At 35.9% G+C, this 57,671-nt stretch carries 53 protein-coding genes (1 of these 53 only partly in view); 22 read left to right on the top strand and 31 right to left on the bottom strand.

The window, feature by feature from the left end:
- Positions 1-268 precede the first annotated feature (268 nt).
- Both BZG01_RS02690 and BZG01_RS21480 read left to right on the top strand, forming a co-directional pair.
- Positions 269-580, top strand: a complete 312-nt coding sequence (locus tag BZG01_RS02690) for a hypothetical protein (RefSeq protein WP_245870239.1) — start codon at positions 269-271, stop codon at positions 578-580.
- Between the two features lie 93 nt (positions 581-673).
- Complete coding sequence (locus BZG01_RS21480; RefSeq protein ID WP_154675801.1) at positions 674-841, top strand: hypothetical protein; 168 nt, start codon at positions 674-676, stop codon at positions 839-841.
- Between the two features lie 123 nt (positions 842-964).
- On the opposite strand, the gene BZG01_RS02685 is transcribed toward BZG01_RS21480, so the two are convergent.
- The 7 genes from BZG01_RS02685 to BZG01_RS02655 all read right to left on the bottom strand — a co-directional run bounded on the left by BZG01_RS02685 (position 965) and on the right by BZG01_RS02655 (position 8,169).
- Complete coding sequence (locus BZG01_RS02685; RefSeq protein ID WP_101308275.1) at positions 965-1,972, bottom strand: FAD:protein FMN transferase; 1,008 nt, start codon at positions 1,970-1,972, stop codon at positions 965-967.
- Between the two features lie 105 nt (positions 1,973-2,077).
- The gene (gene nqrF, locus BZG01_RS02680; RefSeq protein WP_101308274.1) at positions 2,078-3,337 is read right to left on the bottom strand and encodes an NADH:ubiquinone reductase (Na(+)-transporting) subunit F; all 1,260 of its coding nucleotides are present in this window, start codon (positions 3,335-3,337) and stop codon (positions 2,078-2,080) included.
- Positions 3,338-3,494: 157 nt separating this feature from the next.
- Positions 3,495-4,112, bottom strand: coding sequence for an NADH:ubiquinone reductase (Na(+)-transporting) subunit E (gene nqrE, locus BZG01_RS02675; RefSeq protein ID WP_101308273.1), 618 nt, complete (start codon positions 4,110-4,112; stop codon positions 3,495-3,497).
- A gap of 20 nt (positions 4,113-4,132) precedes the next feature.
- Positions 4,133-4,777, bottom strand: coding sequence for an NADH:ubiquinone reductase (Na(+)-transporting) subunit D (locus BZG01_RS02670; protein ID WP_101308272.1), 645 nt, complete (start codon positions 4,775-4,777; stop codon positions 4,133-4,135).
- A gap of 7 nt (positions 4,778-4,784) precedes the next feature.
- Positions 4,785-5,492 carry an NADH:ubiquinone reductase (Na(+)-transporting) subunit C gene (nqrC, locus tag BZG01_RS02665; protein ID WP_101308271.1) on the bottom strand — a complete coding sequence of 236 codons (708 nt, stop codon included), beginning with the start codon at positions 5,490-5,492 and terminating at the stop codon, positions 4,785-4,787.
- A 113-nt stretch (positions 5,493-5,605) separates the two neighbouring features.
- The gene (locus tag BZG01_RS02660) at positions 5,606-6,790 is read right to left on the bottom strand and encodes an NADH:ubiquinone reductase (Na(+)-transporting) subunit B (protein WP_101308270.1); all 1,185 of its coding nucleotides are present in this window, start codon (positions 6,788-6,790) and stop codon (positions 5,606-5,608) included.
- Between the two features lie 23 nt (positions 6,791-6,813).
- Entirely contained in the window at positions 6,814-8,169 is a 1,356-nt protein-coding gene (locus BZG01_RS02655; protein WP_101308269.1) for a Na(+)-translocating NADH-quinone reductase subunit A, read from the bottom strand.
- A 208-nt stretch (positions 8,170-8,377) separates the two neighbouring features.
- On the opposite strand from BZG01_RS02655, the gene BZG01_RS02650 reads away from it, so the two are divergent.
- The 7 genes from BZG01_RS02650 to BZG01_RS02620 all read left to right on the top strand — a co-directional run bounded on the left by BZG01_RS02650 (position 8,378) and on the right by BZG01_RS02620 (position 16,244).
- A complete protein-coding gene (locus tag BZG01_RS02650) occupies positions 8,378-9,667 on the top strand; it encodes a type IX secretion system plug protein (RefSeq protein WP_101308268.1) in 1,290 nt (429 codons plus the stop codon).
- Positions 9,668-9,808: 141 nt separating this feature from the next.
- The gene (locus BZG01_RS02645; RefSeq protein WP_101308267.1) at positions 9,809-10,168 is read left to right on the top strand and encodes a hypothetical protein; all 360 of its coding nucleotides are present in this window, start codon (positions 9,809-9,811) and stop codon (positions 10,166-10,168) included.
- Positions 10,169-10,183: 15 nt separating this feature from the next.
- On the top strand, positions 10,184-11,158 hold the full coding sequence (gene bioB, locus BZG01_RS02640) for a biotin synthase BioB (protein WP_101308266.1): 975 nt from the start codon (positions 10,184-10,186) through the stop codon (positions 11,156-11,158).
- Between the two features lie 181 nt (positions 11,159-11,339).
- Positions 11,340-12,104, top strand: coding sequence for a hypothetical protein (locus tag BZG01_RS02635; RefSeq protein WP_101308265.1), 765 nt, complete (start codon positions 11,340-11,342; stop codon positions 12,102-12,104).
- 365 nt (positions 12,105-12,469) lie between these two features.
- Positions 12,470-13,924 (top strand): Na+/H+ antiporter NhaC, encoded by a 1,455-nt coding sequence (gene nhaC, locus BZG01_RS02630; RefSeq protein ID WP_101308264.1) that lies wholly within the window; start codon positions 12,470-12,472, stop codon positions 13,922-13,924.
- Between the two features lie 160 nt (positions 13,925-14,084).
- The gene (gene pruA, locus BZG01_RS02625) at positions 14,085-15,716 is read left to right on the top strand and encodes an L-glutamate gamma-semialdehyde dehydrogenase (RefSeq protein WP_101308263.1); all 1,632 of its coding nucleotides are present in this window, start codon (positions 14,085-14,087) and stop codon (positions 15,714-15,716) included.
- 222 nt (positions 15,717-15,938) lie between these two features.
- Positions 15,939-16,244: an FtsB family cell division protein gene (locus BZG01_RS02620; protein ID WP_101308262.1), complete on the top strand. Its 306-nt coding sequence runs from the start codon at positions 15,939-15,941 to the stop codon at positions 16,242-16,244.
- Positions 16,245-16,270: 26 nt separating this feature from the next.
- Here BZG01_RS02620 and BZG01_RS02615 read toward each other — a convergent pair whose 3' ends face one another.
- Positions 16,271-17,542 carry a glycosyltransferase family 2 protein gene (locus tag BZG01_RS02615; protein ID WP_101308261.1) on the bottom strand — a complete coding sequence of 424 codons (1,272 nt, stop codon included), beginning with the start codon at positions 17,540-17,542 and terminating at the stop codon, positions 16,271-16,273.
- A 217-nt stretch (positions 17,543-17,759) separates the two neighbouring features.
- Complete coding sequence (locus BZG01_RS02610; protein ID WP_101308260.1) at positions 17,760-18,350, bottom strand: OmpH/Skp family outer membrane protein; 591 nt, start codon at positions 18,348-18,350, stop codon at positions 17,760-17,762.
- A 277-nt stretch (positions 18,351-18,627) separates the two neighbouring features.
- Between BZG01_RS02610 and BZG01_RS02605 the strand changes: the two genes are divergently transcribed.
- Entirely contained in the window at positions 18,628-19,539 is a 912-nt protein-coding gene (locus BZG01_RS02605) for a proline dehydrogenase family protein (protein ID WP_101308259.1), read from the top strand.
- A 51-nt stretch (positions 19,540-19,590) separates the two neighbouring features.
- Here BZG01_RS02605 and BZG01_RS02600 read toward each other — a convergent pair whose 3' ends face one another.
- From BZG01_RS02600 to BZG01_RS02585, 4 genes are all read right to left on the bottom strand, one after another.
- The gene (locus BZG01_RS02600; protein WP_101308258.1) at positions 19,591-20,304 is read right to left on the bottom strand and encodes a peptidase associated/transthyretin-like domain-containing protein; all 714 of its coding nucleotides are present in this window, start codon (positions 20,302-20,304) and stop codon (positions 19,591-19,593) included.
- Between the two features lie 130 nt (positions 20,305-20,434).
- Positions 20,435-21,007, bottom strand: coding sequence for a nitroreductase family protein (locus BZG01_RS02595; RefSeq protein WP_101308257.1), 573 nt, complete (start codon positions 21,005-21,007; stop codon positions 20,435-20,437).
- 326 nt (positions 21,008-21,333) lie between these two features.
- Positions 21,334-21,918: a superoxide dismutase gene (locus tag BZG01_RS02590; RefSeq protein WP_101308256.1), complete on the bottom strand. Its 585-nt coding sequence runs from the start codon at positions 21,916-21,918 to the stop codon at positions 21,334-21,336.
- Positions 21,919-22,049: 131 nt separating this feature from the next.
- Complete coding sequence (locus BZG01_RS02585; RefSeq protein WP_101308255.1) at positions 22,050-22,652, bottom strand: superoxide dismutase; 603 nt, start codon at positions 22,650-22,652, stop codon at positions 22,050-22,052.
- Between the two features lie 189 nt (positions 22,653-22,841).
- On the opposite strand from BZG01_RS02585, the gene BZG01_RS02580 reads away from it, so the two are divergent.
- A complete protein-coding gene (locus BZG01_RS02580; protein ID WP_101308254.1) occupies positions 22,842-24,143 on the top strand; it encodes an MATE family efflux transporter in 1,302 nt (433 codons plus the stop codon).
- On the opposite strand, the gene BZG01_RS02575 is transcribed toward BZG01_RS02580, so the two are convergent.
- Positions 24,140-24,829, bottom strand: coding sequence for a nucleoside phosphorylase-I family protein (locus BZG01_RS02575; RefSeq protein ID WP_101308253.1), 690 nt, complete (start codon positions 24,827-24,829; stop codon positions 24,140-24,142). The genes BZG01_RS02580 and BZG01_RS02575 overlap by 4 nt on opposite strands.
- A gap of 111 nt (positions 24,830-24,940) precedes the next feature.
- Here BZG01_RS02575 and folE point away from each other — a divergent pair, with 111 nt between their 5' ends.
- Both folE and fabD read left to right on the top strand, forming a co-directional pair.
- Entirely contained in the window at positions 24,941-25,570 is a 630-nt protein-coding gene (gene folE, locus BZG01_RS02570) for a GTP cyclohydrolase I FolE (protein WP_101308252.1), read from the top strand.
- A gap of 295 nt (positions 25,571-25,865) precedes the next feature.
- Entirely contained in the window at positions 25,866-26,756 is an 891-nt protein-coding gene (fabD, locus tag BZG01_RS02565) for an ACP S-malonyltransferase (RefSeq protein ID WP_101308251.1), read from the top strand.
- 54 nt (positions 26,757-26,810) lie between these two features.
- On the opposite strand, the gene BZG01_RS02560 is transcribed toward fabD, so the two are convergent.
- From BZG01_RS02560 to BZG01_RS02535, 6 genes are all read right to left on the bottom strand, one after another.
- A complete protein-coding gene (locus BZG01_RS02560) occupies positions 26,811-29,786 on the bottom strand; it encodes a PEP/pyruvate-binding domain-containing protein (protein ID WP_101308250.1) in 2,976 nt (991 codons plus the stop codon).
- Positions 29,787-30,042: 256 nt separating this feature from the next.
- The gene (locus BZG01_RS02555) at positions 30,043-31,083 is read right to left on the bottom strand and encodes a 2-oxoacid:ferredoxin oxidoreductase subunit beta (protein WP_101308249.1); all 1,041 of its coding nucleotides are present in this window, start codon (positions 31,081-31,083) and stop codon (positions 30,043-30,045) included.
- A gap of 2 nt (positions 31,084-31,085) precedes the next feature.
- Positions 31,086-32,930, bottom strand: coding sequence for a 2-oxoacid:acceptor oxidoreductase subunit alpha (locus tag BZG01_RS02550; protein WP_101308248.1), 1,845 nt, complete (start codon positions 32,928-32,930; stop codon positions 31,086-31,088).
- A gap of 393 nt (positions 32,931-33,323) precedes the next feature.
- Complete coding sequence (locus tag BZG01_RS02545) at positions 33,324-34,169, bottom strand: hypothetical protein (protein WP_143470813.1); 846 nt, start codon at positions 34,167-34,169, stop codon at positions 33,324-33,326.
- 29 nt (positions 34,170-34,198) lie between these two features.
- Positions 34,199-35,656: a SusD/RagB family nutrient-binding outer membrane lipoprotein gene (locus BZG01_RS02540; protein ID WP_101308288.1), complete on the bottom strand. Its 1,458-nt coding sequence runs from the start codon at positions 35,654-35,656 to the stop codon at positions 34,199-34,201.
- A 12-nt stretch (positions 35,657-35,668) separates the two neighbouring features.
- Complete coding sequence (locus BZG01_RS02535) at positions 35,669-38,836, bottom strand: SusC/RagA family TonB-linked outer membrane protein (RefSeq protein WP_101308246.1); 3,168 nt, start codon at positions 38,834-38,836, stop codon at positions 35,669-35,671.
- A 446-nt stretch (positions 38,837-39,282) separates the two neighbouring features.
- Between BZG01_RS02535 and BZG01_RS02530 the strand changes: the two genes are divergently transcribed.
- Positions 39,283-39,819, top strand: a complete 537-nt coding sequence (locus BZG01_RS02530) for a gamma carbonic anhydrase family protein (protein WP_101308245.1) — start codon at positions 39,283-39,285, stop codon at positions 39,817-39,819.
- Positions 39,820-39,894: 75 nt separating this feature from the next.
- Here the strand turns inward: BZG01_RS02530 and murI are convergent, their stop codons facing one another.
- From murI to BZG01_RS02490, 8 genes are all read right to left on the bottom strand, one after another.
- On the bottom strand, positions 39,895-40,722 hold the full coding sequence (gene murI / locus BZG01_RS02525) for a glutamate racemase (protein ID WP_101308244.1): 828 nt from the start codon (positions 40,720-40,722) through the stop codon (positions 39,895-39,897).
- A gap of 64 nt (positions 40,723-40,786) precedes the next feature.
- Positions 40,787-41,302 (bottom strand): OmpH/Skp family outer membrane protein, encoded by a 516-nt coding sequence (locus tag BZG01_RS02520; RefSeq protein ID WP_101308243.1) that lies wholly within the window; start codon positions 41,300-41,302, stop codon positions 40,787-40,789.
- Positions 41,303-41,332: 30 nt separating this feature from the next.
- Positions 41,333-41,854 (bottom strand): OmpH/Skp family outer membrane protein, encoded by a 522-nt coding sequence (locus BZG01_RS02515; protein WP_101308242.1) that lies wholly within the window; start codon positions 41,852-41,854, stop codon positions 41,333-41,335.
- A gap of 75 nt (positions 41,855-41,929) precedes the next feature.
- Positions 41,930-44,452: an outer membrane protein assembly factor BamA gene (gene bamA, locus BZG01_RS02510; RefSeq protein WP_101308241.1), complete on the bottom strand. Its 2,523-nt coding sequence runs from the start codon at positions 44,450-44,452 to the stop codon at positions 41,930-41,932.
- A gap of 24 nt (positions 44,453-44,476) precedes the next feature.
- Positions 44,477-45,223 carry an undecaprenyl pyrophosphate synthase gene (locus tag BZG01_RS02505; RefSeq protein WP_101308240.1) on the bottom strand — a complete coding sequence of 249 codons (747 nt, stop codon included), beginning with the start codon at positions 45,221-45,223 and terminating at the stop codon, positions 44,477-44,479.
- Positions 45,224-45,226: 3 nt separating this feature from the next.
- Positions 45,227-45,892: a type IX secretion system protein PorG gene (porG, locus tag BZG01_RS02500; protein ID WP_101308239.1), complete on the bottom strand. Its 666-nt coding sequence runs from the start codon at positions 45,890-45,892 to the stop codon at positions 45,227-45,229.
- Between the two features lie 211 nt (positions 45,893-46,103).
- On the bottom strand, positions 46,104-46,988 hold the full coding sequence (locus BZG01_RS02495; protein ID WP_101308238.1) for an NAD kinase: 885 nt from the start codon (positions 46,986-46,988) through the stop codon (positions 46,104-46,106).
- Positions 46,989-47,195: 207 nt separating this feature from the next.
- The gene (locus tag BZG01_RS02490; protein WP_101308237.1) at positions 47,196-47,861 is read right to left on the bottom strand and encodes a CBS domain-containing protein; all 666 of its coding nucleotides are present in this window, start codon (positions 47,859-47,861) and stop codon (positions 47,196-47,198) included.
- A 113-nt stretch (positions 47,862-47,974) separates the two neighbouring features.
- On the opposite strand from BZG01_RS02490, the gene BZG01_RS02485 reads away from it, so the two are divergent.
- A complete protein-coding gene (locus tag BZG01_RS02485; protein WP_101308236.1) occupies positions 47,975-48,688 on the top strand; it encodes a pyridoxine 5'-phosphate synthase in 714 nt (237 codons plus the stop codon).
- Between the two features lie 305 nt (positions 48,689-48,993).
- Positions 48,994-49,803 (top strand): alpha/beta fold hydrolase, encoded by an 810-nt coding sequence (locus tag BZG01_RS02480; protein WP_101308235.1) that lies wholly within the window; start codon positions 48,994-48,996, stop codon positions 49,801-49,803.
- A gap of 581 nt (positions 49,804-50,384) precedes the next feature.
- On the opposite strand, the gene BZG01_RS02470 is transcribed toward BZG01_RS02480, so the two are convergent.
- From BZG01_RS02470 to udk, 3 genes are all read right to left on the bottom strand, one after another.
- Positions 50,385-51,491 carry a hypothetical protein gene (locus BZG01_RS02470; RefSeq protein ID WP_101308233.1) on the bottom strand — a complete coding sequence of 369 codons (1,107 nt, stop codon included), beginning with the start codon at positions 51,489-51,491 and terminating at the stop codon, positions 50,385-50,387.
- Between the two features lie 106 nt (positions 51,492-51,597).
- Positions 51,598-52,320 (bottom strand): 3'-5' exonuclease, encoded by a 723-nt coding sequence (locus BZG01_RS02465; protein ID WP_101308232.1) that lies wholly within the window; start codon positions 52,318-52,320, stop codon positions 51,598-51,600.
- 103 nt (positions 52,321-52,423) lie between these two features.
- Entirely contained in the window at positions 52,424-53,041 is a 618-nt protein-coding gene (udk, locus tag BZG01_RS02460; RefSeq protein WP_101308231.1) for a uridine kinase, read from the bottom strand.
- Between the two features lie 90 nt (positions 53,042-53,131).
- Here udk and BZG01_RS02455 point away from each other — a divergent pair, with 90 nt between their 5' ends.
- The 6 genes from BZG01_RS02455 to pth all read left to right on the top strand — a co-directional run.
- Positions 53,132-53,434, top strand: a complete 303-nt coding sequence (locus tag BZG01_RS02455) for a Dabb family protein (RefSeq protein WP_101308230.1) — start codon at positions 53,132-53,134, stop codon at positions 53,432-53,434.
- A 48-nt stretch (positions 53,435-53,482) separates the two neighbouring features.
- Complete coding sequence (locus BZG01_RS02450; protein ID WP_101308229.1) at positions 53,483-54,460, top strand: type I phosphomannose isomerase catalytic subunit; 978 nt, start codon at positions 53,483-53,485, stop codon at positions 54,458-54,460.
- A gap of 153 nt (positions 54,461-54,613) precedes the next feature.
- A complete protein-coding gene (yihA, locus tag BZG01_RS02445) occupies positions 54,614-55,228 on the top strand; it encodes a ribosome biogenesis GTP-binding protein YihA/YsxC (protein ID WP_101308228.1) in 615 nt (204 codons plus the stop codon).
- 174 nt (positions 55,229-55,402) lie between these two features.
- Positions 55,403-56,335: a ribose-phosphate pyrophosphokinase gene (locus BZG01_RS02440; protein WP_101308227.1), complete on the top strand. Its 933-nt coding sequence runs from the start codon at positions 55,403-55,405 to the stop codon at positions 56,333-56,335.
- 118 nt (positions 56,336-56,453) lie between these two features.
- A complete protein-coding gene (locus BZG01_RS02435) occupies positions 56,454-57,026 on the top strand; it encodes a 50S ribosomal protein L25/general stress protein Ctc (RefSeq protein WP_101308226.1) in 573 nt (190 codons plus the stop codon).
- Positions 57,027-57,190: 164 nt separating this feature from the next.
- A protein-coding gene (gene pth / locus BZG01_RS02430) for an aminoacyl-tRNA hydrolase (protein WP_245870237.1) crosses the window boundary here: on the top strand, positions 57,191-57,671 show its 5' portion. Its footprint extends 161 nt past the window's final position; only the first 481 of its 642 coding nucleotides appear in the window; the start codon lies at positions 57,191-57,193; its stop codon lies beyond the right edge, outside the window.

Genomic DNA, 57,671 nt, shown 5'->3' with positions numbered 1-57,671 from the left:
CTGCAAAGCTTTTCCCCCTTGCAATTGCAAACAAAGATGTGTTAGTGTGTTTATTTAACAGAATATCCATCAGTTAAATTTAGATCAAATTTAGCAAGAATTATTCTAAATAAGAAGATTTCATCCAAGTATTTACAGACCTTTAAATCTGTTTTTGTTTGGAAGAACAATACCGAAATGATATCTTTGTTAGTGAATAATAACTACTTATTATTAATTTATTTGTATTACTAATGTAATACTCTTGTTGTTGTCAACAAATAATAAATTGGTATTATACGAAAATAATTTAAAGGCTTTTACAGCTCTTTTTTATAAAAAATTAAGAACTATTCAAATGATTACAGTCGTACTTATAACAAGCTTTCTTCTGGCAATTGGCTTTGCAGGTTTTGCTATTACTATATTGGTTAAAAAGAATGGTAAATTTCCAGAACTCCATATTGGAAATAATAAAGATTTGAAGAAAAGAGGAATTGGATGTGCCACTTCACAAGATAAAATGGAGCAAGCTAAAGCCAAAAAATCGCTTCAATTCAAACAATTAACACTTTTAGAGAAAGAATTAAAATCTCTATAAGCCGAAAATAAATTTAATTTTTAACATTAGATATAGAACCATCTAATCTTACAATCGTATCCTTAACCGGAGTATCCTTAAATCTAATTTAAAATGGCAGTGTTTTTTAAGATATTACTACTATCACTATTTCTATTGCTGCTTGCTTTTATCGGAATTGGCATTAAGTTGTTATTCGATAAAAATGCAAAGTTTACCGGTGGTAGCTGTGGTTCTTGTAACTGCACCGATCCGGACAAGGAAAATTGTGATACACAATAAGGAATTGAGTTATCGGTTTTTTATTTCCCGTTGTTTGTATTATTTCATAACAACTACTTATTTTCCAAGCTGCGGAAATCGAAAACCGATAATTTTTTGCCCCCTCCTTATCATCAATTCAATTTACTTTATGAGTGAATCCTTTAACTTTTCGCTTACATAGGTTTTATAATTGCCCAAAGAATCCGCATAAATAAAATAAGCTTCCAATAGTGAATCTTTTTCAACAATTTCAATGCTTTTTTCCAATCCCAATACCATAAAACTGGTTGCATATGCATCGGCTGACATACAATCCGGTGCAAATACTGAGGCCGAAAGAAGACTGTGCTGAACCGGATATCCTATGCGGGGATCAATTGTATGAGCGTATTTTTTCCCATCCTTAATGTAAAATTGGCGGTAGTTTCCTGAGGTTGCCAAAGCTCCGTTTTCCATTTGAACTACTTCTTGTATTTCTCTTGACATAGTAGATGGATCATCAATTGGCTTATCAATACCCACACGCCAGATTCTGCCTTTATCATTTTTACCTTTAGCGCGAATTTCACCTCCGATTTCAACCATATAATTACTAACACCATTTAATTCCAAAAGATCGGCAACAACATCAACACCATATCCTTTTGCAATAGCACTAGCATCGAACATTATTCTGGGATCGTCCTTTACAACTTTCCCATTTATCAAACGTACTTTTTCATAGCCAACAATTTCCAGCAAACTATCAACAGGAATCATATCAGGATCGAGCTTATTCTTAAATCCAAAACCCCAGGCATTAACCAAAGGTGCAACAGTCATATCAAATGCACCATTCGTAATCCCCGAAATTTCTTCTCCTCTTTTAAAGGTTGTTAGAAAATAGTGATCCAGCACTACACTTGTATCGTTAGTGTTTACCCTCGAAATGACCGACTGAGGCTTATAAGTGGACAGAGACAGGTCGAATTCTTCTAACTTAGCCATTATGTTATCATGAAGACTCTCGTCGCCTGTGTACTCGTAAGTGATGTGATAAAAAGTGCCAAATATCTGCCCTTCATCGAAATAGTAATTTTTACTATTGTTTTGGCAAGATGATAAGATCAGGATACCGACAAGAACGAATGAATTAAATAAATTTCTCATGACTGAAGAATAGTTCGTATTTTAAAGGATATTAGTGAAACAAAAGTAATCAAGCTTATAAAAACAAACAAGCCTCGAAGAATCCGAGGCTTGTTATATTATAAATTACGATCCGAAATCGTCAAATTCAACCATTTCGTCTGGTACTCCTAATTCATACAGCATGTTTGTAACAGCTGAATTCATCATTGGAGGTCCGCAAAGGTAATACTCAACATCTTCCGGCTCCTCATGTTTGCATAGGTAGTTGTCGTAAATCACCTGGTGAATAAATCCAGTTGGTCCTTCCCAATTATCTTCCGGCTGAGGCTCAGATAGAGCTAAGTGCCACTCGAAATTAGGGAAATCAGCAGCGATAGCATCGAACTGATCTGCGTAGAACACTTCTTTTAATGAACGTGCACCATACCAGAAAGTAGCCTTACGACCCGTTTTCACTGTATGAAACAAGTGAAAGATATGAGAACGCATTGGAGCCATACCAGCACCACCACCAATAAACATCATCTCGTTGTTAGTCTCCTTGATAAAGAACTCACCGTAAGGTCCTGAAACAGTAACTTTATCACCTGGTTTACGAGAGAAAATAAAAGAAGAACAAATACCCGGATTCACATTCATCCAACCACCGTTTACACGATCGAACGGAGGAGTTGCAATACGAATGTTCAACATTACAATATTTCCTTCGGCAGGATGGTTAGCCATTGAATAAGCACGATATGTAGGTTCCGGGTTTTTCATTTTAAGATCAAACATCTTAAATTGCTCCCACTCTCCACGATACTTATCTTCAATAATCATATCCTTAAAGTCAACATCGATTTTAGGAACATCAATTTGAATGTACCCTCCTGATTTGAAATCAAGAATTTCACCTTCCGGCAATCTAACTACAAACTCTTTAATAAAAGTAGCTACGTTACCATTTGAAACCACAGTACACTCCCACTTCTTGATTCCCATAATTTCCTGAGGAATCGACATGCTCATGTCTTCTTTTACTTTTACCTGACAAGCCAAACGCCAGTCGTTCTGAGCTTCTTTGCGGGTAAAATAGCCTGTTTCTGTTGGTAATATACTACCTGCTCCGTCATGAACCTGACACTTACACATTGCGCAGGTTCCACCACCACCGCAAGCTGATGGTAAGAATATTTTTTGAGCTCCTAAAGTTCCCAATAGGGTATTGCCTGGCTCTACAACCAATTTTAGGTTTCCTTCATTAATATCAATAGTAACCTCTCCCGATGGAGTCAGTTTCTTTTTTGCATACAAAAGGATAGAAACCAGTACCAGGATCACAAGTAGGAAGATCACAATACTTGTGGCAATAACTGTTCCCTGTGTTGTTAATAATATCATCTCTATTCCAGTTTTTAAAATTATGAATGATTAATTATTAATTAAGAATTAGGGCTTATCTGTACAAATGATATTGATTTTCAAATCAAACAAATAACCTGTATTCTATAATTTACAATTATAACTCATAAATTATAATTCATAATTAGTTAAAAGCTTAGAGTTTGATCCCCATAAAGCTCATAAATGCAATTCCCATTAAACCTGTTACAATAAATGTAATTCCAAGTCCACGTAATGGAGCAGGAATATTTGAGTAGCGGATTTTTTCACGAATTGCAGCGATACCAATAATAGCAAGAAACCAACCAATACCTGATCCAAGACCAAATGAAGTTGCTTCTGCTAAAGTTCCGTAGTCTCTTTCCTGCATGAAAAGAGATCCTCCTAAAATTGCACAGTTAACCGCAATTAAGGGAAGAAAGATACCCAAAGAAGAATAAAGAGCCGGAGCAAATTTTTCTACAATCATTTCAACCAACTGCACCAAAGAAGCAATTACTGCTATAAACATGATAAAACTTAAAAAGCTTAAATCAACATCTTTAAATGAAGGATCTACCCAGGTAAGAGCTCCGCTAACCAGAATGTATTTGTTTAGCAGGTAATTTAAAGGAACTGTTATTCCCAAAACAAAAATTACAGCGATACCAAGACCCACTGAAGTTTTTACTGTTTTTGAAACAGCCAGATACGAACACATTCCTAAGAAGAATGCGAACACCATGTTGTCGATAAAAATCGACTTGATAAATATATTAATCAGATTTTCCATGTTTCGATTTTTCTTTACGATTAGTTCGACTCAATTAAAGATTTATCTCTGGATCTTTGAACCCAAATAATAATTCCTACAGTAATTAATGCCATTGGAGGAAGAATTATTAAACCGTTGTTTTGATATCCCATATCATAAAAGGCTTTCGGTACCACTTGAAATCCATAAATTGCACCTGATCCCAACAATTCACGGAAGAAAGCTACAATTATTAAAATTACACCATAACCGGCACCGTTACCAATTCCATCCAGAAAGGCTGGCCATGGCTTATTACCAAGAGCAAAAGCTTCCAAACGTCCCATAATAATACAGTTGGTAATAATCAAACCTACAAATACTGAAAGTTGCTTGCTAACTTCGTAGGCAAAAGCTTTCAATACCTGATCGACCACGATTACCAATGCAGCTACAACTACAAGCTGAACAATAATACGAATACGTGAAGGAATTGTATTTCTTAATAATGATATAATAACATTAGCAAATGCAGTCACAGCCATAACAGACAGGCTCATCACCACTGCTGGCTCCAACTTTGCTGTAACTGCCAGAGCTGAACAAATTCCTAATACCTGTACGGTAATCGGGTTGTCGCTACTCAATGGATTTTTCAGCAATTTCCGATTTTTAGCGGAGAATAATGGTTCTTTATCGCTCATCTCGTGCTTATTTTGAAGATTTTAAATACATTTCATAACTGCTTAGGTTTTCGCGAAGCATTGCCTCTAAACCTTTTGAAGTAACAGTTCCACCGGATACTGCATCAAATTCGTGAGGATGACCAACAGCACCACCACCTTTAACCAAAGCTAAAGAAGTAAACTTTCCTGTCTCATCAAAAATTTGTTTTCCGGAAAATGGTTTCTGAAATTCAGGTTTTGAAATTTCAGCACCTAAACCAGGAGTTTCCCCTTTGTTTCCGAATGTAGCGCCATAAATGGTTTTTCCATCCGGCTCCATAGAAACAAAGCCCCAAATAGGTCCCCACATTCCTCTACCTCTAATTGGAATAATCATTTTCTCCCCAATTCCCTCTTTCTTAAAAATGAAAACCGGTAATTTTCTTTCTTCCAATTTCTTTTTGTTCTCAATTTTCAAGTCCACAGCAAAAGTTGCGTTCTTATCTTCCGAAGTAATATCTCCATTCGCATTAACAGTAAAAGATTGTACAATAAATTGATTGTATAACTCTTCTGCATTTTCAGGAGTGGAAGCAATATTGACAGCTTTTAAAATGTCTTGCTTTTTCTCTATTTCGATATTCCTCGTTTGGCGTGGCTTAAGTTGCAAAGCAGCAAAAGAAAGAACCGCCGCAACTAACACCACCATAATGGAGGCATAAAGAAATGTATATGTATTGCTTTGAGTATTCATGTGATTAATAATTTATATTTTTAATTGCCACATGGAACTCGCCATATTTTACCTGTACTTGTTCCGATAAAATTTCAGTCATGGCTCGTTTCATTTTCTAATTGATTATTTGTTTAAGCACTCACCTTAACCCGTTTCAATCTTCTTTTGATATTTCCTTGAACCACATAATGATCAATTAGCGGCGCAAAAGTATTCATCAGTAGAATCGATAACATCATGGCTTCCGGGAAACCTGCATTCAATACGCGAATCAAAACAGCAAGGAAACCAATTAGGAAGCCATAAATATATTTACCTCTGGCTGTTTGCGCCCCCGATACCGGATCAGTAGCCATAAATACAGCTCCAAAAGCAAAACCACCCATAATTAGATGCTGCCATGCAGGAATTAACTCCATATAAGCATTACCGCCAATTAGGTTGAAAAGCATTCCCATTACATATCCTCCGGCAAATACCGAAACGATAATTTTCCAGCTGCCAATTCCTGTTGCAATTAAAATGACTGCTCCAATTAGAATAGCTATCGTAGATGTTTCTCCTATTGATCCTGGAATGAAACCAACAAACATATCCCAAACATTTGAAAGATGTTGTTGATAAAGAGTAACTGCAGCGTCACCTTTTACATCAACCAAATTGGCAGCATGTGCCAATGGTGTTGCTCCTGAAAAGCTATCCGCTTTTTCTGCAATCCAGACTGATTCACCAGACATTTTTGATGGGTAAGCAAAGAAGAAGAATGCACGGGCAACCAAAGCTGGGTTCCAAATATTCATTCCGGTTCCCCCGAATACTTCTTTGCCAATTACTACAGCAAATGCAGTGGATACGGCCACCATCCAAAGAGGTGCTTCAACCGGCATTATTAAAGGTATCAGCATACCGGAAACAAGGAAACCCTCGTTTACCTGATGACCCCGCATTTGTGCAAATGCAAATTCAATACCCAAACCAACCACGTATGAAACAACGATAATCGGAAGGATTTTAATCAAACCATAAACGCAAATATCTAAAAAATCAGTATTCGCAAGCTCGCCAACAGATAGAAAATGCTGGTATCCTGTATTGTAAATCCCAAATAGTAATGCTGGAATTAAAGCCATAACAACAATCGACATTGTACGCTTTAAATCAATGGCATCTTTTATATGTGTACCGGTATGGGATGTAATATTGGGAACGAATAGAAAAGTTTCAAATGCCTCGAAAGACGACTGCAACTTTGCAAACTTCCCACCCTTTTGAAATAAAGGCTTCTTTTTATCAAGAAATTTTCTTAGTGCTTTCATTATATAATATTATCCGTTTTTTCTTAGCTCATTTCTTTAATCATCAGATCAATTCCTTTACGAACCAAATCCTGTACATTAATTTTCGATGTACAAACGAATTCGCATAAGGCAAGATCCTCCGGAGCAACTTCGTATATTCCCAATTGTTCCATTTGATCGATATCCTCAATCATAATAGATTTAACCAATTGTTGTGGAAGCACATCCATAGGTAATACCTTGTCGTACTCACCTGTCATTACGAAAGCACGATGCTCCCCATGAAGATTAGCATCCAAACGGTATTCTTTATTTGGTGTTAACCAAGAGAAGAATGTTTTCGACATTGAGAATTTCTGTAAACCAGGTAATGCCCAACCTAAAAATTCGAATTTATCTCCTTCTGGAATAACGGTAATTTGTGAGTCGTAAAAGTTAAGAAATCCATCTTCAGAGATTTGTTCTCCTGTTAAAACATTTCCTGAAATAACGCGGATTTTCTCATCATCTTTCAATTTACCTTTTAAGATATTTCGTACAGATGCTCCCAAAATTGTTTCAAAATAACATGGGGTTTTCACTTCAGATCCGCAAAGTGCAATTTTACGACTTACATCGTAGATGCCTTTTGTGAATAATCTTCCGATGAAAACAACTTCCTGCGGACGAATAACCCAAGCCACTTCACCTTTATTCATCGGGCTAATGTGGTGAATCTGAACACCAACATTTCCTGCAGGATGAACACCTGTAAATTGTCGTATTTCTACATTTTTAGCTCCCGAAAAAGTTTTACTTTGGTTCAGATTAGGATTCGTATTTAAATATAACTTTCCATCAGTCAATTTTGCCAAAGCATCAAGACCCGCCTGAAATGCTGCGGCTTCACTCTCCAAAAGGAAGTCAATATCCGCGGCCAATGGAGCCGTATCGAAAGCTGAAACAAAAATTGCTTTCGGAGTATCTTCAGGTTTCGCAATCACATCGTAAGGACGTTGACGAACAAATGCCCAAAGACCACTTTTCAATAACTCTTCCTTTATCTCCTCACGGGAAAGTACGTTAGGGTCAGCCTTTTTAAACTCCTGGTATTGAATCTCAGCATCTGCTTGAATCACTACCTCTAAAATCTTTCTTCGCTCTCCACGATTTACGGCAATAACCTTACCACTAACCGGAGAAGCAAAATTAATTTCAGGACAGTACTTATCGAAAAACAGAGAATCTCCTGCTTTTACTTCAGCATCTACCTTAACTTTTAATTTAGGTGTTAATCCGGGAAAATTGGATGGTTTAATGGCGTATGTCTCAGAACGATCAGCTTTTTCAAGTACCTTTTCAGCCTTTCCTGCCAGCTTAATATCTAAGCCTTTTTTGATCTTTTTAACTTCAGACATGTTAAACTATTTGAATTTATTAATTTGCATCAAAAATAACTAATTTAATCTCTAATTCACAATCTTTACTCTGATACACTATATGTTATTGAACGCTATGCACATCATTTTTAAGGAGTCGTAAAATTTTCGAACACAAATATATAAAGCAATTTTGTATTTTTGAAGTCATTTGTTCTATTTTTAACCAGCATATATACATATTCAAATGCATAAAAATCTAGTTGTTTACATAAGCATTGTATTTCTTATCCTGCCAAAGGGATTGTTTGCTTACAATTCTGAATCTGAGACTGTTTATTTTAATGAAATAATAAAAAAAAGCATCCATACTGTTCAGATGCATCCGGTTAACTGGGAACTAACAGAACCAATTATAGAACTTAATGGAGATAATCAACTCCTTTTTTCTTTTGATGACATTACAGAAAATATTCAGGATTACTCCTACAAAATTATCCATTGCACATCAGATTGGCACAATTCCGGCTTAAGTGAATTCGATTTTATTGATGGTTTTACAGAAAACCAGATTCAGGATTACGAACATTCCTTTACTACCAATATTGGTTTTATTCATTATTCCCTGAAAATCCCCAATAACGAGATACAATTAAAACTATCAGGCAATTACATCCTTGAAATTTATGAAGATTTCGATCCTGAAAAAGTAATTATCCGGCAACGGTTTATGCTTTTGGATTCGAAAGTTGAAATTAAAGGAGATGTAAAACATCCAATTGCAATTGATTTAAGAGAAACACATCAGGAGGTCGATTTTAGTATTCTTCATCCAAATTTTAATATTGATAATCCTCATGCTGATTTACAAGTTGTACTAACTCAAAACGGAAGATTGGATGGAAGTGAGAAAAACCTAAAACCTCTTTTTATCCGTAAAAATGAATTGGTTTTTGATTACGAAATGGAAAATGTTTTTCCGGGAGGCAACGAATTTCGAAATTTTGATTTGAAAAGTCTGAGATACCAAACCCGCTATATCAAAGAAATTACCAAAGAGAATGAACAAACAAATGTTCTGCTGACAGCCGGAAACAACCGTCATTTTAAACAGTACATTTACGAGCAGGATTTAAACGGCCGGTTTTTAATTGATGTTCAGGAAAGAGACGAACCATCCACCGAAGCAGACTATTGCAATGTCACATTTTGGCTGCCGTTCGATAATGAAATTAAACATGGAGACCTTTATGTGTACGGCAACTTCTGTAATTGGACTTGTTCTGATAAAAACAAAATGGAGTACGATTTTGATACCGGCAGCTACCGCAAAACAATTTTCTTAAAACAAGGATACTACAATTATCAGTACGCCTTACTTGAAAATGGAAAAAAGACACCTGACCTGACTTATATGGAAGGCTCGCATTGGGAAACAGAAAACAACTATGTGATTTACGTTTACTACCATGATATCGCCCTGAATTACGATATGCTGATTGGCTGCCAAACGCTTAATTCAACTGCCAAATTTTAAAGCATAAATTGCAATGTCCCTACCCCACAAATCTGTTTATGTTGTAAAAGCATTTCGATCTTAAAAAAAAAGAATACTTTTGACTCCGAAATAGAGAGAATCACTATCTTGTTTTCTCTTTAATAAAAAAAAATATAAAATATGAACCCTGTTACAAACAAAGGTCGATACAAATCGGACCCGCAGGTATTCAGACGATGGAGCCGAAAAGGCTATGCTGCTTTTGCCAGCATGAACAAGGAAATTACAATTTCCTGTATCAACACCAGTTATAATTTACTGGTTCCATCAACTGAGTGCGGCTTTTCCGGATTTTGCTATGTACCATTAAACAGCAGGGATAAGAATGAGACTGATGAATTGGAAGCCTTGTGCTTCGAACTCATGCAAGTTATGCTGCTGCAAAACCAAAATGCAGCCAAAACCAGTCAGACTGAACCTCATCAACAAACGAATAAGGTTCTTTCTACTATTTCTTATTCCAGCAATTTTAGAAACTAAAAAAGAACCTAAGTTATGAGTGATATCAGAAACAATTGGACCTACAAAGAGGTTAAAGAAATTTACGACCTGCCATTACTGGATTTGGTGAACAAAGCAGCCAACATCCACCGCAAGCACCACGATTCTACAAAGATGAACATGAACACCTTAATTTCGGTTCGTACCGGAGCATGTTCGCAAGATTGCAGATATTGTGCCCAGTCGGCCCGTTACAACACACATGTAAAACCTGTAAAATTAAGCTTGGAACAGGTTCTGGAAGAAGCCAAAATTGCCAAAGAAAACGGTGTAAAACGTGTTTGTTTGAGTTCTGCCGGCAGAGATGGAAATCGTGATGACCGTTTCGACGAAATGGCTGAGATGATTACCGAAGTGAAAAAGCTTGGACTTGAGGTTTGTTGTACCATGGGAATGATCAACAAAGAAAAAGCTGCAAAATTAGCTGATTTGGGAATTACTGCCGTAAATCACAACATCGATACTTCGGAGCGTCACTATCCAAACATTACCACAACCAGAACCTACAGTGAAAGACTCGAAACTCTTGCCAATTTGCAGGAAGCGGGTATCTCTTACTGTTCCGGCGGTATTTTGGGGATGGGCGAAACCGACGAAGATAGAATTGAAATGCTTCGCACGCTTTCGAATCAGGAAAAACACCCTTACAACGTTCCGTTGAATTCACTGGTGCCGGTTGAGGGAACTCCCTTTTTCGGAAAAGAAACCATCGGTATTTTTGAAATGGTGCGTGCCGTTGCAACTGCCCGTATTCTAATGCCAAAAGCAGTAATCGCTTTTGCTGCCGGCCGCACACATTACAGTCAGGAAGGACAAGCGCTTTGTTTTCTTGCCGGAGCAAACTCCATCTTTTTCGGAGATAAACTGCTTACCGTAAAAAACATGACCGTTAACGAAGATCAGCATTTACTGGATACCATTGGAATGATACCAACCCGTTATCAGGAGCTGACTACTTTGGAGGGATAGAAATATACCTATACATTATAATTTAGAAGGGATATGCTTTTTGCATGTCCCTTTTTTTTTTCATTCTAAATTTTCTCTTAAAATTGCTCCATACTTTAACATATGTTTTATACATTTAATCGCCAAAATGAAATAAAACGATGAATCTGATTATTAAATCAATCAAAAAAAATCAGCAAAAATGACGAATATAACAGCCACAAAAACGATTAAAGAATTGGTTCTTGAAATTCCTGAAGACAAAATTGTTTTGCCAACAATTCCAGCCGCAGTTTGTGTTGGCGAGGCTGGAAAACTTCATCAATATGCAATGGAAGATAAAGAAGACCTTTTGACAAAAGGATTAAGCGAAGATTTAATTAATGATCTTACACCAAGAGCTAAATTTCTGCAAGACAAACAATCGGAATGGACTGCGGTTTATCAAAAGGCTTTAACCAACACTAAGGAATGGAGTGTGAAAATAAATGAAGCCAGCCAGCTGCAACAAGAATTAAAACACGATTTTCAGTTTGCCTTCAGAAACCATCCTGAAATTTTAAAGACGCTAAAAAACATACTTGGTGGCAATGGCAATATGGATTTGATTCAGGACATGAGCGACTACCCTGCTTTTGCAAAACAATATCCTGATCCATTGAAAGCCATTAATTTTAACACCGCTAAAATTGACCGTGCCAGTCAACTTTCTCAGGAACTTCTCTATTTGCTGAATAAAGTAGATGGTGTGAAAAACAGTAAAAACAGACCAGAAAAACAGTTGCGCGACAGAGCCTATACCTACCTTAAACAATTGGTCGACGAAATTCGCACCTATGGAAAATATACCTACTGGAACGATGAAGAAAAACTAAAGAGGTATTCGAGCGAATATCAAAGAAAATTTTACAAAAAATACACGCAGGAAAAAGCGACAAAAAACAAGCTAAAAGCCCACAATAGTTGACTTGTTTTACAATAGGATAATCAATCTGCCAATAGCACTCATTATTTTCCAATATGATTATATATTATGGCAATAGGAATCAAATTACTACAATAGGAATAGTAATTGTTCCAATAGGCTCATAAAATTAGCAATAGACATATCAAAATATCCAATAGTAATTGCAATTGCGACCATTGGGCTTTGTGGAAAGCCCAATGGGCAATAAAAAAACTTATTACCGGTCTAAAAAACCGATCAAAGGAAAAATAGTTTGAAAAATAATTAAGCTCAATAGTAAGAAAGCAATAATTAAAACATGACATTTCTTTTCCAATTGTTTTTTCGTAAGTTCACCCCCTGTATTAACCGACCCTAAACCACAAATGAATACAAAAAGCAAGACCATCTCCCTTTGGGAATCCCTTATTCCTATTTTTCTGCTAATTATTCTGCTAAGTGTAAATGCAATTGTTTTTGGAGATGGAGCCATTGAAGGAGCCAATCAGTTTTCACTTTTAATTGCTGCGGCTATAGGTGGATTAATTGCTCTCCGATATGGAAAAAACTGGGATGATCTTCAGAAAGGGATTGTGGAAAGCATTGGTACGGCAATGCCATCGATGTTGATATTGCTGTTAATTGGGTCTTTAGCGGGAACATGGATGATAAGCGGAGTGGTTCCAGCAATGATTTACTACGGTTTGGAATTCTTAAATCCGAAGTTGTTTTTAATGCTCTCGGTAGTGATTTGTGCCATCGTTTCTGTCGTAACCGGAAGTTCATGGTCCACCATTGCAACCATTGGAGTTGCACTTTTAGGAGTGGGCAATGCAATGGAATACAATAACGCCATTGTAGCCGGAGCAATTATATCGGGAGCGTACTTTGGTGATAAAATTTCGCCTTTATCGGATACAACCAATCTGGCTTCGGCAATGGCTGAAGTTGATTTGTTTGTGCACATCCGTTACATGATGTATACAACGGTACCTTCCATCATTATTACTCTTTTGATTTTTCTGGCCATTGGTTTTAATAAAGAAGGAGAAATTAATCCGGAAAGCATTCGTGAAGTTCAAACAGCTATAAAAGCAACATTTACAATTACTCCCTGGCTGTTTTTGGTTCCTATATTGCTTTTTGTGATTATCAGCAAAAAAGTGCCCGCCCTGCCTGCAATTTTTGCCGGCACATTAATAGGAGGCGTATTTGCCATTATTTTTCAGCCACAAATTATTCAGCAAATTTCGGGAAGCGGTTCTTATATGCAGGCTTGTTATCATACGGTAATGCAATCCATCTTTACGGATATTAGTATTCCTGTTCAAAATAAAAATATTCAGGACTTATTATCGACTGGTGGAATGGCGGGTATGCTCAATACCATTTGGCTGATTTTAACAGCAATGGTATTTAGCGGTGTTCTGGAAACAGCAGGCATATTGCACAAAATCACCGAAACCATGCTGAAAGCGGTTAGTTCCACCGGATCGTTGGTAACAACTACAGTGGCCAGTTGTGGATTTTTGAACCTTACTGCTTCGGATCAATATATTTCTATTGTAGTTACAGGAAGAATGTTTTCGGAATCGTACAAAGATCAGCATTTAAAACCTGAAGTTTTGAGCCGAACCCTTGAAGATGCAGGAACTGTTACCTCTGTGTTAGTTCCATGGAATACCTGCGGAGCTGCGCAGGCTGGTGCATTAGGTGTAGCTACTGTTGCTTTTGCCCCTTTTTGTTTTTTCAACATCATTAGTCCTATTATGACCATAGCTGTTGCTTACCTAAATATTAAGATTAGAAAAACAACTGATCCTGCTGTAAAATCAGCATAAGTGCAGATTTATTAACCTATTTAAAAACTTGTGAAATTCTTACCCTAAAAAAGTTTCTTTTCTTTTTTAAAAGTATGACAATACTCATTACTGATGCTTTGTGTTTTCTTTAAATTTGCAAAGAAAGAAAATAATAAATAACCCTTAAAACCACATCATTATGCCCAAAGGTATATACAACGTTCCTGCCGTAACTAACGAGCCAATTTTATCCTACGCTCCTGGATCTCCAGAAAGAGCTGAATTACAAGCTACAATTAAAAAAATGCGTTCCGAAGTGATCGATGTGCCTATGTACATTGGTGGTGAAGAGGTTCGTACGGGCAATTTATTTGCAATGACTCCTCCTCACGATCATCAGCATGTGTTGGGGCATTATCACCAAGGTGAGAAAAAACATATACAAATGGCTATTGATGCTGCTTTAGCTGCAAAACCAGCTTGGGAAGCTATGGCCTGGGAGCACCGCGCTTCTATTTTCTTGAAAGCTGCTGAGTTAATTTCGGGTCCTTACCGTCAGAAATTAAACGCTGCTACCATGTTGGGACAATCGAAAAATGCATTTCAGGCTGAGATTGATTCTGCTTGCGAAATTGCTGATTTCCTTCGTTTCAACGTTCAGTATATGACTGATATTTACAAACAACAACCTATATCTTCAAAAGGAATTTGGAATCGCGTTGAGCAACGTCCGCTTGAAGGATTTGTATTTGCTTTGACTCCTTTCAACTTTACAGCTATTGCCGGTAACCTGCCAACAGCTCCTGCTATGATGGGTAACTGTATTGTTTGGAAACCATCTAAAACTGCTGTTTATTCAGCTCAGGTTTTAATGGAAATCTTTATGAAAGCCGGTGTTCCTGCCGGGGTTATCAACTTGGTATATGTATCAGGTCCTGCTGCTTCTGAAGTACTATTCAGTTCTCCTGATTTTGCAGGTATTCACTTTACAGGATCGACTGGAGTATTCCAGGACATTTGGAAAAATATTGGTGAAAACATCCATAAATTCAAATCGTATCCACGTATCGTAGGTGAAACCGGTGGTAAAGATTATATTTTCATGCACCCGACTGCTCCTGCTAAAGAAGTAGCGACTGCAATTACCCGTGGAGCATTCGAATATCAAGGACAAAAATGTTCTGCTGCATCCCGTGCTTACATTCCTGCCAGCAAGTATGATGCTGTTATGGCATTTGTAAAAGAAGATTTGAAAAAAATTAAAATGGGTGGAACTGAAGACTTCACCAATTTTGTGAATGCTGTAATTGACGAAGCTTCTTTCAACAAATTATCTTCAGCTATCGACGCTGCGAAAGCTTCTCCTGATGCAGAAATTGTTGCAGGTGGTACTTACGACAAGTCGGTAGGTTATTTTATTGCTCCAACTATTATCAGAGCTTTAAAACACGATTATATAACTATGGAAGAAGAGCTGTTTGGCCCTATCCTTACCATTTTTGTATACGAAGATGACAAGGTAGATGAGACTTTGGATATTTTGGATAAAGGTTCAATGTATGCCCTTACCGGTGCTATCTTTGCTGACTGTCGTTACGCTATTGAAAAATTGGTGAAACGTTTGACTCACACAGCAGGTAACTTCTATATTAACGACAAACCAACAGGTGCTGTTGTTGGACAACAGCCATTTGGCGGTGGAAGAGGATCCGGAACCAACGATAAAGCGGGTTCTATGATCAACCTATTGCGTTGGGTTTCTCCACGTACAATTAAAGAAACTTTTGTTTCAGCTACAGATTATATGTATCCTAACTTTTTAGAGGATTAATCTTAGAGTTCTGATATATCAAATGTGAGATTTGAGAATAAGAAAATCAATCTTTTGATATCAAAATATAACAAAATAGAATAAAACGACCGGGGTTCTCTTCGGTCGTTTTCCTTTTACTTAGCTTTCAACAAATCAAACTTCTTACTCTTTTACATTTCGCCCCTCCTACTTTCAAACTTTCACTTATTCTTTGTAATTTAGCAAGCAAATAGAAACAAAATGAATCAGAAAAAAGCACAAATTATAATTCTCAGAATTGTACGTAACAAATACGTAATCACTTTTCTGATATTTTATTTTTGGCTTTTCTTTTTCGACCAACACTCTGTTTGGGAACGAAAAGGAAATGAAGATACTATTGAATCTCTTGAAAAAGAAAAGGCTTACTTTATTGAGAAAATTGAAACTGACAAGAATCGGATTCACGAACTGAAAACCAATCGGAAAAATCTTGAAAAATTTGCCCGCGAACAATATTTAATGAAGAAAAAAGGCGAAGATATATTTATAATGATAGAAGAATAAAGACGTTGCAGGCAACGTCTTTTCTATTATTCATGGTTTTTTTCGTACTCCCTGTAAATCTCCAGCAACTCTTTAGCAGAATAAATCCCTTTGGTTTCGATACCAAGATCGATGAGTAGTTGTTTGGCACAAACAACAATGCTCTCCTCGTCAATAAATTGTTCGTGAACATTATTCAGGTATTTCAGTACTTTAAAAGCATTAAAAGCCCCAAAGAATTTCTTTCGAAATGATTCAACACTGGAACAGTTTCGGTTAATTTCATCCAAACTTTCAAAGAAATTATCCTCTTTTAAATAGGAACGTACGGGACCGGGAAGATCAACAATCAATTTATTTAAATAGGTATCGTAATCAACACCAAAAAAATCATCGGCACGATCGAAGAACTTTTTCACATCCTTAAAAGCAGAGTAATTGTAGGTTTTGTAATCGATAATTCCTTTTTCCATAAAGGTGGAAATGGCTTTGCCTGTTCCAAATGGAACCCGGTCTGACTCTCTTGGTGAAGGAATAACTCTGGTGGTTTTAATCTCATAGAACTTACCCAAAGCAATAATTTTCTGCAGAAAATAAAAATCTTCACCTGCCTGCCGGCGATTCATTCCACCTTGCATGATATAAGCTTTCGCCGTAACAGCAAAACTGGAACCTACCGTATGAAAGGCGTGCGGATGACCGGCATACCGCATGGCCAACATGTAATACCGCAGGTAAAGTTCGTACTGAGCAATGGCATCATAAATTGGCTGATCGAATTCTGTTCCCTCCAAAGGATGTTCGTAAAATATGTTAGCTCCATTCGCCTTTGGATGCTTTTTGAACATCTTCTCAATCTCAACAAAATAATTGGCATCACATCCCGAATCGGCATCAAAACCAGTAATAATTCCATTTGGTTTGTCAATTTTATTGAAACGACTTACCGCCTCATCCATCGCAATTTTTCGCGCCAAACCAACTCCTGCAAATTTCTTAGGCAAATTTGGCTGATGAATTAAATAGAATTTCAACTTCTCATCCTGATGATCAGCCATCCAGTTCGCTGCATCAGCAATGGTTTTCTCATTTTGTGCAAGTATTTCCTTACCGGCCAACTCTCCTGAATTCACCATTACGATTACCTCCGCATTGCAATCCGGACGTTCGCAATTCCACAAAGCTTCTAAACCTGGAATCAAATCCGGCTCATTAAAACACGGAATAGTCACAATGATATTTAGTTGTTCCGAAGCTATATCTTTAATATAATCGGGATACAGACGTTGTTTTTTTAGATATTTATCAGCAAAAGCCATATTCTTATTTCAGATTTGAGATCTGAGCATTTGGATTTGAGACTTCTCCCTTCACTTTTAATGTCCATACCTCAATAAATAATAATTTTAAATTCAAGTATTCTCTTTTAATCTATAATCTCATTTCTGACATCTCAGATCCAAAAAAACAAAGATATAAAAAAGGGCAGATAGCTTACATAGCTGATCTGCCCTTAAAATATATTGTTCTTGGAATTTACTTAGCTGCAGGTGTGTATCTGCTGTTTAAACCAGTAATTATTTCCGCTGTAATATCTAATCCATCCTGAGAAAGAAGAACATTTCCTCCTTTTGTTGTACTTAAAATTAAGCTGTAATTATGAGCAGCATTGTATTCTTTCAAATAGTTGGTAACACTATCGAATAATCTTTTGCTGTTTGCCTGTTGTTCACCCATCAATTGGTTTGAAAGCTCACGATCCAATTGCTGTAAATTCTGTTGTTTTCCAATCAATACACGCTGAGCTTCTTCAGCTCTCTCGCGACTTAGGAATCCTCCATTTTGAACTTTACGTTGAAATTCACCTGCTTCTTTCTCTAACTTCTGAGCCTTGAAGTTGAAATCAGTTCTTGAATCTTCCTGCTTTTTAAGAAATTCCTCATTCAAATCACGGGAAAAATTATAATTAGTTAACAATGAATCGGTGTTAATATAAACAACTGCACCTTCACCTGCCACCGACTTCACCTTTTTAGAATCTGCTGACGAATTAGAAAAATGAAGTACATAAAGAATACCAACTGCTACAATTAGTACCGCATTTAAAACAATAGATAAATTTTTCATAGGTATTTTAAGATTTAATTATTCAAGATTATTTCCCGGTCAATTGAAACACAACAGCCATTGCCGGTAATATTTATTTTTTTGATTTTGCCTAACAAATATAAGCTTAAAATGGAGACTAAAAAATACTGTAACATCAAAATTCACATTAGGGAATCCTTGACAGACTTAAAATCCGGAAATAATAATTGCTGATAAACATCATTCTTTTATTTTGGAATACTATTTACATTGACCCCATAAATAAACCCGAATAAACAATTTAAAACCTATCCCAATGTTTAATAAATTAATAGCAGCTACCCTGCCATATATGCCTAAAAAGCTGGTTTGGATCTTTTCTAAAAGATACATTGCCGGCGAAACCATCGAAGAAGCCATTAATGCTTCAAAAGAACTGAATAAAGAAGGTATTAAAGTTACTGTAGACCTTTTGGGTGAATTTATAGAAGATTTAAGTCAGGCAACTGAAAACACGGAGGCTTACATTAATATTATTGAGGCTTTTCAGGAAAATAAAATTGATGGCAACTATTCGGTGAAGCCTACCTTTTTTGGTTTGCTGATTGATGAAGAGGTTTGCTATCAAAACATCCGAACTGTTGTGGCTAAAGCCGCAGAATATAACAACTTTGTTCGCGTAGACATGGAAGATTCTCTTTGTGTGGACAGAGAAATTAAACTTTTCAGAAGATTAAAAGCAGAATTCCCGAACAATGTTGGTTTAGTAGTTCAAGCTTATCTAAAAAGAACTTTAGATGATTTAAGTAATATGATGGACATGCAAAACGGCAGTTCGAAATTGAATTATCGTCTTTGCAAAGGAATTTATGTGGAACCGGCAGAAATAGCCTACAAAAAGTATGAAAAGGTAAATGAAAACTTTATTAAGGGGTTGGAATTCATGTTCCAAAACGATGTTTATCCTGGAATTGCTACTCACGATAAAAATGTAGTTGAACCGGCTTTTGAATTAATAAAAAAATACAATGTTCCTAAGGACAAATATGAATTCCAAATGCTTTATGGGGTTACTCCTGAACTTAGAAAAATGATTACAGACAAAGGTCACACCATGAGGGTTTACGTTCCATTCGGAAAAGATTGGTTTGGATATTCTACCAGAAGATTGAAGGAAAATCCTAAAATGGCTATGCTAATTATAAAAGCTTTATTTAACAGAGGGTAGTATCACTCTGAGTTTTGGCAATGAAAAAGCGGTGATATTTCACCGCTTTTTTTATTCCTTTTTCTTTACACCATACTTATACATTTGCTTTAAGGTCGTTATCTCCTTATCTGTAATCAAGTTATCGGGAATCTTCAATTCTCTTTTTCTCTTCATCCGCTGCACCTCAGGCAAAGTTCTTGCGACACTAACACCAACCATCATATCCGGAGGCACCATCACATGGTGCTCATTCATAATAACATGATGTTTTACCAACATGTCTGTATTCGCCTTTGCATCCATCTTTTCGGGCGCCTTGGTAAGAGCTTCGTAAGTGGCCGAATTGATATTGTTTTTAGCCCGAACATATTCCGGAGTATTTACCTTTGCATTGATGAATGCTTCTCTAAAATCACCAAATCGCGGCAAAATAAGAACTTCCTGCAAAGCTATTGTATCCTTTGCCATAAACACGCCAAACAAGTAAGCATTCTGTTTTAAGCTGTCGCTCACAATAATCTTTACATCATGATATCCTACATAGGTATATTGAATGGTATCGCCGGAGTTCACCCAAAATGAAAACCTTCCAAAAGAATTGGTAGTTCCGGCTCTTTTATCATTTACCCGAAAATGAGAATAAGGCAGAGGGGCTAATTCTTCCTGATCCATTACAGCACCGGTAAAAAAGATTGAATCAGTTCTTATTTTCTGAGCACTTACATCTTCTATTATAAGCAGAAACAGAAGCACAACAAGCCAACTAACTAAGTTTTTTTTCATATGATTATAATTGTATGTTTTTGTCATATAGCCTGTCCCGAACTTGTTTCGGGAGAACTTACCATATAATCATCTCCCTGTGTGTAGAAAGCTTTATACATGTACGTTTCATATCTCAAAATTTTTCTCTCTATAAGTCTCCTATTATCAGATCCTCTAATTTTCGTTTTGGAACATGATGAACCTGATTTTCGTCCCGCCAATATTTTATATCTTCATTCTTCATCTCATCAATCACAATCACCTCCTTAGGCTTCCCTAAAGCTACTACTTGTATAATTTTGTAATTCGAAGGAATTTGCAACACTTCCCGTAATTCCTTTTCTTTAAAAGCACGAATAATACAACCGCCAAACCCCATCTCTACAGCTCCAAGCAGTAAGTTCTGAACAGCAATTCCATCATCGCTAAAATAATTCTTTCCTAACTCTTCATCGTTCAGCATGATTACATAAGCTGCTGGCCTCTCTCCTTCAACAGGTCCAGCCCAATCTGACAGGTAACCAGCCCATGCTAAAGTCTCAAATACTTCTTTTCGTTTCTTCTCACTTAAAACGATTTGATATTTAAGCGTTTGTCCATTCCGACCGGATGCACCCATCCTTGCCAGATCAATCCAATGCCGAATATTTTCTAAAGATATTTTCTCTTCCTCATAAAATCTTCGGTAGCTTCTGTTACGTAAAATAAGTTCTTTTAACATTTGATAATTGTAACTATGATTCAATTAAGTTTTATTACTCAATTAATAACTTCCATTCTCCTTAAATTAAGGGATTTTTCCTTATCAATCAAGGAAAACAAAAATCATTTTAGGATTTAAACAATTCATTAAAACTACATAATTTTTGGAACAAAATTAATTTTGAAGGCAACCACCTACTAATAAAAAGAAAGAAAATTTCTCTTGAAGATACTTGTTGGAAGCATTGCCGACATAGACATTCAACAAAAAGGTCAAATTACTGCAATATAAAAGCGGTGACAACTACTCAGTATATCACCGCTTTATTTATTATTCACTTTTTTTTACAATTCATCATATCGTTTTTCAATCACTTTCCAATTTACCAAATTCCAAAAGTTCTCAATGTATTTCGGACGTGCATTTTGTGTGTCCAAATAATAAGCATGTTCCCAAACATCCATTGTTAATATCGGGGTCATTCCATCGGTAATAGGGTTGCCTGCATTGTTTTTCTTCATAATTCTAAGCTTATTATGAGAATCGGCAACCAACCAAACCCAACCCGATCCAAACAAAGTTGCTCCGGCATTCGAAAATTCTTCTTTAAATGCAGCAAACGATCCAAATGTCTCTGCAATCGCACTAGCAAGTGCACCTTTAGGTTCTCCTCCTCCTTTTGGACTTAAGGCCATAAAGTAAAAGGTGTGGTTGTAAACCTGAGCTCCATTATTGAAAATTCCACCTTCGGAATGCCGGACAATTTCTTCCAAACCAGCTTTTTCAAAAGCAGTTCCTTTAATTAAATTGTTCAAATTGGTAACATAGGCCTGATGATGCTTTCCGTAATGAAACTCTAATGTTTTTTGACTAATTGAAGGTTCAAGTTCATTTAAAGCATAAGGCAATTCGGGTAGTTCGTGTATCATAATTTCGTTTTTTTGATTTACTATACAATTTCACAATAATTCTTCACAAAACCAATAATTAACAATACTAAACTAAAAGACCGGCTTTCCAAAGAAAGCCGGTCCCAAAATCAAAAAAACAATAAACAAAACTAATCCTGAAAGCGTTTAGCCACTTCCTCCCAATTAACTACATTCCAGAACTCCGAAATGTAATCAGGTCGTTTATTCTGAAACTTCAGATAATATGCGTGTTCCCAAACATCCAATCCTAAAATTGGAGTTCCTTTTACTTCTGCTACATCCATTAACGGATTATCCTGATTTGGTGTTGAACTCACAACAAGTTTGCCATTTGGCTGCTTCACCAACCAAGCCCAACCTGAACCAAAACGAGTAGCCGCAGCTTTGGAAAATTCTTCTTTAAACGAATCAAACGATCCAAAATCTTTTTCAATTGCAGCTAATAATGAACCTGAAGGTTTTCCTCCTCCCTTAGGAGACATTACCTGCCAAAATAAATCGTGGTTAAAAAACCCTCCTCCATTATTTCGTACAGCAACTGATTGCTTTGAAATGTTCGCTAATATATTCTCTATACTTTGCTCTTCGATATCTGTTCCTGAAACCGCAGCATTCAAGTTATTTGTATATCCTGCATGATGTTTCGAATGATGGATCTCCATTGTTCTTGCATCAATATGTGGCTCAAGAGCATCGTAAGCATATGGTAACTTTGGTAATTCAAATGCCATATTTTGTATTTATTTTAATTGTAATTACTATCTGTTTTTTTAACACTAAAACAAAGCTAATTTTTATCTGGATTAGATCCAAATAAATTAAAGACTTTTTTGTCTTTTTATTTTCAACACTCACCAAAGCCTGTCAGATAAAAGATTTTTAGTTACTTTCGTGTCTTCAACTATTCTCAAAATTCTTTCGTGAACAAACGGATTCTAAAAATAGCGCTTCCAAATATTGTCAGTAATATTACTATTCCTCTGCTTGGTATTGTTGACCTGGCTCTAATGGGCCATTTGGGAAAAGTCGATTTCATAGGTGCAATAGCCCTTGGTGGAACCATATTTAATTTTCTTTATTGGGGATTTGCTTTTTTACGAATGGGAACTTCAGGAATTACGGCGCAAGCATATGGTGCAAGAAATCTAAACGAAACTATTCTATCCTTATCGAGAGCTCTTCTTGTAGCATTAATTGGCAGTATTTTCATATTAATTCTCCAAAAACCAATTGCTGATTTAAGTTTTTATGTAATTGACTCGGAAGAATCGGTTGAAACAATCGCAAAATCATACTATTACGTTAGAGTTTGGGCGGCTCCGGCAACTATCGGTTTGTACGCCTTAACAGGATGGTTTATTGGAATGCAGAATTCTAAAATTCCAATGGTGATTGCCATTATCAGTAATATTATCAATATTGCTTTGTCGGCCTTCTTTGTTTACGGAATGAATTTAGATGCTCGAGGAGTTGCATTAGGAACTGTTATTGCCCAATACTGCGGTTTGTTTCTGGCTTTGTTTTTTATCTTTCGTTTTTACCGTCGGCTGTTTCGTTACTGGAGCATTCAAGGAATGATGAAAATTAAAGAATTGAAGAACTTCATTGCCATTAATAAAGACATTTTCATTCGAACACTCTGCATTATATTCGTTTTCACATTTTTTACAACTGAATCAGCAAGCACCAACAAGAATATATTGGCAGTAAATTCACTGCTTCTTCAATTTTTATTCATCTTTTCCTACTTTATGGATGGCTTTGCCTTTGCCGCTGAGGCATTAGTGGGAAAATTTATTGGAGCTAAAAATCAGACCGGATTGAGAAGTGTAATTCGTCTTCTTTTTATTTGGGGAATTGGAATCAGCCTGGCCTTCACATTTTTTTATGCTACAAGCAGCAATTGGATATTATCTGCATTAACAAATAATAAATCGACAATATTAGAAGCACAAGCCTACATAAAATGGATTGTATTATTACCAATATTAAGCTTCGGCTCTTTTCTGCTCGATGGAATTTTTATTGGTGCCACAGCCTCTAAGTACATGAGAAAAACAATGATGGCCTCAACTCTACTTGTATTTATGCCTTGTTACTATTTTCTGAGTGAAAGTTTCCAAAATCATGGATTATGGATTGCCATGCTTGGATTTATGCTGGCCCGGGGAATATTTCAAACTATTTATTACAAAAAGGCAATACTTCTGAAATTTAATTAATTCACAATCAAGATCTCACCTAAAGTTACTTGCAATGCTTCCGTTAATTTAGAGACTTCCTCTTCCTCTATTTTATATTTTTCACTTGCATTTTCGAGCCGGTCAACCACGTAGAAAAGCTGAATTAATTTCACTTTCTCTTCCAGACAAACATACAAAACACTGGCGCCGTCCCGACTAATTACATCGGGCTGATTTTTTTGATACATACTGGATATTGAAAACAGGTTATTAGGGATTGAATTACAACTAATACCACTTACTTTCCGATATTCAATATGAAATTCAGGCAACAGCAGATTGTTTTCAAGAATTTCATTTGTAAACGGATATTCATTCTTATTCCGTATCCCCAAATCAAATACAGAAGAAAACGCTTCATCAGTTTCAAAACCCAGATCGCCAAAGTAATCATCAATTAAATTGATTACAATGCCTGATTCAAGTTGATCTTTTAATGAAAAGCACCTTCCCAAATGAATTACAACATCATATTTCTTTAAATTTAAAGCTTTACACAAATAATAGGAGGTAACACTCCCTCCCGTACCCGAAATAAGTATATCCAGGTCTTTATCCTGATACTTAAAACGAGCATAGTTTTTCCCTAAATTTTCAACCAAAACCAGTTGACTAATAAAATTTTGCATGGCTGAAAATGCGCCGGCAATTATCAAAATCTCCATTGATGCAAGAACTTAGCCTAAACAAAAGCTTCGAAAAGTTTGTTATATAGGTGAAATTTATACTTATTTTGCAAGTCAAAATTGCGACTTAAATTAAAACACTAAATACAGATGGAATTTTCAACCAACGGAGACAATAATAAAGGTTTTACAAAAATAGAAAAATACAATCAGGATACTACTGAACAGTTAATGTTTCACTATAAAAAAGTACTTGAATTATTAGGTGAAGATGCCGAACGCGAAGGTCTTTTAAAAACCCCCTTACGGGTTGCCAAAGCAATGCAGTTTTTAACGCAGGGATATCACAACAATCCTGAAGATATATTAAGATCTGCCATGTTTCAGGAAGACTATCGTCAAATGGTAATTGTTAAGGACATTGAAGTTTATTCAATGTGCGAACATCATATGCTGCCGTTTGTGGGCAGAGCACATGTTGCTTACATTCCCAATGGTACCATTACCGGACTAAGTAAACTTGCCCGGGTTGTGGATGCTTTTGCCCGTCGCCTTCAGGTTCAGGAACGTTTAACCACTCAAATTAAAGACTGCATACAAAATACTCTGAATCCACTAGGTGTAGCTGTGGTTATTGAAGCTCAGCACATGTGTATGTCGATGCGTGGAATTCAAAAACAAAATGCAATTACAACGACCTCTGATTTTACCGGTGCTTTTGAAAAAGTAGCTACAAGAGAAGAGTTTATTCGTTTAATTGCAAACAAATCAAACTACTAATTAGTTAATTATAGGAGTCAAAGAATTACCAATTTACATTGTACTTATGAAAATTGCACATTGTAAATTGAATAGATATCTTTGTGCCCGGAATATTTTTTAAATCTTATCCTAATAATCAATTCATTGCTATTAAAAAAATACGAATGAATTGAAATTTATTAATTGTAGAAGAATTTGAAACGTCCATGCCAGGTAATTATGGCACACAGGAGGATGATTATTCCAGCATGGAAAGTTCTCCCGAAACAAGTTCGGGACAGGCTATATGGCAAAAACTTAAAATTATAAACACATGAAAGCATATGTATTTCCAGGGCAAGGAGCCCAATTTGTTGGTATGGGAAAAGACCTGTACGAAAATTCAGACCTTGCTAAAGAGCTTTTTGAAAAAGCCAACGATATTTTAGGTTTTAGAATTACTGACCTAATGTTTGAAGGTACTGATGAAGATTTAAGACAAACAAATGTTACGCAACCAGCAATTTTCCTGCACTCAGTAATCTTAGCCAAAACTCTTGGCGATGATTTTAAACCAGAAATGGTAGCGGGTCACTCTTTAGGAGAATTTTCGGCTTTGGTTGCCAACGGATCATTGTCTTTCGAAGATGGTCTTAAATTGGTTTCTCAACGTGCTTCAGCAATGCAAAAAGCTTGCGAAATTGAGCCTTCTACTATGGCTGCAATCATTGGATTAGATGATGAAACTGTAGTGAAAATATGCGAGGAAATTAACGAAATTGTAGTTCCAGCTAATTTCAACTGTCCGGGTCAATTGGTTATTTCGGGCAGCATGAAAGGGATCGAAATTGCATGTGAAAAATTATTGGACGCTGGTGCTAAAAGAGCTCTTCCTTTAAAAGTTGGCGGTGCATTTCACTCTCCATTAATGGAGCCTGCACGTGTTGAGTTGGAAGAAGCTATTGAGAACACAACTTTCTCAACTCCAATTTGTCCTGTATATCAAAACGTGAATGCCATGCCAATATCCAATCCTGATGAGATCAAGAAAAATTTGGTTTCGCAGTTAACTGCTCCGGTACGTTTTACACAAACCATGGTTAATATGATTGCTGATGGTGCAACATTGTTCACTGAGGTTGGTCCTGGAAAAGTAATTCAGGGATTGGTGAAAAAAGTTGACAGAAAAATGGAAACTGCGGGAGTAGATTCATTTCAAGGATAAAAAATTACAACTGATAAAAAAAGCCGTTTCAAAACTTATTGAAACGGCTTTTTGCTATTTATAACTTATAACACTGGTTTGTTTTTTACCATCCATTAAAATATCCAGCGGTTCTTTAAACCGAACATGTTTAAAATAATGAATCTGCTCTTCGAGTTTTTGCTTGTCAAGAATTTCAGTATTCACAAAACTTTGTTCAGTGTTGCTCCTTACCGAGAAATACCCTACATTCATTGAAGTTACATTGTGAAAGAAATGAGACCCCAAGGAAGCATCTAAAGGAAAATCTTCCAAACCTTGCTCTACAATTACCTTTGCATTGGATATTTGAGACCAAAGTACAGGGATACCGGTAAACTTATCTCTTGTTCCCCAACGGCCTGGACCAATCAACACATATTGACGATCCTGCTCTCTCATTTTCTGATTCAATTTCTCAATTTCAAGAGCCATTTCTTCAGTTTTGGTCCGATCAAATTTCTCAATATCCATGTAAATTACATCACGAACATGGTCTATTTTTCCGTTACCCATACCTTTACTTGCCAATAAAACAAGCTTATCCTTATCAACCTTAGTCATATCTATATCAATGCTCATCTCCTGACGAATCAGAGGTTTAATCTGAAGGAGCTGGAAAGTAGGCAAATCATTTTTTCCTTTTGAAAGATCAACGGCAAACTCAATTTCAACAGGAGCACCCATTGCTTGTTTAAAAATATTCAGCAGTACACTCAAAGCATGAGCAACAGGGACTTGATTGTATTTCAGAATATTTGCAAAGTTTACCACCCTAGGTCCCCGCAAATTCAAATCCGGTTCCAATCTGTCATTCTGGTAATCGTAAACTGAAGCACAATGCAGTAGATTCCCATCCTTTTCGGCATCTGCAAGTTCATATTTAATCGTAACAGCATCCTCTCCATCCTTTAAAAGATTAACATCTTTCTTTTCCATATTGATCGCATAAAAATACTTCTGCGAATCTTTCATCTGATCTTCAATTGATGCCAATTGCAATTTTGGGTGTTCCGGGCAAAAACGATGTGTTTTTTCCCCTCCCACAACATATTTACCCAGTCCAACAGCTATCACTGCAAAACCATCCTCAGGTTTCATGTAAGAAAAAGGATAGTAGTTGTATGATTGGGCTACACCACTGATATTTGGATAATACCTGCCGTTGGTTTCCTGTCCTACCACTTCCTGAATAATTACAGCCATTTTCTCCTCTTCAATTTTATAATCAACCGCACTAAAATACGATTGAGCTTCGGGTGAAAAAATAGAAGCATAAATAAGCTTGATTGCCGTTACCAATTGACGAAACCGCTCCCCAATATCCGGATGATTATTTGGAAGCAAATAAGTCGCATAAACCCCTGCAAATGGCTGCATTAAAGAATCCTCAAACAAACCGGATGAACGCACAGCCAACGGACATGTCATTTCCTCAAGATAATCCAGAAGCCTTTCCCGTAATTTATCAGACAACTCACCTTTCGCAAATAAATCACGTACCTTTTTATAGTTCTTATCCAGATAAATCTTATTGTAAAGATTATTCTTCTCAATAAAATTATCGTATTCATCAACACCAATAACAGCTGTTTTAGGAATCGAAATATTAATGTCCTTAATCAGCTTTGCGAAGTAAATATTCTCTATAAAGTTACTCAGGAAAGCCAGGCCACGGCCTTTCCCTCCTAAAGATCCACGTCCCAAACGAACCACATAATGATTCGAATTAACAATATTAGGCCTGAATTTAATAATCCTGCCCCGCAACTGTTTTATACGTGAGGCTTCAAATACATCCAAACAAAATTTACGTAAATCCTTTACTGATTTAAAATCCTCTATCTGATATCTTCTTAACTTTTTAGCAATATTAATTTCACCTCTGGCCATTAACCATGTCGAAATTCCATTTCTTTTCGAATGAAAAAGAAGTGATTCATCCGGAACATATTTCAATTTTTCTTCAAATTCTTCAAGGGACTTCGCTATTGCAACCTTAGTTCCACTTTGGTTTCTGAATACAAAATCACCAAAACCCAGTTTAGTGTAGATGAAGTTATAGATATCCAAAGCCAAAGTATCACTGTTCTTGTTAATAAAATCGGCTTCAACCTGCATGGCACGAATTGCATTATCGGTATCATGCGATTGCATTAAACATGGAATTTTCATGTTTTTTTCCTGCACGTATTTAATCAGATCTACACCTGAATCATCATCCAATTTACCATCCCGCGCAAAACGAACATCAGAAATTACACAAAGCAAGTTTTCCAAATAATTATCGATAACTTCAACTGCATCTTCATAAGTGCTCACCAAAATGACTTTAGGTCTGGCCCGCATTTTCAAAATCTTATGCATTTCGTCAATATCTCCTTCATCCGAAATCACTTTTTGGGTTTGAGTCATTACTGATGTATACAGCAACGGAAGATATCTGGAATAATACTTTACTGAATCTTCAACTAACAAAATGACTCTTACATCTCCACTTTTTGTATCGGGTTCCAGATTCATTCTATCCTCAATATACTTGGTCATGGCCATAAAAATTTTGGTGGAACCATTCCAAACAAAAACCCGATCAATATTATTCTTAATCTTATCTGCAGCTCTGTCAAAATAAGCCAGGTCGCTATTGTTATTTACCAAAACCAAAACAGGAATCTCGGGCTGAACCCTTTTTATTTCCTGACTTAATTCCAAAGGGGATTGTTTATCCAAACCAGCCATTAAAATGACCACATCGTAATTTCTGTTTTTTAAAGCATCCAAGGCTTCATCATTAGTGGCTACACTCGTAAAACGTGGTGCCGCATATAAATTTAATTGTAGATATTCCCCAACAATTTTATCAGAAAACTGTCCTTCCCTTACAATAGTATAAGCATCGTAATAAGTCGCGATAAGAAGAATTTCTTTCACTTTAAAAGGCATCAATTCCTGAAAAATATCTCTATCACTCTTTTTCCGTTTGTATATCTTGGAAATCGAAACTTCTTCCATGTCAATTGCTATTTATGTTTTTTGTTGTCTTGTATTCAGAAATACAAAATAATATAAATTTCTGGTTTGATATCAACCTTTTACAAACAAGTACTGATTTCATTTAAAATCAATTAATGAAAAGGAAAAATATCTTTTAGTATTCATTATTCCCTAAAAAATGGTGCCGAAAATAATAAAAATAAGGGATAAAAAACAAAGAGGAAACTTATGGTTTCCTCTTTTAGGTATTGATGAATTAAATATTTCAATCTTATTATTTAACTTCCCAGGTATCACCACTATTAAGCAGATCATCCATACACTTAATTGATGATACAGCTTGTACATCTTTAATTTGCTGCACCATTTTTTCTTCATAAGAAAGCGCTGCAACGTCTCTTATTACACCAAGTGCAACAGGATACTCAGGAGCTGACATATTTGACAACAGCCAAGCCATATGAGGATCAGGGTTATGGGCATCATGAACTAAAATATCCTGCTCAGTAATCCCAAATTCACCAATTGTAACAACAATTAGTTTACCATTACCTCCTAAAACTAATCCTTTGTTTCTATTCTTTCCGAAAATCATTCGCTCTCCGTGATGCAAAATCAACTGGAAGTCATCCTTCGTTTCCTTATCAGTAATCAGAGTATGTGCTCCATCATTATAAATCACACAATTTTGAAGAACTTCAATAATAGATGTTCCTTTGTGTTTTGCTCCAGCCAAAATCAACTCTGTGGTCAGTTTAATATTAGTATCAATAGATCTCGCATAAAACTTCGATTGAGCCCCTAAAGCTAACTCTGCTGGCTGGAATGGTTGTTCAATTGTTCCGAATGGAGAGGTCTTGGTGACCATTCCCTGCTTAGATGTTGGTGAATATTGCCCCTTGGTAAGCCCGTAAATCTCATTATTAAAAAGAAGAATTGTCATATCAATATTACGACGAATAGCATGGATAAAATGGTTACCTCCAATTGCCAAAGCATCCCCATCTCCAGAGACTTGTATTATTTCAAGATCAGGATTCGCTGATTTCACTCCCGAAGCAACCGCTGCTGCTCTTCCGTGAATTGTATGAAAACCATAGGTATCCATATAATACGGAAAACGGGAAGAACATCCAATACCCGAGATAACTGCAAATTTTTCCTTTGGAATGTTCATTGCAGCCATTGCCTTTTGAACCGAATTCAATACACCATGGTCTCCACACCCGGGACACCATCTTACTTCCTGATCACTTTTAAAATCTTTTGGAGTCAGATTAACAGGACTATGTGATTTAAGAATTGTATCTGTCATGATTATTTCTCCTCCAATAATTGGTTAAACCTCTCTTTTAATTCCAACACAGTAAAAGGCAATCCTTGTAATTTATTGTATTGATTGAATTTAACATCCTGAAAACCTGCCCGTAAATACTCAGCAAATTGTCCTTCATTCAACTCACAAACAATTACCTTTTTATGACGTTGTAAAACCTCTTTTGTATTCTTTGGCAGAGGGAAAATATAATGAAAATGTGCCAAAGCAATGCTCTTTCCTTCAGCCTGAAGTTCCCGAACCGCTGTTGTTAAGTGACCATATGTTCCTCCCCAACCTACAACCAAAACTTCAGCGTCATCATTCCCTTTTACAGGAACATCTGGAATAAAATTAGCAACCCGTCTAATTCTTTCCGATCGAATATCTGTCATTACCTGATGATTTTCCGGCACATACGACACAGTACCCGTAATATCCATCTTCTCTAAACCTCCTATTCGATGCTCCAAACCTTTTGTACCTGGAACAGCCCATTTTCTAGCCAGTTTCTCTGTATCTCTTGCATATGGTTGATAGTTATCTCCCTCCTTAGCGAATGGCACCTCTATAGGTGAGAGATCGGCCATTTTAGGAATTCGCCACGGTTCAGCTCCATTAGCAATAAAACCATCCGTAAGCAAGATAACAGGGGTCATATGCTCCAAAGCAATTTTACCGGCACTATAGGCGTATTCAAAACAATTTGAAGGTGTACTTGCCGCAATTACCGGCATAGGGCATTCTCCACTGCGTCCGTGAATTGCCTGCATTAAATCTGATTGTTCTGTTTTAGTTGGAAGACCTGTTGATGGCCCCCCACGCTGAACATTCACAATTACCAAAGGGAGTTCTGTCATTACAGCCAAACCTGCCGCTTCTGTTTTAAGAGCCAAACCCGGTCCCGAAGTGGTTGTTACAGCAAAATTCCCTGCAAAACTTGCTCCGATCGATGTACAGATTCCTGCAATCTCATCTTCTGCCTGAAAAGTTTTTACACCAAGATCCTTACGGGCAGCCAGCTCCTGCAGAATTTCTGTTGCCGGTGTAATTGGATACGATCCACAAAACAATTCCAAACCCGCTTTTTCAGCCACTGCAATTAATCCCCAGGCTGTAGCTTTATTTCCTGTAACATTACGGTAGATACCTTTCTTAATTTTTGCAGGAGCCACACTGAAATTATATGGCAAAGCTTCAATTGTTCTTGCAAAATTATAACCCGCCCGCAATACCATCTTGTTGCCCTCAACAACCAATGGATACTTTTTGAATTTCTTCTCAATAAACTCTTCTGTATGCTCCAACGGACGATCGAACATCCAATAAACCATTCCCAGAGTAAACATGTTTTTACTCCTAAGGATACTTTTCTGATCCAGTTCTGTATCCTTCAAACATTCTTTCGTCAGTGAAGTTACCCTTGCTTTAATCAGATTGTAATCGGAAAGATTCTCATCGTCTAATGGGTTAGAATCATAGCCAGCTTTTTCAAGGTTCTTATCCGTAAAACTATCTTCATTTACAATGATAGTCCCACTAGGTTTAACCCATTTCAAATTTGCTTTTAATGCTGCCGGATTCATTGCAACCAGTACATCTGCAAAATCGCCGGGAGTATTTACCTCCATCTGACCGAAATGCAGTTGAAAACCTGATACTCCACCTACAGTTCCCTGTGGAGCCCTAATCTCAGCTGGATAATCAGGAAAAGTAGCAACATCATTCCCAAACAATGCGGAAGTATCCGAAAATTGCGTTCCTGTTAGCTGCATCCCATCTCCGGAATCGCCGGAAAATCTTATGACAACTTCTTCCTTTTCAATGACTTTTGTCTTTTGACTCATGACTATTTTGAATTAAGCTTGAAATTAATTCCTTTGTTTAGTTCGTTGTTTTTATTTCTATACAACACTGTGCTAAAATCATGTTACATAGCATGGTAAAGGTAGCGTTTCCCAGTTTTTAGACAAGTAAAGACAAATAAAATTATTGATTTTTTGCAAACGTTTGTATTCTAAAAAGTTACATCTCACTCACAGTTAAAAACTGGCTTGATTAAGAGTTGATTAAGTCTTAATAAGGGGAAGGAAAGGAGAAGGAATAGTGATTTTTGAAGAGAACTGGGAGAGTTGATAATCTTTGCGAAAAGTCATCGCAACAAAAAGTGATTTAAAGAAAAAAGGTGTCTCAAATTAATGAGACACCATTATGAACATTATTCCTAATTCTACATTTAGTTAGTTTCTTGTAAATGTAAAACCATTATCACCCCAAGAGGTATACTCTGTTCCTCCTACAGGAAGATATTCCAACTTGAAAGCAATATTGTAAGTTCCATCACAAGAATTGAAAAAACCAGAAGATACTGTATACGAATAATTGGTATAATCTTCATAACCAGCTCCCCATCCACCACAATCGGCAGCAACAATAGTTCTTTCTGTATCACCAGTTAATTGGAATGTCACCGGATCGATATAAACAGTAACAGTATTTCCATTACCTGTACAAGCATCAGCCTCAGCTAGTCCTGATACATATAACGTATAAGGATCATTCTCATCTGTAAGAATCTTAACGTTTGAATCAACACCCCAATCACCACTTACAGCAGCATAACTTCCAAATGATAATTCACTGTCAAATTCACAAGGCATTTTAATTTCCACTGCAGCCTGAGAACGTGAACTTATACCTTCAGATGTTGTAATTACGTAAAGAAAGAAAGAAGTTCCTAATTTTACATCAGCTTCAGTAATTTCCAAACTGCTTAGGATTTCAGGGGCAGTAATTTTAGTGTCAATAGGAAATGACTCTATTGCTTTCACGACACCTACTTTTCCTTCGTACACAACCTGAATTTCCGCAGCGTCAGCCATATCTCCCTCAGCTAAGCTAGCTGTAAAAGTGATAAAACTTGCTTCGGTAAGATCTGTAAAAAGAGGGGATTCCGGTGTAAGACTAGTAATCGTTGGAACTACAGCGATTCCTCTAGTAGCCACCAAATTCTCATTTGTGTCTTCGCAAGCACTAAAGAAGAAACCCAGTGCCACGATTAGGCTTAGTATTTTAAATATTTTCATTGTTTTCATTTTTTAATATAAAAATCAAACTATCGTGAACCTCCAGCCCACCATACATTTTCACTATATACATACGATCCATCACCATAAGCTTCACGAACATTCACATTTGCAGTAACATCTTCTGCACCGTAAGTGAAACGCAATGGGAATTTAGAACTATTCAATGGGTTATCCAATTTAATAAAATTATTTCCCATCGCATTCAATCTTCTGATATCGTTATAAGCCTCAAGAGCCTCTTCTTCGAAGAATGAAATGTATTTTTGAACCATAATTTCCTTCAATGTTGAACTTTGATCAAGCAATACAGGTTCAACTTCATCTGTATAGTAAGCTTCAGCATCTGCAGCCGAAATAGCAATATTCGTTTTTCCACAAGCTGCAACAATTGCTTTTTTCAATGCAATCTTAGCATTTACCAAATCATTGTTTCGGGCATATGCCTCAGCTTTTAGGAATTCAACTTCGTGATAACTCAATAAATAAGTTGGTGCAGTTAAAGAACTAATAGCAGAGATTCCATATTTACCTTGAGCTTGCTCAGGCGTACCATTTGGCGCAAATACAAGATCTAAATCCTCAGAAAAAGCTTTAAATAATTTTGCCTCACGTGGATCATTTCTGGAAAGCAATTTATTATGAAAGCTTGTACTAGCTCCAAAATAATTACGGTCTAAAAAGAACATTTCAAAAGGACTTTTAGATGTAGTACCATTGTAAACAAATTGACTTTGTTCTGCAGGACTTGTGAAAGACTTGTTTGCAAAATCAATCACGTCGGCGTAATTTGGAGATCTTAAAGATAATCTCATAGTATAACGAGCCTTTAACCCATAAGCAAATTTCACCCATTTTTCTATACTTCCGTCTTCACCACCGTAAATAAAATCCTGCTTTCCTAAAAGAGAAAAAGCTGTTTCCTTAGATAAATTTACAATTGCATCGTCCAAAAATTTAAAGATATCAGTATATATTTTCTCCTGAGTATCCAAGTTTGGGGTAAAAACAACACCTGGTTGAAGAGCTTCAGTCCAAGGCACATCACCCATTACATCAGTTAAAATTGCCAAGTTATATGCTGCCAAAATTTGAGCGATACCTAAGGTATAATAATTACCTTCTTCTTTCCCACCTTCAGAACATTTTGTAATTATATCCTTAAGATTTAATAGATTTCGATAAACTGAATTCCACGAATTATTGTAGGTAGTACTACTTGTTGGTTCTCCTGATCTAATTTCAGCATTATACATCTGGCTATATACACCAACATTATGCTCTACATAACATGATGCATATAATGCAAGATCTGAACCTGTAACACTAAAGGCCGATTTTGTCATCACATCAGAGATAATCAAGTTTGATGCTACATCTGATGGATCATTTACGTTCTTGTTGATATCATCCATCAAATCTTCAGAACAAGAACTCATTGTAATTGCACAAACCGCAATTGCAATACTGTAAATATATTTTTTCATACTTTTATTCATTTAGAATTTAACATCTATACTAAATCCATAGCTAGTTGTTTGAGGTAGTGAAAATCGTTCAAAACCTCCCGACATATTATTATTTCCTTGAGAAGATTCCGGATCAAAATTATCAAGCTCTGTCCAAAGTAAAATATTACGTGCAAAAGTAGAAACCGCCACATCTATGTTAGGAATCAAGCCTTTAGGCAATCGATATTTAAATGACAATTCTCTTAGTTTAACAAAAGAATTCCCATGAATATAGTATTCGTCAATATTTGTTAGAACATCTGAAAATAGTGTTTGATAGGCTCCCGAATCACTTGCTCCTCCACGAACTATATCATTTCTAGAGCCATCTGCTTTGTAGCCATTGTAAATAAAAGTAGATTCACGATCTTCAGTTCTCTTAGACATTCCATATAAATCTAATAAACCATTAGATCCTGAATACATCTGACCACCATTTTTCCATTCAAAAGTAGCCCCTAATGAGAAATTCTTGTAAGTGAAAGTAGTAGAACCTCCAACAATAAAATCAGGAGAGACAGAACCAATTACTCCAGGTTCACCAGCCATTGGCATACCATAAGTAGTAGAAGAAGGGTTTTCATCAACAAGTATTTGACCATTTTCATTTCTCTTATACTGAGAACCATAAATTACAGGGTAAGTGTCAGCAATTCCTGCTCTCACTTGTGGAGTAACAAACCCCCCCAATTGAATACTCTCAACACCCGGTGCCAATTTATCAACAACATTTGTGATTTTTGAATAGTTAACATTAATATCCCATGTAAAATCCTTTGTTGAGATAGGTGTCAAATAAAGCATTACTTCATGACCATTGGTATGAACTTGACCACCATTCATCATTACACTACTTGCGCCGGTTGAACCTGCCAATGGAACAGAGAAAATCTGATCTTCAACATTCTGTCTTGAATAGGTATAATCAATACCAATTCTGTTCTTCGCAAATTTTAGATTTATACCTAACTCATATGATTTGGTATTCTGAGGCTTTAACTTTGGATCGTACAAAACATCACTTGCAATATAAGAACTTACGCCTCCCATTGGGTATGTTATTGGTTCTCCTGACCAAAATCCACCACTGTATCCAGGCTTTTCATAGAAATTCTCCTTGTAAGTTCCAGCTTGTCCAACCTCTGCATAAGATCCTCTGATTTTTGCAAATGTTAACCAATCGATATTTTTAACAACATCCAATTCCGAGGCTACAAATCCTAAGGAAACTGAAGGATAAAAGAATGAACGATTACCTCTTGGCATAGATGAAGTAACATCATTACGACCTGTTACATTCAAGAACATCATATCTTTCCAAGACAAGGAAACACTTGAGAAAACACCAACAGTACGGTCTTTATATTTTTTCTCTCCTGCAGTAACTGTATTTGCATTTTGAACATGATTCCAACCTCCAAAGTTGAATTCTTGACCATACTGATCGTATTGTTTTGTTCTGTTATGATTCAACTCATTTCCAACGATTACATTCAATCTAAAATCGTCATTAATAGTCCAATCGAAATTTGCAGTCAGCAGTGAATTGTAAGTCATATCCGTAACACCATAATTACTAATCTCACCAGTTTTTCCTTTACTTCCAAATCCGAATATATCCTGATAATGTGTGGTATATGTATCCATACCTAATTGATACTTAACCGTTAAATCCATTCCGTCACCTAGTGACTTTGCATATTGGACAAACCCATTTCCATAGAAACGATTTGTTTCTTCATTAAATGTATTGTTATTCTGAACCCAATAAGGATTATCAAAAGTAAGAGAGCGATAATAAATTTGCTTGTATGGATCTCCCTGCGCATGATTAGGAATACCTTTCAAATTGTAACTCGCTGGAGCAGAAAGAGCACCTGCTATAGAAGCATCATTTCCGGCAGATAATTTATCAACAGTTGTTTTTGCAAAGTTAGATGAAAAACCAACAGTGAAGTTTTCGTTAAGTTTACTCTCTGCAGCAGCTTTAGCATTCCAACGTTGCATTCCTGTATTCAAAGCAATACCTTCTTGGTCAGTATATCCTACACCTACCGAAAAATTTCCTTTTTCAGTAGCCTGGCTCACGTTAATACCTGTAGTTGAAGTAAAACCAGTTTCAAAATAATCATCCCAGTTATTATATACTTGTGGCGTTACCCATGGATCTAATCCTGCATCTTCTAATTGAGGTACTCTGTACATTCCTTCATGTCCATTCCCATTACCTCCATAAGTTGGATCATTAGGCAATTCTGAAATTTTACCTCCCCAAGACATTGAAGTTCTGGGGCTATATTTACCTGCAGAACCTTGCGACCATTTTTTTTGATAATCTGGCGTACGGGAAACAACATCAAAACTAGTCGTTTGATTGATCGAAACAACAGCTTTTCCTATTGCTCCACCTTTTCCTGATTTTGTAGTAATAATAACTACACCATTCGAAGCTCTAAGGCCATACAATGCCGCGGCTGCCTGTCCTTTCAGCACGTTAATAGATTCAATGTCATTAGGATTGATATCCAATGCTCTATTAGAAACGTCTGCTCCAGCAGTACTATTACCTGTACTATAAGCTGCAGTACTAGCAACTGGCATACCGTCAATCACATATAATGGAGTATTATTTCCTGAAAATGACCTTGAACCTCTAATAACAATTTGAGAAGAAGCACCTGGCATACCACTTGACATCTTAATGTCAACACCAGCTACTTTTCCTTGAAGAGCTTTAGCTAAATCAGGAGTACCTGTCTTTTGAAGATCTTCCGCTTTCACATCCTGAACAGCATATCCAAGAGCTTTTTTTGATCTCTTAATTCCTAATGCAGTAACAACAACCTCATCCACACCAATAGATTCCGTTTCCATTACAACATTGATTGTAGAAGAGGTGATCTCTAACTCCTGCATAGTCATTCCAACAAAAGAAAAGACCAAAACCTTTCCATCAGCTGGAACATTTAAGGAGTAGTTACCATCGAAATCAGTAGTGGTACCGATGGTTGTACCTTTAACAATTACGGAAACTCCCGGGATAGACAGCCCATCATCGGCTGAAGTAACCACCCCTGAAACTTCTCGACTTTGAGCTAGAACGCTCTGTAATCCTATAACACACAGGATTAACATCGAAAACAAACTTTTTTTCATAAACCTTTAGTTAGTGGTTAATTAACATTAATACACATTTATATATAAATTCATTCATCCCATAACAATGAGATGAAAGCAATAAAATGCACCCTTTAGAATTGTTTTCAAGAAGAAACTTTAGTTTAGTCACTAAAAAATAACTTCTCAAATTGCAGATTTCAAAATACCCCTATTTATATCTGCGTCATCAAAAGTGTGAAAAAAACTTAAATTTTCAAACCTTTTTTATCGTAAACCTTTTAAATTTAAGTTGAAATAGACTTCAAAACTAACAAATTACCAATATGCAATACATTTTGCTTTCAAATTAACACTATGCTATTGCTCTCATTTTCAATTTCATTCACGTTAACGTTTGCGTAACTTTTTTTACAACATATTTATAAAAAATCTCTCGAATATTTTTTTAATTATCTTTGTATTTATAATCAAACTAAATAAGAATGGCATTTATTAGAGAATTAAATGGAAAAACTCCGGTATTCGGAGATAATTGCTTTTTAGCAGAAACCGCTGCCGTAATTGGTGATGTGGAGATGGGTAATGATTGTAGTATCTGGTACAGTGCTGTTTTACGCGGTGATGTTCATTCTATTCGTCTTGGGAACAATGTAAATGTTCAGGATAATGCGACTATTCATGCAACCTATAAAAAATCACCAACCACAATTGGAAATAATGTATCTATTGCCCACAATGCAGTAGTGCATGGTTGCACAATTAAAGATAACGTTCTTATAGGCATGGCTGCTGTAGTTCTTGATGATGCGATTATTGAAAGCAATGCGATTATTGCAGCAGGATCAGTTGTTACAAAAGGTACGCATGTTGAATCAGGAAGTGTATATGCAGGATCTCCGGCAAAAAAAATAAAAGAACTAAGTCCGGAATTATTAGAAGGTGAAATCAATCGAATTGCAAATAGTTATGCAATGTATGCCAGCTGGTACAAAGAAGATGAAGAAACCATCAAAAAGTAATTCAGCTTAAAAAAACAAAGTCTTTCAATTTTATATTGAAAGACTTTGTTTTTTATACTATTACACTTGCCACAGTTAATAGCTAATATGCCGGGCCTTTAAAGTAATATTAAGAAATCGACTGGCTTTTTCCTCAAAACTATCTACAAATTCTGTAGTAAAAAACTCACAATTTGAGTTTTTACTGCATCTAACATCCATTTCGGGATGTCTAAAAAGGTAATCTTTTAAACTTCGGGCAACGATCTCTCCCTGAGAAATCAACTGAATGTGATCAGGAAGCATTTTCTTAATCTCCGACTGCATCAAAGGATAGTGAGTACAACCCAATATTATCGAATCGATAAGAGGGTCTTTAGCCAATAAACTATCAATGTTCTTTTTAATGAAATACCTTCCACCTTCCGTGTTAATCTCATTATTTTCAACCAAAGGAACCCACATTGGACAAGCTTCCTGGACAACAACAACATCCGGGAATAATTTAGCTATCTCCAATGGATACGAATTAGAACGAATTGTGCCTACAGTTCCCATTACACCAATATGTTTGGTCCTCGTAATTTTGGAAACCTCTTCAGCACTAGGGCGAATAACTCCAAGAACCCTCCTGTTGGAATTTATTTTTGGTAAATCATTTTGCTGAATGGTACGAAGCGCTTTGGCCGAAGCTGTATTACACGCAAGTATTACCAACTCACAGCCCATTGAAAAAAGTTGCTCAACCGCCTCGAGCGTATAATCATATACAACATCATATGAGCGGGTACCATAAGGGCTTCTGGCATTATCTCCCAGATAAATAAAATCATATTCAGGTAAGCTCTTAAGCAGTTCATTTAATACGGTTAAACCTCCATATCCTGAATCGAAAACACCAATGGGCTGACTATTTTTTATCATTCTCGTAAAAATAAGAAAAGGTGGTATTAAAAATACCACCTTTTCACAATATCCTGAAAAATATCTACAGTATTCCTAATTTTGTTTTTACCAATGGCATAATATCAACACTGTTATTTGAGTTGAACAAGATAACACCAGTACTAATATCAAAAACATAAATGAATCCATTCTCAGCACCAACAGCCTTTATTGCAGCTGAAGCTTTATCGAAAATAGGCTTTAACAATTCATTTTGCTTTTTTTGAAGTTCTTGCTGAGCAAATCCATCAAATGTCTGCATACGATTTTGCAAATCCTGAATTTCTTTTTCTTTATTGGCTCTTACAGCCTCCGAAAGAGTTTCTCTTTTCTCTACATAAGCATTTACCAAAGTTTGATACTCTTCTCTCATTGCTTTAATTTGAGCATCATACTCCGCTGCCGCAGCTTGAATTTGTTTTTGTGCCTGCTCTTTTTCAGGCATAATCGACAGTAATTTATTCGAGTCGATATGGCCAAATTTTAAGGTTTGCGCAAATGTACTTGAACCTGCAGATAGGATAATGGCTAATAAAGTTACTTTTAAAAAATGTCTCATAATATCACTCAGTTAGTTTTTATTTTAATTTTAATTAGTTCTAATACCTAACTTATACAGTACCTTATCACTTAAATCAAACTTTTGATTACTGTATATAATTGTTGGCCCGTTAGCACGATCAATAATCATACCATAAGTTCCGTCTTTTGCAATTTCTTTTATTGCTTCATAAATATCATCCTGAATTGGCTTTATTAATTCCTGACGCTTTTTATAAAGATCTCCATTTATTCCAAAATACTTTTGCTGCAATTTTTGAGCTAAAATTTCCTTGTCAAAAATCTCTTTTTCCCTTTTTTCTCTCATTTCTGAGGACAAAAACACTTCATCAGCTCTAAACTTCGCTTGCAATTCTTTAATTTCAGAAGCTATTTTCTCAATTTCTATTTGCCAATTGCTTGAAATCTGATCCAATTGTTCCTGAGCATTCTTATAATCAGGCATTTTATCGAGAATATATTCTGTGTCAACAAATCCGTAACGTTGCTGAGAATACAAATTCCCTATCAATATACATACACATCCAATTATTAATACTAAACGCTTCATTCGATTCTTATTTAGAATTAAAATCTAAAATAACTTAAATTATAATAGCTCCAAAGACGAGTGACATAAAATATGCTAAAATTGTTGACCAATTACAAAATGGAATTGACCACCGTTCTGTCCTGCCTGATTCGCTTCATCAAATCCATATCCGTAATCAATTCCTAATAATCCAAACATAGGAAGGAATATTCTAAGCCCAACACCTGCAGAACGCTTCAAATTGAATGGTTGAAATTGTTCAAAATCATACCAGGCATTTCCTGCTTCGGCAAATGCCAATGCATAAATAGTTGCAGACTGGCTTAAAGATAGCGGATAACGAACTTCTGCAGTAAATTTAGAATAAATATTACCTCCCAATCGTCTGCCTGTCGTACTTACCGGGGTCAAAGATCCATTTTCATATCCTCTTAGTCCAATATTGTCACTTCCGTACATGCTGTATCCCGACATACCATCACCTCCTACTTCAAATCCTTCGAAAGGTGATCTTTTATCTTTATTATAATACCCCAAATATCCAAACTCAGTTCCTGTATATAAAACCAGTTTATCAGTACTATTCAATAAGGATGTATACATTTTTCCTTTAAATACCCATTTGTGATATTCAATCCATTTATATCTTTCCTGATCGCTTGTATTTCCACTCGAGTAGTTAACATTATCGAAAAATGAAAATGGTGGTGTCAATTTAACACTTAAAGAAAATGAGGAACCTCTTCTGGTATATAATGGATTATCTATAGAACTCCTTGATAAAGTAGTTGTAAAACTGAAATTATTGGATGTTCCGTCAGAGATTAAATAATACTGCCAATCTTTTAATCTGTAGTTCTGATAACTAACCTCATTATACAAAGAAAAATAATTATCAGGCCATTTTAAACGACGAGCCAATCCTACACTTGCTCCAAACACTTTCTGACTTTGATCTGAATTCCCTGATGAGCTTGCATAGCTATAGCTGTTACTATAAGAGCGACTATATCCGGTTTGCTGAGAATAATAAATTGAAGTACTTAATGAAGTTGGTTTTTTACCTCCTAACCAAGGCTCGGTAAATGACATACTATAAGAATTGTAGTATGAACCATTCGTTTGAGCACGTATACTCAATGTTTGCCCGTCTCCCGTTGGCAAAGGACTCCAAGCCTCTTTATTAAATATATTTCTAATCGAGAAATTAGAAAATTTCAAACCAACGGTACCAATAATCATTCCAGCACCCCATCCTCCTGAGAGTTCTATCTGGTCATTCGCTTTTTCCTCTAACTTATAATTAATATCCACAGTTCCACTTTCAGGGTGAGGCTTCACATCCGGGCTAATAGTTTCCGGATCAAAATGACCTAACTGAGCCAATTCCCTTACACTTCGAATGATATCCGACTTGCTAAACAATTCTCCAGGATATGTATACAACTCCCTACGGGCAACATGCTCATGAGTTTTTGTATTTCCAATAATATTTACTCTATCTATGGTTGCCTGTTTTCCTTCAACAATTCTCATTTCAAGATTAATAGAATCCTTACCAATAACTGTTTCTACCGGATTCACATTGAAGAATAAATATCCTTTGTCAAGATACTGATTACTAACAGCATCATCATCACTGCTCAATCTCTTGTCAAGTAAAGTCTGATTGTAAACATCACCTTTTTTTATCTGCAAAACCCGTTGCAGCCAATAACCGGTATACACTGTATTACCGACCCAATCAATATTATTGAAAAAATACTGATTCCCTTCTTTCACTTTCACATGAATATTCACTCTATCCTCAGATACCTGTTCAATGCTATCTGACAAAACAAGCGCATCCCTATAACCTTTTTCGTTGTACTTCTCAATTAAAGTCAATTTATCCTCGTTCCATTTTTCTTCAATATACTTAGAAGATTTTAAGAAATTTCTGAATGTTTTCTCTTTTGAATCCTTGATTGCTTTTTTCACCTTTTTATCGGAAAAAGCTGTATTTCCCTCAACAAAAATATGCTTAATCTTAATTTTATTGTTTCGATCAATATTAATATCGAGTATCACACTATTTTCCTCTGCTGAATCATCCCTTTGAATAACGGAAACACTAGTATTGTAAAAACCCTTTTCTTTAAAGTATCCTTCAACTATAGTTTTTATGTTTGTAACCAGATAATCGGTAACCTGAGTTCCTTTCATCAGCTTTAATTTCTCTTTCAGCTTTGTTGTCTCACTTTTAGATGTTCCGTTATAATTTACCAAAGACAATCGAGGACGTTCCTGTAGTTGGATATTAAGGTAAATCTTGTTTCCTATTTCCTTGGTTGCTGTAATTTGAATGTCCGAAAAGAGACCTTGTTTATACAATTTATTAATTGCGTTTGTCACCTTTTCGCCAGGAACTTCAATGGTAGTACCAACACGAAGACCTGAAATTTGCACCAAAACATTATTTTCCAAATGTTTTACTCCTGTTACTGTAACGCCACCCAATTCATAACTTTTTGGAGAAGAATAATGAGTTACCGGATTATAAATTGTATCGGTTTCCTGCGCTAACGCACTAAAACTTAAAAATAGAGTAAAAATGAAAGTTAATCTTTTAATCATTACTTGAATTATAATGGTTAATGCTTATTTATCTTTAATTTGTTCACTAATCTTACCAAATCGACGCTCTCTGTTCTGATAATCAAAAAGTGCTTTATAAAGCTCTTCTTTATTAAAATCAGGCCAGAACAATTCAGTAAAATACAATTCAGAATAAGCTATTTGCCACAAAAGAAAATTGCTTATTCTGTTTTCTCCGCTCGTTCTTATCAAAAGTTCCGGATCAGGGATACCTTTGGTGGTAAGTTGATTAGAGAACAAGTCCGAATTAATTTCATCCAGAGATATATCTCCGTTTTGAACCTGACTTGCAATATTTTTAACTGCATTCACAATTTCCCACCTGGAGCTATAACTTAAGGCTAAAACTAAAGTCAAACCTGAATTCCCGGATGTATTGGAAATTGTTCCCTGTAATTTCTCCCTTACCTCAAGCGGCAAACTTGCCAGATCGCCAATTGCCTGCAGGCGAACGTTGTTCTTCATTAAAGTAGGAGTCTCATTTTCTATTGCTTCAACCAACAAGGACATTAATCCTAAAACCTCATCCTGAGGTCGATTCCAATTCTCGGTAGAAAACGCGTACAGGGTTAAATAAGAAATTCCAAGCTCACCGGCAGCTTCAACAGTTTGCCTTACTGCTTCAACGCCGTTCTGATGACCTACAATACGATGTTCTCCCCGCATTTTTGCCCATCGCCCATTCCCATCCATTATAATGGCAAGATGAGTTGGCAGCTTTTCCTTTACTATTTTATTTTTAAATGACATATCTTATTTTACAAAGCGATCGTATGAATGGCATTCTTCATTATCAGGGAATAATTTATAACTTATCATTACTCCAAAAAAAGATGCCCAATCGTTATTGTGTACTAAACTACTTTTATTAAGATCATTTGGATCATCAAGATGATCCAGATCATCGGTAAAACTCTTTCTAAAACTCCATTCCAAAGCTGCTGTCCATCGGCCTGTTAAGTTCGTTTTCACACCAACTCCCATTGGAATTGTGAATGAAGAGCTGGTACTGCTTGGAGCAATGTATCCAATCCCTCCTGTAACATAAGGAACCAGAGTCTGGCTTTTCGTTTTTTTAGGTGACCAAAAAGACTGAAAGTTAAATTCTACCTGCAGGGATAGATCAACTAAATCTGTTTTGAATGATGCACCTCTTGCTTGTTGATATGAATTATTAAAATCCCTATCCTCTGCTTTTAAACCTGAAAACAACATGCCAGCCCTTAAAGCATACCGTGAATTAAAATTATACCGGTAAATTCCTCCCAAGGCAACTGAATTTGAATAAAACTGCTTTTGAGGATTAATATCACCCATATAATAGGAGACTCCGCCAAAGAAGCCTAACTCTGCTTTAGTCTGCGAAAAAGCTGAATTTCCTATCGCAAAAAACAGTATTCCCAATATCAGTTTATACATGAAATCAAGTTTGTGTTTTCCTTCTTGCAAACAAAGAGAAGTTGTTGCTTAAGCTCCTAAAACCGTTGGTTTGAAGAGGATGTATTCCAGCTCAATTTATTCACAAGCTACAAAAGTAACATATAATCTTAAAAAACCTTATCAATGAAAAAAAATAACGCCAACCCGTCGTTAAATTTTGTTAAAATGAAAACCCAAATAAAATTGTTCTCTAGTTACGTTTATCAACACCCCACATGAGCTTGTTTCTCAAGGTTCCGTAAAAACTATGTGTTTTTAGTTTTAATACCTTAATCTGAAAATCAGCCCTCCTGATTTTCAGTTCAATTGATGATTCAAAAGTACATGATCGGGAATCAAGCGAAGCCAAATAACTATCACTTCGACCTTCAACCCGAAGTGTTATTTCATGATGATTGGGCACAACAATCGGTCGAACTGTAAGGTTGTGCGGAGAAATAGGCGAAATGATAAAATTTTGTGTATTGGGGATTAATATTGGCCCGCCAACACTTAACGAATATGCTGTAGATCCGGTTGGAGTCGCTATAATTAAACCATCGGCCCAATAAGAATTCAAATACTCATTATTCAGATAGGTATGAATCGTGATCATCGAAGCCGAGTCTGTTTTATGAACGGTAAATTCGTTTAAAGCATAATTAAATTCCTCAAACAAGCCATTCCTTGATGTTTCCAACCGTAGTAAGTTCCGCTCCTCAAAACTATATTCTCCGGCCACAATATCGGCCAATGCCTGCGGTATTTCATCCTGAGCGATATCGGCCATAAAACCTAAGCGACCACTATTAATCCCCACCAATGGAATCCCCGAATCGCGCACAAATGTCACCGCATCCAAGAAAGTACCATCGCCGCCAATACTAAAGAAGAAATCCACTTTCTTATCCAAATCCTTATTACTATGAAAATAGGACTGAACAGGAGGTTTAAAATTAATTTCCCTGATTAGAAAATCATAAAAAGGTTCATAAATGATTACTTCGATATTATGACTGGTAAAAACGTCAAACATCATAATAAAACTTTCGGTAAAGCTTTCGTTAAATGATCTGCCAAAAAGTGCAACTTTCATACTTCACAAATTTGTGTTTTGTTTATTTGCTTGTGTAACAGAATCCAAAAAATTCTAAAACCTTTTTAAATTTACATTCTCTTAAAATCCAATAAAACCATAAGATTGGCTTGGTATGTCTATTTAAGTAATGTTTAGCACAAATATAGAGTAATCTGATTAGTGGCAAGAATTCTATGCAGAAAAAGAAGCCGAAACTTAAGCTTTTTAGATATTTAGAAACCTCATGAACGAATTGTATCGATCCTCCATCATATCTTTCATGTCATCTTCACGAACATAGGTAGTTTTAATGGTGTAATCGTAACGCAAAAAAGTTTGTATTATTGAAGTAATATTGGTTCGGTTTATTTTAATTGTTAATTCAATTTTTCTTGAATCCGTAGATGATGTCACATACAGACTGAGAATTTTTGCATCATTACTCTCTACAATTCTTGATATTTCGCTTAAAGAATAATCTACAGAATTAAGTTCTAACACAACGATACCTCCAGGTTCGCGAACGGAAAAAATTCTTTCAATGTATTGCATCAAATCATTTAAAGTTATAAGACCTACATAGGTTTTCTCATCTTCCAAAACCGGTATCACAGTCAATTTAAGCCTTGAAATTATCTCTATTACTTCGTAGATATGATGATTTTCGTTTACATAGGGACTAAACAGGGATAATTTTTGATCGCCGATAGGTTCTTCCGCCTTGTTTAAGTCGTAGATATCGTTGTCTGAAATTAAGCCCAGAAACTGATCCCCCTTTACTATTGGCAAATGAGAAACTCTGAAAATCTCCATCCAGTTAAGAGCTTGAATCCCCGTATCTGTTTCCCGTAATACCGGAACTACATCAGAAATTAAATCTTTTGCTATCATACATACCTGTTTTCTAGGAATTACTTTTAATTTTGCCTTAAGGAGAATTTAATTACACAAAGAAAATTTGTACTTATTTTCACCTATTTATTCTATCAATAAAGTTATATAAAATGACCAGACTTAGTGTAAATATAAACAAAATTGCGACAATTAGAAATGCCCGGGGAGGGAATACTCCTAATGTTTGCAAGGTAGCTTTAGATTGTGAAAGATTTGGAGCTGAAGGCATTACAGTACATCCTCGTCCTGACCAAAGACATATTCGTTATCAGGATGTTAGGGATTTAGAATCTTTAGTTACCACAGAATTTAATATTGAAGGATATCCAACCCGTGATTTTATTGATTTGGTTGTAAAAGCAAAACCTACGCAGGTTACTCTTGTTCCTGATCCTCCGGAGGCATTAACTTCTAATGCTGGATGGGATACAGTTAAAAATCGTGACATTTTAATCGAAATTATAAAGGAATTTAAAGATGTTGGCATCAGAACTTCCATTTTCGTTGATACTAACCTGGCAAATATAGAAGGTGCTGTTGCCACTGGAACAGATCGTATAGAATTATACACAGAACCGTATGCGACAAATTATCCTAAAAATAAAGAGGAGGCCATTCGTCCTTTTGTAATTGCAGCAAAAAAGGCTCATGAATTAGGCTTGGAAATTAATGCCGGACACGATTTGAGTTTGGAAAATCTTAAATATTTTAACGATAACATTCCAAATTTAACTGAAGTGTCAATTGGGCATGCCCTTATTTCTGATTCATTGTACTATGGTTTGGAAAATACCATTCAGATGTATCTTAGGTGTTTGAAATAAGTCTGAACTCGTTATATATTTTCAAAAGGATGCTCTCAAGGCATCCTTTTTCTATTTCTGAATCTTCTTAAAAAACTCAACTTAACCAATCACTTTATTGATTTGGTTCTTATCTTTATACCAAATTAACATCAAAACGCATCTTTTAAAATGTTTCTTTTCAGCTATATCTTCGTTAAAAAAGATGTAAGGTAACTCGGCTATCTTTTACTTTTTTGCCTTGATACAGCAGAAAATTATTCCATTTTATTTAAAGATAATTTTGAAATTAAATTGGTATTATTTCCGAAATTAATCTCACGTAAATGAAACTCAATTACAAAAAACTTGGCAAAGGTTATCCTTTATTAATTCTTCATGGTCTTTACGGCGCATCGGATAATTGGCTGACTATTGCCAAAGAGCTTTCGGAGAACTTCGAAGTTTATATCATCGATCAAAGAAATCATGGAGACTCTCCTCATGCCAATTCACATACTTATCAGGATTTAAAAGAAGATCTTCTGGAATTTATGAACGATCACAAAATTGAAAAGGCCATTTTACTTGGGCATTCGATGGGCGGGAAAACAGTTATGTTTTTTGCTGCCGATCATCCCGAAAGAGTAATCAGTCTGCTTGTTGTGGATATTGCTCCCAAAAACTACAGCAGGATTTCCGATTACGCCCCACAAACAATCGATCACTCCTGCATCGTTAAAGCCATGCTTAATTTGGATTTATCGCTTTACAAAAACAGAACCGAAATTGATGCAAAATTAACAGAAAGCATAACCAGTAAACGTGTCAGACAATTTCTTCTTAAAAATTTGAAAAGAGACGAGAACAAACAGTTTATCTGGAAACTAAATATTAAAACCATTAACGAATACTTACCTCAAATAATGGACGGTATTGATGGTGATCGTTTTGCAGAAGGCAAAGGAATTACAGCATTTCCTGTTCTATTTATCCGTGGCGAAAAATCGAATTACATAAGCGATAACGACCACAATTTAATACGAACGATATTTCCAAAAGCAGAAATAGCAACCATTCCCAATGCCGGACACTGGGTACATGCCGAACAACCAAAACTACTGGTTAAAACGGTAGAATATTTTGCGTTGGATTAATTATTTGTACTTATCGGTAACAACTTGCGTACTTTGCCCGAATGTGTACAACATTAAGTGCAAGTTTGAAAGTGCCTCTTTTTTTTTTGGAAAGTATGTCTTGTAAGCTTACAAAGACTATTTTTATTTTTAAAAGTATAGCTTGCAGCATTACAAAGACTGTTTGGATTTTTAAAAGTATTCTTTGCTGGCTTACAATCACCATTGCTGTTTTGAAAAGTATACTTTGCAAGATTACATTGAGCATTTCGATTTTGAAAAATATGCCTTGCAAGCCAACAAAAGGCATTTCGATTTTGAAAAATATACTTTGTAAGCTTACATACACTATTATTATTTTACAAAGTATGCCTTGCAGGATTACTTAGCTAACTTTTCAGATTTCGAAACATTTATTCATCGATTAACTTAGTATTTTCCCTGATGCCACACACTGGGTGCAAGCAAAACAACAAAACCTTTTGTAAAAACAGTAGATTGTTTTGCGTTGGATTAATAAAAAAGCACCCCAAAAGTTACGTCTAACTTTTGGGGTGCAGTTCAAAATCAGTCCCGGGGTTTAAATATTTTATCAACCTCTATTACCATTCGCCTCCAGATCTAATAAATTGTGAGCGAGCTTGAATATTAAAATCCTGAATATCTCCCTGAAATGGATTAATACCTTCTTCAAATAGGAAAGCCACTAGTTTCACATAAAACTGCTCTCCTAACGCAAGTCCAAAGTCACCTGCAATATCTTCTTGAACCGTCAATAATTGCAAATCATCCGTTGATGCCGGTTGCCAATTTGATGTAAACAACGGGTTATTTTCGTCTTTTTCAGAATTCAAGATTTGCACATAATAATACACATTAGGATCTGCGATAGCCTTCCACTCAACGCTCAGAGCAAGAGGCCCTGTCCCCGTATTGTGTTCTGATTTTACAGATTGATAATTCAATGCAGCAATATCCATATTATAAATTTTCTCCTCTAACTTATACTCTTCACCCGAATTCATTGTCAGTACAAATTTGACAAGTTTTTCTCCAGGGAAATTTTCAAGATACTTATTTGCATCAACTTCGTTAATTCTCCAAACAGTTTCATCATTTGAATTTTGCGATTTAATTAAAGTAAAACTTTCATTTGACGATATTTTTGCAACAGCACTTTTAATATTATCTCCCTTCACCTCAAAATCATATCGGTAACCACTAACAAAATCATCATTCTTTAAATAAACTTCCTTTACAATGGAGGCATCAGCAGTTACATCATTAAGTTCATTTATTTGAGTATAGAAATCTCTGTTTCCGATGGTACTTTTTAAGAATATATGATCTCTTGTTGATGACTTGTCAATTTTCCACTCCTGAGAATTAATTATGGTCTCGTCATCTATTATCAATGTATTATCATCCCCCAGACTCCAACTGCCTACCTTAACATCCCGGCGTCCACTAAATTCTTGCTTGTACAAATCACCACCACCATTAAATTTATACACCAGAACTATATCGTTTTTTGAATAACTATCATCAATAAACGTACTTGAGTACCAGTATTTATTGGTTAAATCGGAAGATTTGAATTCAAAAACGTCCTCTTCTCCACCTCCACTACTGCTTCCGCAGGAGGTTAAAAACAGGCTTCCAGCAATCAATATTGCAAAGGACAATTTATTATAAAATGAAGTATTCATCAGTTTAGTATCTTTTAGGTTTTAAAATTTTTTTGAATAAAATTAGGATTTACATCCTGATATACAAACACGAAAAAAGCGAAACTATTGTACAATAGCAAGACAATTATAACAATACCCGTTCAAAATTGGTTTCCGGAATTAAATCCTCTCCCTGATAACGCAAAAACACCTGCGCTGTGGCCAGAATATCTTTCTCACAATATACAGCAATGCGTTCCAAATCATTATCCTGCCAATATACTTTCCCCACCATCGATCCGTCAATATCATCTTTTGGTGTAGGGATACCGAAAATCTCACAAAGCAAAGCCAAAGATGTGTAATGCTTATAATCACCGAATTTCCAAAGTTCCATGGTATCTAAAAACTGTACTTCCCAAGGTTTTTTCCCTGCAATATCCAGAACTGAAGGTAACACAACGCCTTTTATCAGCATTCTTCGGGCTATGTACGGAAAATCGAATTCCTTTCCATTGTGTGCACACAGGTTGCGATTCGGTTTGCTGCAAAAACGATCCAACATCAAAGCAAATTCCTCTAACAATTGCTTTTCATCGTCACCATAATATGATTTCGCAACAAACTTTTTCTCTCCATTTTTTTTAGTCACCAAACCCGTTGAAATACAAACAATTTTACCAAATTCGGCATAAATTCCTGCCCTTCCATATACATCAGATGGCGACTCTTCCTCTTTTCGAAAATAATCAGATTTTTTCTCCCACAGCTCCTGCAACTTAGGCGACATTTCCTCAAAAGCTGCATTTCCTGAAACTGTCTCGATATCTACAAAAAGTAAGTTTTCTACTTTAATTTGATTCAGCATAACAAAAGACTTATCATAAATAAAAACGAAAAGTTATAAAAAAAGGAGACAGTAACAAAGTCTCCATTCTAAATTTTCTTATTCAGAAATAAAAATAAACAACTTACTGATGCTCGATCAGGTTTTTCTGAATAAAATGGGTTAAAATATCTATAGCCACAATATTATTACCTCCTTGTGGTACAATAATATCAGCATAACGCTTGCTTGGTTCTATAAACTGCAGGTGCATTGGTTTTACCGTTTTTTCGTAACGATCCAATACTTTTTCAACAGACCTGCCCCGTTCAACAATATCTCTTTTAATTACCCGGTTTAAACGATCATCAGCATCGCAATCAACAAATACCTTTAAATCCATTAAATCCCGAAGAACCGGGTCGGTTAAAATCAAAAGTCCTTCTACAATAATTACCCCTTTGGGTTCAACTTTAATCGTTTCATCGGAACGCAGGCAAGTGATATACGAATAAATAGGTTGACTTATTGAGACACCTTGTTTTAAATTCTTTACATGCTCAATTAACAATTCAAACTCTATTGATCTTGGATGATCAAAATTTATTTCCTGACGTTCTTCCAGTGTAAGCTCTTCATTCGACCTGTAATATGAATCCTGCGGTAAAACGGCAACGTCTCCATGATTTAACCTTTCAATGATTTTTCTAACCACTGTAGTTTTGCCAGAGCCTGTTCCTCCCGCAATTCCAATAATCAACATGTTGTATGATATTTAGATGTTTGATTCAAAAATGCTAATTTTGCATTAACTTCGGCTGGAAAGTTACTAATAATTTAAAAAAGAATTAAAATGATCAAGCACATTGCAATGTTTAAGTTTAAAGCTTTCGAATCGGCTGAAGCAACAGAGAATTACTTTAACAGATTAAAAAAGGCATTTGACGGATTGGATGAAAGAATTCCTGAAATTAAATTTTTACAAATTGGTTTTGACCAACTTCATTCTGATGCTTCATTCGATTTTGTAGTGAATGTTGATTTAGAAAACATAGACGCCTTACCTTTATACGCTAACCATCCTGAACATTTAACAGCAGCATCGGTTGTAAAAGAAATGGCCGCAGAACGCAAAGTAATTGACTACGAATTTTAAGATTAGCCAAAAGCCAATATAGCAATCAAATTAATAAATTGTACAAAAATGAGTTTGTATCCATTGAAATTTACGCCCATCCTTAAAGATAAAATTTGGGGTGGAAGCAAATTAAAAACAGTATTGAATAAAGATTTTTCGCCACTGCCTAATGCTGGTGAGAGTTGGGAAATTTCAGGTGTAGAAGGAGATATTTCGGTTGTTAGCAATGGTTTTTTAGCTGGAAATGATCTGGAAGAACTCATTGAAATTTATATGGGTGACCTTGTTGGAGATCATGTTTATGAAAATTTCGGGGTTGAATTTCCTTTACTGATAAAATTTATTGATGCCAATGATGTCCTTTCCATTCAAGTACATCCTGATGATGAACTTTCGAAAGAAAGACACAATGCATATGGCAAAACAGAAATGTGGTATGTTATTGAAGCCGACAAAGGATCTGAACTGATTGTTGGGTTTAATCAAAACATCACCAAAGAACAATATTTAGCGAAGTTGAAGGAAGGCAGACTGGAAGATATTTTAAACAATGCACCGGTAAAAGAAGGAAGTTGTTTTTATATCCCTGCCGGCCGTGTTCATGCAATTGGAAAAGGAATTCTGTTGGCCGAAATTCAGCAAACATCTGATGTTACTTACCGGATGTACGATTTTAACAGAACTGATGATGCCGGCAACCCAAGGGAACTTCATACAGAACTTGCTGTTGATGCCATCGACTATAGTTTTGAGAAAAAATATGAAACCAGTTACCAAACTGAAATTAATAAAACCTCAGAACTTGTTCGTTGTCCCTATTTTACAACGAATATTCTGGAATTTGACAAACCACAGGAAAAAGACTACATAGAATTAGATTCATTTGTGATTTATATGTGTTTGGAAGGTGATATGATTATTACCTGCGGTGAAGATTCTTTACCTGTTGCAAAGGGAGAAAGCGTTTTAATTCCAGCAATTATTAATAATTTGACTCTTACTCCGAAAGCAAAAACAAAAATTCTTGAAGTCTATATAAAATAGACTGATAATAAATTATACGATCCTCTTTTTAGACAATTAAAAAGAGGATTTTTTTATTCCCATACAATATGGGATGATCAGTCAATAAAGTTGAATCATTTTTCGGAAAAGATAAGAATCTGTATAACTTTGCAACGTAAAACAAAATACTCCATGAATATTACTAGTGCTAAATTTGTGATGTCCAATTCGGATATAAGAAAATGTCCGACCGATAATAAAGCAGAATATGCTTTTATCGGACGTTCGAATGTTGGAAAGTCTTCACTTATAAACATGCTGACCAATCATAAAGGTTTGGCAAAAATTTCTACCAAGCCTGGTAAGACACAATTGGTTAATCATTTCTTAATTAATGATGAATGGTATTTGGTAGATTTACCGGGATATGGTTTTGCTAAAGTTGCAAAGAATACCAAACAACGGTTTTCCAAGTTAATTTTCAGCTTTATTGAAAGCCGTCCCAATCTTATCAACTTATTTGTACTTGTGGATTGCAGACACGAACCTCAAGCCAAAGATGTTGATTTTATGGAATGGTTAGGTGTAAACGGAATCCCTTTCTCTATTATATTCACAAAGGCTGATAAGCTTGGCAAACAAAAATTATCGGAGAACATTAAAGCCTACAAAACTGAGTTATTGAATACATGGGAAGAAATGCCCCCTTACTTCATTAGTTCGGCATCAAGTGGATTAGGGAAAGACGAAATATTAAATTCTATTGATGAAACCAACAAAACGGTTTTGCTTCAAAAGCGAAAATAACAATAAAGGAAGATCTCGTAAAGACATCTTCTTTTTTATTTAAACAAAATAAATTATCCTTTAAAATGGATAAAATAAATTGCGGCACCTTGACTAAAATCAGTTTTTTGACGCAATAATTCATAAATTTGCACAGTACAATAGTTATCTGATTTATAAACAAATAATATTTTAATGAAAGCCCCGATTAAAATCTTTTCTGGTTCGAACAGTGAGTATTTAGCAGGTGAAATTGCAAAAGCAGCAGGATTGCAGTTAGGAAAATCAAGCATCACAAGATTTAGTGATGGTGAATTTGAAGTCTGTTACGAAGAAACTGTAAGAGGTGCTCAAGTATTCATTATCCAATCAACTTATCCCCCAACTGATAACTTGATGGAGTTATTGCTAATGATTGATGCGGCCAAAAGAGCATCTGCTTACAAAGTTATTGCAGTAATCCCTTATTTTGGATTTGCCCGTCAGGATCGAAAAGACCGTCCCAGAGTTGCGATTGGAGCCAAATTAGTTGCCAATTTACTTATGGCTGCAGGCGTTGACCGTGTAATGACAATGGATCTTCATGCTGACCAAATTCAAGGATTTTTTGACATTCCTGTTGATCACTTGTATGGTTCCTCTGTACTTCTTCCTTACATCGAAAATTTAAAATTGGATAATCTGGTTGTTGCTTCTCCTGATATGGGTGGTAGTAAAAGAGCGAATACTTACGCAAAATATTTAAATGCAGGTTTGGCTATCTGCCACAAATCCCGCGAAAAAGCGAATGTTGTTGGTGAAATGACTGCAATTGGCGATGTTGATGGCAGACATGTGGTAATTGTTGATGACATGATTGATACGGCAGGCACAATTACAAAAGCCGCCAACATGTTAAAAGAGAAAGGTGCTCTTAGTGTACGTGCTATTGCAACACATGCTGTTCTATCCGGTCCTGCCTATGAAAGAATTGAAGAATCGGCTTTGGAAGAGGTTGTTTTCACAGACTCGATACCTTTAAAAAGCGAATGTTCAAAAATTAAAGAATTGACTATTGCTGATATTTTCGCAAAAACAATTCTTAATGTTTATAATTGCGAATCAATCAGTTCCAATTTCATATTATAATTTATATCTTTGCGCAGATTTTTTCGGTAAAATATTTTATAAACGTGTAATGGGAAGTAAACGGAGCTTTTTTACCGGGTGATGACGTTTATTTTGAGTAGCACATAATTTCAAGGAAATGAAAGTTTTTGAATTAAAAGGTTCTTTAAGAACAGATTTAGGAAAAAAAGCAAACAAAGCTCTTCGCAGAGAAGAAATGGTACCATGTGAAGTATATGGTGGTGGTGAAAATATTCACTTTGCTATTAACGAAAAAGTATTGGGTAAATTACTTTTTACGCCAGATGTTTACGTTATCAATGCAGATATTGAAGGAAAAAAATTCTCTTGTGTATTAAGAGATGTTCAGTATCACCCGGTTAATGACAAAGCTTTACATGCTGATTTCTATCAGGTATTTGAAGACAAAGCATTCGAAGTTGAATTGCCAATTCGAGTTGAAGGATTCGCAATCGGTGTTCAGTCTGGTGGTAAATTAGCAGTTATCTCAAGAAAACTTAAGGTAAAAGGTCTAATGGCTGATCTTCCGGAAAATCTTCTTGTTAAAGTCAGCCACCTTGGACTTGGAAAAAGTATTCAGGTTGGAGAACTCACTTATGATAACTTAGAACTTCTTAATTCTAAGAAATCAGTAGTTGTTCAAGTTAAGCTTACAAGAGCTGCCCGTGCTGCTGCTATGGCTGCAAAATAGATTTCAACACTATTTTGCTCAGCACAATGAAGCAAATAAATATAACCTCCCATTTATTGAAGAATGGGAGGTTTTTTTAATATCCTTCGTTCCTAAAATGAAGGATGGAATGAATGCAAAGTTTTCATGGAAAATGCCGTGAATATTCTAACTTTGGATTTGTTATGATACAATTTCTAAAAAAACTATTTGGGCAGACTAAACATCCGCTGCAAGAAAATAATATTGAGATGAAATATCTGATTGTCGGACTTGGCAACATTGGTGCTGAATACGCAAACACAAGACACAATATAGGATTTCGTATTTTGGATGCTCTTGCCGAGACAGCTAATATAGAATTCAAAGAAGCAAGATATGGAGCTGTTGCTGAATACAAGTTTAAAGGCCGGATCTTTGTACTTGTAAAGCCAAACACTTACATGAATTTAAGTGGAAAATCGGTTAATTACTGGCTTCAGAAAGAAAAAATACCCGTTGAAAACATGATGGTTTTGGTTGATGACCTTGCCTTGCCGTTTGAAACTTTACGATTGCGTCCGAAAGGAAGTGATGCCGGTCATAACGGATTAAAACACATCAATGAGATACTGGGACACCAAAACTATAACCGCCTGCGTTTTGGAATTGGTTCCGATTTTAGCA

This window comes from Labilibaculum manganireducens (assembly GCF_002843385.1).
In the GTDB taxonomy this organism is placed as follows: Bacteria; Bacteroidota; Bacteroidia; order Bacteroidales; family Marinifilaceae; genus Labilibaculum; species Labilibaculum manganireducens.
Note: the sequence above shows the minus strand (reverse complement) of the source record. Positions and strands in the feature narration are given on the sequence as shown.

Bases quoted from the DNA above. Each gene is read 5' to 3' on its own strand.
- BZG01_RS21480 (WP_154675801.1), top strand. From the start codon at position 674: ATGGCAGTGTTTTTTAAGATATTACTACTATCACTATTTCTATTGCTG.
- BZG01_RS02685 (WP_101308275.1), bottom strand. From the start codon at position 1,972: ATGAGAAATTTATTTAATTCATTCGTTCTTGTCGGTATCCTGATCTTA.
- nqrF (WP_101308274.1), bottom strand. From the start codon at position 3,337: ATGATATTATTAACAACACAGGGAACAGTTATTGCCACAAGTATTGTG.
- nqrE (WP_101308273.1), bottom strand. From the start codon at position 4,112: ATGGAAAATCTGATTAATATATTTATCAAGTCGATTTTTATCGACAAC.
- BZG01_RS02670 (WP_101308272.1), bottom strand. From the start codon at position 4,777: ATGAGCGATAAAGAACCATTATTCTCCGCTAAAAATCGGAAATTGCTG.
- nqrC (WP_101308271.1), bottom strand. From the start codon at position 5,492: ATGAATACTCAAAGCAATACATATACATTTCTTTATGCCTCCATTATG.
- BZG01_RS02660 (WP_101308270.1), bottom strand. From the start codon at position 6,790: ATGAAAGCACTAAGAAAATTTCTTGATAAAAAGAAGCCTTTATTTCAA.
- BZG01_RS02655 (WP_101308269.1), bottom strand. From the start codon at position 8,169: ATGTCTGAAGTTAAAAAGATCAAAAAAGGCTTAGATATTAAGCTGGCA.
- BZG01_RS02650 (WP_101308268.1), top strand. From the start codon at position 8,378: ATGCATAAAAATCTAGTTGTTTACATAAGCATTGTATTTCTTATCCTG.
- BZG01_RS02645 (WP_101308267.1), top strand. From the start codon at position 9,809: ATGAACCCTGTTACAAACAAAGGTCGATACAAATCGGACCCGCAGGTA.
- bioB (WP_101308266.1), top strand. From the start codon at position 10,184: ATGAGTGATATCAGAAACAATTGGACCTACAAAGAGGTTAAAGAAATT.
- BZG01_RS02635 (WP_101308265.1), top strand. From the start codon at position 11,340: ATGACGAATATAACAGCCACAAAAACGATTAAAGAATTGGTTCTTGAA.
- nhaC (WP_101308264.1), top strand. From the start codon at position 12,470: ATGAATACAAAAAGCAAGACCATCTCCCTTTGGGAATCCCTTATTCCT.
- pruA (WP_101308263.1), top strand. From the start codon at position 14,085: ATGCCCAAAGGTATATACAACGTTCCTGCCGTAACTAACGAGCCAATT.
- BZG01_RS02620 (WP_101308262.1), top strand. From the start codon at position 15,939: ATGAATCAGAAAAAAGCACAAATTATAATTCTCAGAATTGTACGTAAC.
- BZG01_RS02615 (WP_101308261.1), bottom strand. From the start codon at position 17,542: ATGGCTTTTGCTGATAAATATCTAAAAAAACAACGTCTGTATCCCGAT.
- BZG01_RS02610 (WP_101308260.1), bottom strand. From the start codon at position 18,350: ATGAAAAATTTATCTATTGTTTTAAATGCGGTACTAATTGTAGCAGTT.
- BZG01_RS02605 (WP_101308259.1), top strand. From the start codon at position 18,628: ATGTTTAATAAATTAATAGCAGCTACCCTGCCATATATGCCTAAAAAG.
- BZG01_RS02600 (WP_101308258.1), bottom strand. From the start codon at position 20,304: ATGAAAAAAAACTTAGTTAGTTGGCTTGTTGTGCTTCTGTTTCTGCTT.
- BZG01_RS02595 (WP_101308257.1), bottom strand. From the start codon at position 21,007: ATGTTAAAAGAACTTATTTTACGTAACAGAAGCTACCGAAGATTTTAT.
- BZG01_RS02590 (WP_101308256.1), bottom strand. From the start codon at position 21,918: ATGATACACGAACTACCCGAATTGCCTTATGCTTTAAATGAACTTGAA.
- BZG01_RS02585 (WP_101308255.1), bottom strand. From the start codon at position 22,652: ATGGCATTTGAATTACCAAAGTTACCATATGCTTACGATGCTCTTGAG.
- BZG01_RS02575 (WP_101308253.1), bottom strand. From the start codon at position 24,829: ATGGAGATTTTGATAATTGCCGGCGCATTTTCAGCCATGCAAAATTTT.
- folE (WP_101308252.1), top strand. From the start codon at position 24,941: ATGGAATTTTCAACCAACGGAGACAATAATAAAGGTTTTACAAAAATA.
- fabD (WP_101308251.1), top strand. From the start codon at position 25,866: ATGAAAGCATATGTATTTCCAGGGCAAGGAGCCCAATTTGTTGGTATG.
- BZG01_RS02560 (WP_101308250.1), bottom strand. From the start codon at position 29,786: ATGGAAGAAGTTTCGATTTCCAAGATATACAAACGGAAAAAGAGTGAT.
- BZG01_RS02555 (WP_101308249.1), bottom strand. From the start codon at position 31,083: ATGACAGATACAATTCTTAAATCACATAGTCCTGTTAATCTGACTCCA.
- BZG01_RS02550 (WP_101308248.1), bottom strand. From the start codon at position 32,930: ATGAGTCAAAAGACAAAAGTCATTGAAAAGGAAGAAGTTGTCATAAGA.
- BZG01_RS02545 (WP_143470813.1), bottom strand. From the start codon at position 34,169: ATGAAAATATTTAAAATACTAAGCCTAATCGTGGCACTGGGTTTCTTC.
- BZG01_RS02540 (WP_101308288.1), bottom strand. From the start codon at position 35,656: ATGAAAAAATATATTTACAGTATTGCAATTGCGGTTTGTGCAATTACA.
- BZG01_RS02535 (WP_101308246.1), bottom strand. From the start codon at position 38,836: ATGAAAAAAAGTTTGTTTTCGATGTTAATCCTGTGTGTTATAGGATTA.
- BZG01_RS02530 (WP_101308245.1), top strand. From the start codon at position 39,283: ATGGCATTTATTAGAGAATTAAATGGAAAAACTCCGGTATTCGGAGAT.
- murI (WP_101308244.1), bottom strand. From the start codon at position 40,722: ATGATAAAAAATAGTCAGCCCATTGGTGTTTTCGATTCAGGATATGGA.
- BZG01_RS02520 (WP_101308243.1), bottom strand. From the start codon at position 41,302: ATGAGACATTTTTTAAAAGTAACTTTATTAGCCATTATCCTATCTGCA.
- BZG01_RS02515 (WP_101308242.1), bottom strand. From the start codon at position 41,854: ATGAAGCGTTTAGTATTAATAATTGGATGTGTATGTATATTGATAGGG.
- bamA (WP_101308241.1), bottom strand. From the start codon at position 44,452: ATGATTAAAAGATTAACTTTCATTTTTACTCTATTTTTAAGTTTTAGT.
- BZG01_RS02505 (WP_101308240.1), bottom strand. From the start codon at position 45,223: ATGTCATTTAAAAATAAAATAGTAAAGGAAAAGCTGCCAACTCATCTT.
- porG (WP_101308239.1), bottom strand. From the start codon at position 45,892: ATGTATAAACTGATATTGGGAATACTGTTTTTTGCGATAGGAAATTCA.
- BZG01_RS02495 (WP_101308238.1), bottom strand. From the start codon at position 46,988: ATGAAAGTTGCACTTTTTGGCAGATCATTTAACGAAAGCTTTACCGAA.
- BZG01_RS02490 (WP_101308237.1), bottom strand. From the start codon at position 47,861: ATGATAGCAAAAGATTTAATTTCTGATGTAGTTCCGGTATTACGGGAA.
- BZG01_RS02485 (WP_101308236.1), top strand. From the start codon at position 47,975: ATGACCAGACTTAGTGTAAATATAAACAAAATTGCGACAATTAGAAAT.
- BZG01_RS02480 (WP_101308235.1), top strand. From the start codon at position 48,994: ATGAAACTCAATTACAAAAAACTTGGCAAAGGTTATCCTTTATTAATT.
- BZG01_RS02470 (WP_101308233.1), bottom strand. From the start codon at position 51,491: ATGAATACTTCATTTTATAATAAATTGTCCTTTGCAATATTGATTGCT.
- BZG01_RS02465 (WP_101308232.1), bottom strand. From the start codon at position 52,320: ATGCTGAATCAAATTAAAGTAGAAAACTTACTTTTTGTAGATATCGAG.
- udk (WP_101308231.1), bottom strand. From the start codon at position 53,041: ATGTTGATTATTGGAATTGCGGGAGGAACAGGCTCTGGCAAAACTACA.
- BZG01_RS02455 (WP_101308230.1), top strand. From the start codon at position 53,132: ATGATCAAGCACATTGCAATGTTTAAGTTTAAAGCTTTCGAATCGGCT.
- BZG01_RS02450 (WP_101308229.1), top strand. From the start codon at position 53,483: ATGAGTTTGTATCCATTGAAATTTACGCCCATCCTTAAAGATAAAATT.
- yihA (WP_101308228.1), top strand. From the start codon at position 54,614: ATGAATATTACTAGTGCTAAATTTGTGATGTCCAATTCGGATATAAGA.
- BZG01_RS02440 (WP_101308227.1), top strand. From the start codon at position 55,403: ATGAAAGCCCCGATTAAAATCTTTTCTGGTTCGAACAGTGAGTATTTA.
- BZG01_RS02435 (WP_101308226.1), top strand. From the start codon at position 56,454: ATGAAAGTTTTTGAATTAAAAGGTTCTTTAAGAACAGATTTAGGAAAA.